Here is a 57,671-nt window from a genome sequence, read left to right as displayed (position 1 = left end):
CTGCGTATCGGCGCGATCGACAGTGCGGCAGCCGGATTGTTGCCGCAACTGCTGCCGCAGTTCCGTGACCATCACCCGGAAATCATTGTTCGGCTCATTGAGCAGAAAACAATCAGACTGTTGCCGAAGATCCTGTCCGGACATCTCGATATCGCCATCGTGCGGCCGCCGGAAACCCCTGACAGAGGGCTGGAGTTTCGGCCGCTTTTCCACGAGACGGCGGTTGTGGCATGCCCGGAGGGACATGAGTTGGCAGAGTGCGAGGAGGTGGACGTTTACCAGTTGGCCGACCAGCCGTTGATCGTGCCGGACCGCGCGTCCAGACCGCACAGCCATGATTTGAGCATGCAGCTTTTCATCGAAGCAGGGTTGTCGGCACGTGTTGTCCAGATTGCCGAGGAAAAGCAGACAATTGTCAATCTGGTGAGCCGGGGCATGGGCATCGCCATTGTGCCGCGCTGGGCGTCCCGCCTGGGAGTTGACGGTGTCAGGTTCGTGCCTCTCAAAATGTCCCAGACGCCGATACGCAACAAACTGGCGCTTGCAGCCTGCTGGATGCGCGATACCAAGGATCCGGCTCGGGAGGCCTTCATGGAACTGTTGCTGGACAACATTGATCCAATCGCCGCAACGGCTTAGCGATTAGTCAAGATATTTATATAATATTGGCTTCTTGAGTGCCGGCTTCGTCAGGCTGTAGCGTCTTGGTAATGGCACCTTAGGGTGCATTTACGGGAGGAAATGAACCATGAAATTGATCACAAAAACTGTTCTTGCGCTTGCTGTCGCGGGAAGCTTTGCCGCCGCGGCGGTGGCCCAGGACAAAACCGGCTGGCCCGAGACGTTGACTTTCGGCACCGGGAGCCAGGGCGGCACCTACTTCGCCTATGGCAGCGGCTTTGCCGGCCTGATCAGCGAAAGGCTCGGTGTCAATTCCAGCGTCGAAATCACCGGTGGCCCCGGACAGAACGTCACCCTGGTGCAGACCAATGATCTAAACATGGGCTATGTCACCATGGGTCCGGCCTACGATGCATGGGTCGGCAAGAGCGAAGTCATGCCGGGTGTTGAACACACCGCGGTGCGGGCGATGTTCCCGATGTACCAGACCCCGCTGCATGCTGCGGTTCTGGCCAGCTCCGGCATCAAGTCCTTCAAGGACATGGAAGGCAAGCGTGTCGGCGTTGGCCCGGCCAGCGGCACCTCGGCTGCCTACTGGCCGCGCTATTTCAAGACTGCGGGTATGGAGATCAACATCTCCTATGCAGGCGCCAATGATACCGCCAGTCAGCTGAAGGACGGGCTCATCGACGCATTCGTCTACGCCGCGGGTATTCCGAACGGCGCCTACACTCAGCTTGCTGTCGAAAACGACGTCGTCTTCATCAGCATGACCGAGGACGAGCGCAACATGTTCCTGAAAGCCGAGCCGGCCATGTCGGCCTTCACCATTCCGGCAAACACCTACGAGGACCAGCCCGAAGCAGTCGAGACTGTGTCTCTCTGGAACTTCGCGATTGCCCATGAAAGCATGCCCGACAGCCTCGTCTACGAGATCACCAAGCTGGCGATGGAAGAGCATGAGCGCATGCTTCAGGGCCACAAGGCTGCAGCCGAAACCCTGCCGGAGCATTTCGACAAGAACACCTTTATGCCGTTCCACCCTGGCGCTGCAAAATGGTTCGAGGAAAACGGCTACAAGATCGCCGACAACCTGAAATAAGGCCTTGAGCTAAGATTCCGGGTTTCCGGTCTTCCGAGATCAAACGCAGGGCGGGATTGCACAATTCCGCCCTTTTTGTTGATCCGGGACGCAAATAACAATGCCTGTGGGAGCACACGCCATGTCAGACGCAAAAATGAAACCAGCCAAAGAAGACCACGTTCAGGACGAGGTGTCCTTCGAGGAGGCTGTGTCTCATGTGGACGAAGAGCCAATCGTCTTCAACCAGCGCGTCTTTACGGGATCGCTGGTGTGGGTGGTTGCAATCGCCTGCGTGGTTTACTCCAGTTTCCATCTCTATGTGATGAACATCTATCCGCTGGAGACCTGGGCCTACCGGCTGTCGCATATCGGGGGCGGGCTGGCGCTGGGGTTCATGATCTATTCGGCGAGCGCCACCAAGGCTGACGCGGTCAGTCAGCGAAACATGGTTGCCAACGCCATTCTTGCCATCGCAGCGGTCGGGATCCTCACCGGTTTCACAATGCTGTTGGCCATCTGGTACAATGTTGTCGAGACCGGCGTGCCGGTGGGGCAGCCATGGGCATTGCGCTACTACGGTGTTCCCCTATTCGCGGGCAGCTGCCTGGCGGTGGCGCATGGCTGGTTCTTCATCGAACGGCCAAACAACCGGATTTCGCTGGCGGATGTGTTGCTCATCGTCGCGACATTCAGCGCGATCGCCTACCTGATCTTGTTCTCCCGGCAATTGCAGTTGCGCGGCGGCATCCCGATGGCGCTGCCGGCGGACATGTGGGCTGCCGTCACCTGCGTGCTGCTGGTGGTCGAACTGACACGGCGGCTGGCCGGCATGGCGCTGGTCATCATTGCCAGCGTGTTTGTCGGCTATGCCTTTCTCGGGCCATGGCTGCCGGGTATCCTGTACCACCGCGGCTATGACGCAAAACGGTTCTTCACCTACATCATTACTGATAACGGTATCCTGAGCGCTCCGATTGCCATCTCCTCGACCTACATTATCCTGTTCGTGATTTTCGCGGCCTTCTTGCAGGCCACCCGTGTTGGAGAGTATTTCGTCAATTTTGCCTTCGCCGCGGCCGGCCACAAGCGCGGCGGTCCGGCCAAGGTGGCGGTGTTCGCTTCCGGCCTTATGGGGATGATCAACGGAACCTCCGCCGGCAATGTGGTTGCCACCGGCAGCCTGACCATCCCGATGATGAGAAAGGTCGGCTACAAGCCGCAAACAGCGGCAGCAGTCGAGGCGGCTGCCTCGACCGGTGGCCAGATCATGCCGCCGATCATGGGCGCTGGCGCCTTCATCATGGCCGAAATCACCGGCATCCCCTATATCAACATCGTCTATGCCGGGATCATTCCGGCGATCATCTACTTCCTCTCGATCTTCTTCATGGTCGATCTGGCAGCGCAGAAATACGGTATGGTCGGATTGCCGCGGGCCGAGCTGCCCAAATTCGGCAAGTTGCTGAAACAGGTCTATCTGTTCACCCCGATCTTCGTGCTGATCGGCTCTCTGCTGATGGGCTATTCAGTCATCCGCTGCGGTACGCTGGCGATGGCATCGGCGGCGGTGGTGTCCTGGCTGACGCCGCACCGCATGGGCCCGAAACAATTGTTCAAAGCGCTGGAACTGGGCGCGCGTATGTCGCTGCAACTGGTCGCGGTCTGTGCGACGGCGGGTATCATCGTTGGCGTCATCGCAATCACCGGCATCGGATCGCGGTTCTCCGCGGTGCTTTTGGGGCTCGCCGAACACAGCCAGTTCCTGGCGCTGGTTTTTGCGATGCTTGTCTCGATCGTGCTTGGCATGGGTATGCCAACGACCGCCGCCTATGTCGTCGCCGCAAGTGTCATGGCGCCGGGCCTGATCAATCTCGGAATCGAGCCGCTGACGGCACATTTCTTCATCTTCTACTTCGCGGTGATTTCCGCCATCACACCGCCGGTGGCGCTTGCAGCTTACGCCGGGGCAGCGCTGGCCGGGTCCGATCCGCTCAAAACCAGCGTCGAGAGCTTCAAGTTCGGACTGGCGGCGTTCATCGTGCCCTACATGTTCTACCTGTCCGACGAGATGCTGCTGCAGGGCAGCTGGCTCGATTCCATCCACGTCGCAGCCACCGCGGTTGTGGGTGTCTATCTCTTGTCCGCGGCTGTTCAGGGCTGGTTTTTTGGCCGCGCCCACTCGGTGGTCCGGATCATCCTGCTTGCCGGAGGGCTGACCATGATCGATGTGGGCTGGCTGACCGATCTTGTTGGCGTGGCTGTCGGTATCGCTGTCTATGCCTATCAGAAAGGTTACATACGGCCGCGCGACATGGCGCGTGGTGCAGATTGAGCAAGAAAACTCCCTGCACCGGCTGAGGACGCATCGAGCAGACCGTCAACGATGACGCGATGAAAACGGATCGCCTATGCTGCGGCAAGGCGAAACGAGATCTGGTTTGCTTCCTTGCGTTTGAAGCCAGCCTTATCCTGGTTGAGCCCGCCGACACAGCCTACAGCGCCGCCCCTGCGATCGGAGGGGCGGCGCTGAACCATTTAGAATCATCATGCTATAGGTGAGAGCGCTCGATCGAAGCCAGTCGACAGCGTCATGCCTTAGATGCAAGCGCGCCGAATGGCTTCTTTCCACTTGGCTCGAATGGTTTCTGCAGTTGCAGGCGTCATCCGCGGCTCAAACCGATTGCTGCGTGTATCGGGCAGCCATTCTTGCCCGAGCGAGCGGAAAGCCATTGCGGCGGCGCCAAGCGCACTGATTTCCTCAACCACGGCGCTTTCAACGGGACATTGCAGCAGGTCCGATTGCAGTTGCATCAAAAACGCGTTTGACGAAGCTCCGCCATCTGTCCTGAGGCCAACAAGCTGCATGTTTATATCGGATTGCATTGCTTCGAAGACATCGGCAATCTGGAGGGCAATCGCCTCGAATGTCGCCCTGGCGACATGCGCGGGCGTTGTTCCATGGGTCATGCCGGCCACTGTGCCCGTCGCGTGATCATTCCAATGCGGCGCGCCGAGCCCGGACAGGGCCGGCACGAAGCTGACGCCGTCTGCCGTGTCTACGGTTTGCGCCAGGTCGGAAAGCGCGCCCGCATCACCTATGCCCAGCAAGCCTGCAATAAAGGCGGCTGCTTGTGCGGACACCAGAATGTTGCCCTCAAGGGCATAGGTTGTTCCGGATCTGTCTGTCCAGGCGATGGTGCCTGACAATCCGTGGCTTGATGCCACGCGCTGAGGTGTCAGCGTCATCAGCGACGAGCCGGTGCCATAGGTGGCCTTGACGGTGCCAAGACGGCGAACGCCGTGGCCGTAAAGGGCTGCGTGGCTGTCGCCCAGCATCGCCATGATCGGGATGCCTGGTGGAAGGCTGGTTACCCCGGCGGCAGTCTCGCCGAACCGGCTGTCGGAAGGCCGGGGCTCAGGCAGGCAGGATGTTGGCGTCTCGAAAATCTCCGCCAGCTCAGCACTCCACTGCAATAGCTCGGTGTCGAACAATTGGGTTCGCGAAGCGTTTGAGTGGTCGGTGGCAAACACCGTTCCACCCGTCAGATTCCATAGCAGCCAGCTATCGACAGTGCCGGCCCGCAGGCGCCCCTGGTCAAGCAAGCCGAGGGCTTCGGGCCGGCTTTTGAGAATCCAGGCCAGTTTGGATGCTGGAAACAGCGGATTGATGCCGAGCCCGGTCGCAGCTTCCACGGTCTCGTTGTGCCCTGCCGATATCAGCGCTGCACATTCGGGCGCAGTACGCCGGCATTGCCACAAGATCGCGGGCCCGACCGGCTTGCCGGTTTCCGCATCCCACGCCACGAGGGTTTCGCGTTGGTTCGATATGGCAATGGCATCGATGCTGCGGCCATTCATCTGCGCCACAACCGCGTCGATCACTGAACGCGTATCATCCCATATTGCCGTGGCGGACTGTTCCGCCCATCCTGGCTGCGGATAGTGAGTGCTCGACGGCGACGAGGCGCGCGTATGGATATGTCCGGCCTCGTCAACGATCAGGGCCTTGGTGTTTGTGGTTCCCTGATCGATCGCCAGGACAAGCATGGATCAGGCTCCCTTGCGGCGAATGGCGATGCGGGCCGCACTGGCAATGCCCTCCCGGCTCAGACCGAACTCTTCAAACAGACTGGCAATCGATCCGGTCGGCATGAAGCCGGGGAAGCCGACGCGCTGGAGCGGGACAGGATGGGTCGCCGAGGTGCATTCTGCAACGGCTCCGCCGAGCCCGCCTCGATCAAGCGCTTCCTCCACGGTCACAATCGCGCCGGTTTCCTTTGCCGCCGCCGTAACCGCGTCGGTGTCGAGCGGCGAAATCGTGTGCATGTTGAGAACACGGGCGGAAACGCCTTCCGCGGCCAAAGTCTCGGCAGCTTCGATCGCAAGATGGACCGTGGTGCCGTTGGCAATGATGGTCACATCGGTGCCTGATCTATGCACCTCCGCCTTGCCCGGCGTGAAAGTGCGGCCCGGCAGATCGAGGGTCGGGACCTTCATCCGCGATAGACGCAGATAGACAGGCCCCTCATGGACGGCGGCCCATTTGACTGCCTCTGCGGTCTCCCAGGCATCGCAGGGGGCGATCACGGTGATTGGACCGAGCGTCCGCAACCATGCGAAATCCTCGATCGAATGGTGCGTGGCGCCAAGTTCGCCATAGGCGATGCCGGAAGACTGACCGACCAGTTTGACGTTGAAACCCGCATAGGCGACATCCGCCTTGATTTGCTCCATGGCCCGCGCAGTCAAAAAACACGATGCGGCCGACACGAACGGAATGCGTCCCCCGTTGGCAAGCCCTGCCGCGACGCCAACCATGTTCTGCTCGGCAATGCCGACATTGATCGTGCGGTCGGGAAATCTTGTCTGAAAGCCGCCGAGATTGGACGAGCCGACCGAGTCATTGACCACGACAACAATGCGCTCATCGGAAGCGGCAAGCTGTTCAAGTGTCTCGGCCCAGGCCTTGCGGCAATCGAACATCGGGGCGGTGGTTGCAGCAGCGACAGCCATTAAACCAGTTCCTTCATTGCTTGCGCGAATTGTTCGGCGTTGGGCACGCCGTGATGCCATTTCGCCTGATCTTCCATGAATGAGACACCCTTTCCCTTGACCGTATTGGCAATCACGCAGAGTGGCTTTTCGCGGTCTGCCACCGGTGCGCCGAGCGTGTCGAGAAGCTGGGCATAGTCATGGCCGTCAATCTCGACGACATGCCAGCCAAAGGCGCGATACTTGTCATCGAGCGGATCGAGCCCATTGGTGTCTTCGGTGCGTGCGCCTTGCTGCAGGCGGTTGCGGTCGATGATCAGCGTCAGGTTCTTGACCTTGCGGCTGCCGGCGGTCATTGCCGCTTCCCAGTTCGAGCCTTCCTGCTGTTCTCCGTCCCCGGTGAGCACATAGGTGCGGTAATCCGCTCCGGTAATCTGGCCGGAAATGGCAATCCCCAACGCGACCGGAAAGCCGTGACCGAGCGGCCCGGTATTGGTCTCGACGCCCGGCAGATATTGACGGTTCGGGTGACCGTTGAGTTTGGAGTGATGGCCCATATAGGTGTCGAGCCAGTCCTCGGGGAAATATCCTGCTGCGCACAAAGCCGTGTAAAGCGCCCCGGTTGCATGGCCCTTGGACATCACGAAGCGGTCTCGCTCAGCCCACTCCGGCCGTGCCGTATCATAGCGCAGCACGCCGAAATACAGCGTCGCCAGTACGTCGATGGCGGAAAAATCGCCGCCCAGGTGACCAAGCTGCTTGGCATAGACCATCTTCATGGCTTGCTGCCGCATCCACAGCGCCTTGTCACGGATCAGGGCATCAGAATTGTCGGTTTTCAGTGCGTGGGTCATACGCCTGTCTCACTTGCGGTTCGGGAAGAAAAGTTCAGGCTCGGGCGTGCCATTGTGATGATAGGTGGGCCAGCCGAGATAGCGGGTGACGGCTTCATTGACGACGTCAGCATAGTGTCCGCGTACCATCGCAACATGGTGCTCGAAGCCATTCTGGCTGACAAACCGCATCAACTCGCGCAGCCGGTCAACCTTGGTGACGGCAATGCCACCGTCCATGCCGAAGGGATCGTCGGTAAATTCGCCTTCGCCCAGATACGCCTTGAGCATACCGTTGCGGTCATCGGATGAGAGCCGGAAATAGGTCATGTTGCCCGCCTGCACCTTGCCCTTGACGGCACCAAAACACTTCTCGCGGCCAATGACCTCACCGAGCACATCCAACTCGCCGATTTCCGGTGTCGTGCCCAGGAAACTCTTGGGGAAGTTGCCGCAATGGGTGTAGACACACTTGTCGACATGGTCGGCGTAGTTGTTGTTCCAGTCCAGGATGGCAGCAGGTGCGCTGGAGGCCAGCGTCAGCGCATACATCGACACCGCACCCATCACATCGACTTCACAGGCGGAGGGCGCCAGATCCTCGCCCATCATCGACATGGTCAGGCAGGTGGCACAGCCGAAATTGTCCTGAAGCGAGCGCCAGCACTGGATCGCCGACGCATCGCATTCGTTCTCATCGATCCAGCGGTTGACGGCCAGTGTCCATTTTGCCTGCTTGAGGACCTGGGCTTCGCGGATATGGGCCGGAATTCGACCATAATTGCGAATCCGCTCTAGGCCGGAGACCAGGTCAGTGTCGCTGTCCTTGATCGCCTCCGCCGCCCCGATGAGTTCGGACAGATCTGCCGTTATCACGGTGATGCCCGATTGCTGCAGCAGTTTTTCTGAAAACCGCATGGTCTGGAACGGCGCGGTCCGCGCGCCAATCGCGCCGACGCGGGCATTCCTCAAGCCATAAACGGTGCGGCAAACGCGGGAGAACCGATCCAGATCACTGAGGAATTCATCGCCATCGATGTCGCAGGTGTGGTTGGTCGTCTCCGTGAACGCAACGCCATATTGCCAGAAATTGTTGGCCACCGAGAGTTTGCCGCAAAACGCGTCCCGGCGGGAATGCACATCCACCTTGTCCAACTCGTCATTGGAGGCCTGAAGCAGGATCGGCACATTGAGTTTTGTGCGGTTGATCAGCTCCGCGATTGCAATCTCGTCGCCGAAATTGGGCAGGCAGATCACCAGGCCGTCAATGCTGTCACGGTGCTTCTTGAAGTGCTCGGCATAAAGCTTGGCGTCCGGGATCGATTGAACGGCGCCGTTGGCGGTGGCCTCGACCGGCAGGATGACGGCATTGATACCCAGCTTTTCCAGTTGCGCGAGAATTTGCGCGCGCGCGTCGATGCAGGGGGCCGGACTGAAGAAGGCGCGGCTTCCGATCACGACGCCAAGCGAAATTTTGCGGTTTACAGTCCGTGTCATCTGGTTCTCCCGATACCATCATGCCCGCGAAAGTGACCGGAGTTGATGCCGACGCCTTTCGTATACTTGCGAATGGTAGCGAATAGTGCGTTTTGAAGCAAGCGACGATCTTGTCGGCAAATTCTTTCCCTCGGTTCTTTTGTGGATAATTGAAGCCGATTTTTATCTAACAGATTGATATCATGGTCATAAAAGGAGAGGATTTGAATTTGGTCGCCTTCGAATGGTCTCGTTTTTCGGGCAAAAAGCGCATCAATCGAAATAGATATTGACAATAACCAAAAATTAATGCCGAATTCCCGTCTAGAGGTTGCGCCCGGAGGGGGCGTGATTTTCAAGGGAGATTATATCATGCATATCAAGAGACGTTTGCTTATCACCGCCATGGCACTGGGAGTTTTCGGGGCCACAACCGGTATGGCCGCATCGGCTGCCACCATCGCCATCATTACTCCGAGCCATGACAATCCGTTCTTCAAGGCCGAGGCCGACGGTGCGGCGGCCAAGGCCAAGGAACTGGGCTACGACACCATGGTGCTGGTGCACGATGATGACGCCAACAAGCAGTCCGAGCTGTTCGACACGGTCATTGCGGCCGGGGTTTCGGCCATCATCCTCGACAACGCGGGCGCTGATGCTTCCGTGGCAGCTGTCCAGAAAGCCAAGGACGCCGGCATTCCATCCTTCCTGATCGACCGCGAAATCACCGCCACCGGCGTTGCCGTTTCGCAAATCGTGTCAAACAATTATCAGGGTGCGCAGCTTGGCGCAGAAGAGTTCGTCAAGCTGATGGGTGAAGAGGGCGAATATGCCGAACTCGTTGGCAAGGAATCCGACACCAATGCCGGCATCCGCAGCCAGGGCTACCACGACGTCGTCGACCAGTATCCCGATCTGAAGATGGTCGCCCGTCAGACGGCCAACTGGTCCCAGACCGAAGCTTACACCGTGATGGAATCCATGCTTCAGGCCAATCCCGGCATCAAGGGCGTGCTTTCGGGCAACGACACCATGGCCATGGGTGCGCGCGCAGCCCTTGAGGCTGCCGGCAAGAACGATGTCATCGTTGTCGGCTTCGACGGCTCCAACGATGTGCGTGATTCAATCCTGGCCGGTGGCATCAAGGCAACCGTGTTGCAGCCCGCCTATCAGCAGGCGCAGCTGGCTGTCACACAGGCGGACCAGTACATCAAGACCGGTTCGACCGGTCTCGACGAAAAGCAGCTGATGGATTGCGTGCTGATCAACGGCGACAACGCGTCCAAGCTTGAGACATTTGCTCTGTCCAACTAAGGCGCTGCACAATCCAATCGGGGCGCGGGCATCCGCGCTCCGGTTGTGGTTTATGCGACTGCCGGCCGTCGGGGCCGGATATGAAATGGCATCGAGCCGGCCCGCCGTGCCCTGTGCTGCATTTCAAATCTTTACGCCAGAGAGCATCATGACCCGCAAAACGATCCTGGCCATTTGTGCCGTCACCATATTCAGCCTTTCCGGTTGCAAGCTGGTCAAGAACCTGCCCGAGGACGAAAAGGCAATCTCTGCCGGCGCCAGCGGCGATAACGTCCGCACCGAGCAGCGCATCGCCGAGACCTTCGAATCACAACTCCGGCCCTTTATCCGTGACAAGGCGCTGAACTACGCGGCCTTCCAGACGGCACTTGCGGCGGGAGGATTGGATGCTGCTGGAAAAGAGCACGGAAATCGCGGCTCCGGACAGGGGGCGGCCTGGAATTTTGCAGTGTCCGACACCGGCGTGATCGTCACGGCCAAGCTCGACACCCGCGCACGGGTTGCAGATCTGGATGTGGACGGTGACGGAACAGCGGACTTGACCATCCAGCTTGGCCCGGTGATCCGCGGCAACGCGCTGCGCGATATCGCTCCATTCTACAATTTCGATGATTTTCGTGACCAGATCGAGTTTGCCAAGCTCGGTCGAGCACTCAATGATCGAGTTTCCAGCGAAGTTGTGCTGCCCGATGGCGACCTGATCGGCCGCACCGTCACTTTCACAGGAGTGGTGCCGCTGAAAAAGGTCGATGATGCAATTCTCGTCACCCCGGTGAGCGTGGAAATCATGCCATGACATTGGCGCGGAAGAACGGCGAAGCCCATCCGATCGGATTGACCATCCGTGGCGCCACCAAGGTCTATCCCGGCACGGTAGCGCTCAAGGATGTCGACTTCGATATCCGCATGGGTGCGGTCAATGTGCTTGTCGGAGAAAATGGCGCTGGCAAATCCACCCTGATGAAGGTCATTGCCGGCGTCGAGACCCTGACCAGCGGCGAGATCAACATCAATGGTCGCCCGGTAACCTTCCGGACCAAGGATGATGCCGTGACCAACGGCATCGGCATTGTATTTCAGGAGCTCGATCTGTTCCCGGATATGAGTGTCAGCGAGAACGTGTTCATGGCTCGCGAGCCGCTGCGTTTCGGCATCGATATCGACCAGGCTCTGGTTGAAGAGCGCACCCGCGAACTGATGCAGCGGCTGGAGCAGGACATTGATCCCGATACCACGCTTGGCCATCTCCGGATCGGGCAGCAGCAGGTTGTCGAGATTGCAAAGGCGCTGGCGCAGGATGCAAAGATCCTGATTCTCGACGAGCCGACCTCGGCGCTTTCCGCGGCCGAAGTCGAGGTGCTGTTCCGCATCATCGATGAACTCAAAGCCCAAGGCGTCGGCATCGTTTACATATCGCACCGGCTTGAGGAACTGATCCGCGTCGGCGATTACATCACGGTTCTGCGTGATGGTGAGATTACCGGTTCGCGCTCGATGGAGGGTGTCGATATCCCCTGGATCGTGCAGGCGATGATCGGTGGAAAATCGAAAGATTTTTCGCAATTCATAGCTCATGAATTTGGCAAGGAAGTTTTCCGCGCCGAAGACATTGCACTGCCCAAGATGGGTGGCGGTTTCATGGTCGATCACGTGTCGTTGACCGTGCGCGCGGGAGAGATTCTCGGCCTTTATGGGCTGATGGGCGCCGGGCGCTCCGAGTTCCTCGAATGCATCATGGCGCAGCACCCCGAGGCCAAAGGCCGGTTCTTTGTCGATGACGCGGAATTGCGCGAGAAACACGTCTCCGGCCGCATTGCCCGTGGCATCGCCCTCGTGCCGGAGGACCGCAAGCGAGACGGCCTGGTCCAGATCATGTCGGTTCGCGAAAACATAACCCTGTCATCGCTCTCCCAATTCACCACCGTGTTTCATCTGAATTTGCGGAAGGAGGTGGCCCGGGCTGCCGAATTCATCAAGCGGATGACGGTGAAGGTTGCCAGCCCCGGCAACCCGATTTCATCGCTGTCGGGCGGCAATCAGCAGAAGGTGGTCATCGGCAAGGCGCTGATGACCGGACCCAAGGTGTTGTTGATGGATGAGCCCTCGCGCGGGATCGATGTTGGGGCGAAGGCCGAAATCTACCACAAGATGCGGGATCTGGCAGCCGAAGGCATCGGAATCATTTTTGTAACCTCCGACCTCGAGGAGGTCCTGGCGCTCTCCGACCGGATTATCGTCATGGCTGATGGCCGCATCAGCGGTGAATTCGGCAAAAACGCAAAGGCTGCCGATGTGATCGCTGCCGCCACTCCGGCCAATGCCAGAAGCAGGAACAAGGACTTGGTATCATGAGTTTGATGAGTGAGAGCGCTATGGCGACACCCCGATCCAACACCAATTGGCTCTTGCTGTTGCTCAAGGCGCGCACCTTCGTCGCACTGTTGCTGGTGCTTGCGTTTTTCTCCGTGATGGCGCCCAATTTTCTGAGCACGGCGAACGCCATCCTCGTTTCCAAGCATGTGGCGATTAACGCGTTTCTGGCGATCGGCATGACCTTTGTCATTATCACCGGCGGAATCGATCTCTCTGTCGGCTCGGTGGTCGGGCTGACCAGCATGGTCGCCGGCTGGCTGGTGCTCAATGGCATTGATGTCGGGCTTGGGTGGTCGATCCAGTTCAACACTTTCGAGATTGCCGCGCTTGTCTGTCTGGCCGGCATATTTGTCGGCTGGATCAACGGCATCTTGATAACCAGGTTTAATGTTGCGCCCTTCATAGCCACACTCGGCATGCTGTACGTCGCCCGTGGTGCAGCACTCCTGTTTTCAGGCGGGCGCACCTTTCCCAATCTCAACGGCAACCCCGAATATGGCTCGCACACATTCCCGCTGATCGGCACGGGCAATTTTCTCGGCCTGCCGGTGATGATCTGGATGCTGATCGCGGTCGCACTGGGGGCATCCTACATTGCAAGCAGAACACCGCTCGGGCGGCAGATCTATGCCACAGGCGGCAATGAGCGGGGTGCGGCCCTTTCCGGCGTCCGGGTGAACCGGGTGAAGATGTTTGTCTACATGTTTGCCGGTCTGATGGCCGCGATCGTCGGCCTGATCATTGCGTCCCAGCTTCGCGCCGCTCATCCGGCCACGGGTGAGTTTTTCGAGCTCAATGCCATCGCCGCCGCGGTTCTCGGCGGAACGTCGATGTCAGGCGGGCGTGGCCGGATTGTGGGCACGATCATCGGCGCCTTCGTGATCGGTATCTTGTCGGACGGTCTGGTCATGATGGGGGTATCGTCATTCTGGCAGATGGTGGTCAAAGGCTTGGTCATTATTGCGGCGGTGGTCATCGATCAGGCGCAAAGCCGACTACAGGCGCGGGTGGCGCTGGCCCAGGAAGTGGCTTTGAGCAAATAGGGCCTGGATTGTACGAAGTTGGGCTGAGTTGTTGCTCTCGCCCGGGTTTGAAACTAAGTGAGGTGGTCATCACGGTTGTGCGGTACTCACGGCCCGCTCTCGAGGAGTTGCAGTTTGCAGGAACAACCGGATACAGAACGCAATGGAGCCATGGCCGGACTGCTGTCCGAGCCACGCCGTCGCCGTATCCTTGAGTGGATTGAGGAGGAGGGGTCAGCCCGCGTCCGTGATCTGTCTGCTGCTTTTCAGGTCTCGGAAGCGACCATACGTCAGGATCTCGAGCGTCTGGAAAAGGAAGGGCACATAACCCGCGAACATGGCGGCGCGTTTCTCAATGCCATGCGCGGACAGGTTCCCGGCCTTGCCCTTCACCATCAGGTCAATATGGACAGGAAACGCAAGATCGGCGCCTATGGTGCCAATCTCGTTGCGGATGGTGAAACTCTCATTCTTGATGCCGGTACAACAACGACCGAAATCGCGACACGCCTTGGCGGACGCAAGAATCTCACCGTCATCACCAACGCGCTCAACATTGCGGTCATCCTCGGGACCATTCCAGGCTTTGCCGTGCATATGCCCGGCGGACAGTTTAAACCACCGACGCTGTCGTTATCCGGTGACAAATCAGTTGAGTATTTCCGCAGTATTTTTGCCGGAAAACTGTTCCTCGCCACAGCTGGCGTGGCGCTTGATGCGGGCCTGACCTATCCGAGCTTTGCCGATCTGCAACTGAAGGAAGCCATGATCAAGGCGGCAAGCCATGTCTATCTGGTGGCGGATTCAACCAAGATCAACCGCACGTCGTTCACCCGTCTGGGCGCGCTGGAACTGGTGCATTCCTTCATTACCGATGACGGAATCTCGGACGCCGACGCCAAGGAATTCGAGCGCCGCGGCGTGGAGATACTGATCGCCGAGTGAGCTCTGCACCGTTGATTGCAGTGAGCACACCGAACTGCCGGGGGGGAATACTTCCCGAGAGGGCTGGCTAAAGCCCTGTTTTCGCTGTGATGAAAAACTGCCGGGCACCCATCTGGCCACCCTTGAGCGTCACTTCCAGACCATCGACTGTCTCGTTGCGCGAATGAACGCGGCACAGCGGTGCTCCCGGCGCAATCGGAGCCAGTGCCGACAACGCTCTTACGCCAAGCGCGGTCATCGCATGCCCCGACGTGTCCCCGCCCGCGACAACCGCCCGCGGCAACCGTGTCTTGCGCCGGACATCGGCGACCAGCTTCCCCAGACCTGCACCGATCCGATCATTGACCGCCGCCATGGACCTCCCCGAGCGGATGACGGCCTCCTTGAGGCGGCTGGACGCAGCTTCCGATCCGCGTGCGGTGGCGACAATCACGTCGCGCCCGTCCGACAGCTCTGCCAGCGATGCCTGAAGCGCCTGATCCAGGGCCCGGTCCCATTCGGCTCCGTCAACGGCGCGGGTTGCATCAAGGTCGATGATCCTGAACCCCTGGGACTCTGCTGCATCGATCTGTGCGCTGTTGATCGGGGAGCAGGAGCCCGACACACAAAAAACCTGGTTCACCGCCGAGAGCCGCGGCGGCTTGAAGGTCGAAGCTATGCGCCCAAGCGTACGCAAATGCGCAACCAGTGCATATTCGACTCCCTGAGACCCGATCGCAAAAACCGGACCGCGCCCCTCGTTCCAAAGCAAGCGGCCGGCCTCGGCCAGTGTTTGTTCGTCAACAACATCAATCGCAACAATCTCCGCGCCGGCCTTGATCTGCTTGGAGAGCATCTGGTCGGCTTGGCCGGATTTGATGCCCGCAACATCGACCAGGCCGATTCTTCGGTCGGTCTGGCGCGACAGATGCAGTCGAAGATCGGCTTCATCCATCGGGGTTGCCGGATGCCGGCTCATCACAGGATGCCGATCAAGCCGGTAGACACCGTCATCGGTGCCGGCAAACAGGTTGCCAAAGGCCTGATAGCGGCGAATTGCCGGCGCGCCGACGATCAACGGGTGCCAGGCGCCCCCCAAAATCGGCGCGCCGATGTCGATGGCCTTGCCGATGGAGCCGCAGCTGGGTGATGAATCGAAGGTGGAGCAAACCTTGTAGTGCACGATTGGCGCGCCGAAATCAGCCAGGGCGGAAAACGCCTCCGGCAGATTGTCCTCCATCCAGCTCGGATCGCGCGATCTTGCCACTCCGGCGATTCCCATCGCCGCAAGCCCCGGAAAGGCAGCCAGTTCCTCAGCGTTTGGCGGTGCGAGGAACATCACGGTAGGAATACCGGCAAACGACAAAACCTCCATGACCGCAGAGGAGCCGGTGAAGTCATCGCCGTAAAAGGCCAGGATGGGATCTGCCACGGTGTTACCCTTCACGCCGGATAAGCCTCAAGGGCGGCTGCGAGTGCCGGGCTGTTTTCAGCCTGGGTTTCGATTGCAACGTCTGACATTGCCGCATTCCAGGCTTCAATCATCGCTTCAACACCTGCGGCAACCCCCATTGGATGCGCCACCACGCCGCCGCCGGCGGTGAAGATCAGGTCTGGCGATTTCAGCGCCGCCCAGGTGCCGGCTGCCTGCCTTATGGTCTGGCCCGACGAGAACACCGGCACCGCGATCATCGGTGCTTCTTCAAAAAGCGGATCCCGTAATGAGCGGGCGGAAACGACCACGCTGTCATCGGGTTCGGAGAACTTGTTGGCAAGGCCGTTGACATGCAGATGGTCGCAGCCGGCAAGCCGCCACAGCTTCGACCAGGCGGTGAACGACCATCCAAGGCTCGGCGCACGGGTGAGCGCTCCCCAGCCGTTGCGATGCGCATGCAGCGGCAATTCGGTGTGGCGCGCAAGCTCCACGATGCCGGCATAGCCGACCGAGATCAGACTGGCCATGACACAGGTTCCGCCGTGGCTCAGAACGAAATCATGGCGGCGCTTCATCTCGTCGATTTCCCCGGTGAGGTTGAAGGCCACCATGGTCTTCTTGCCGGTCTTGTCGGCGGCCCGGTTCACGGCTTTCATCACGGCCAGGACCCTGTCTTCGAACGGGCACGCCGGACCATCGGCCTGCAGTTCATCATCCTTGATGAAATCGATGCCTGCATCGGCGAGCACGCCGACCAGATCGCCGGTGGCCTCGGCTGACAAGCCGACGCTGGGCTTGATGATGGTTCCGATCATCGGGCGGCCATGAACGCCCGAGAGCTTGCGGGTGCCTTCCATCCCGAATTTCGGCCCTGCATATTTGTCGGCAAATGCCGATGGCAGCCTGACATCCAGCAGCCGCAGGCCGGAAAAGGCTTTCAGCTCAAACAGATTGCCGGCAATTGTGGCAACCAGATTCGTCAGCGATGGGCCAATGTTCTCGATCGGCCAGGACAGGGTCACGAAAGCACGCCGGTAGACCGGCTTTGCCCCGGACGGAACGCCTGCCCCCGGAAGCGACGGAGCAGGGGTTTCATCGATGAGTTGCAATGCCTCGACCCTGGCGGCTGAGCGGGCCTTCAGTTCCGGCGTTTCGCCTGGCACCGCAACAAAGGTCCCCGACGATTGTTCGCCGGCCATGATTGCGGCTGCTTCAGCCGGGTCGAAGGCTGTTTCAATGAGGTAATCGGCTTCTATGCGAACTGGGTCAGGCATCTGCACTCACTTTGCTGGTGTCTCGGCGGTGTCTGTCTCGACAAACAGCATCGCCCACGGGTCGAGATATAGGGAATTTGACGCCAGCGGCGCACAGGCATGCGCGAACCACTGCGGATCAGTCACGGCCGCTTCAAAACTGCTGGTATCAAGGATTGCCGCCCGGCCGGATTCTCCAAGACGGACAGGTTGCTGCTCCGGACTCAGATTGGCAATCACCAGACGTGTTGCCGTGCCGCTGGCGAAGGCAACGGCGCCCAGCTCGGCAGAGCCTCCGAACACGCGGAAACGCTGGCCGCCGCCGGCAACAAAATTCAGCGCATGAAACATCGGGTAGACCACGGCCTCCGGGTGATCGTCGTACCAGGGGCAGGCAACGCTTCCCCGCCGGGAGATGACGCCAAATGGCCCGGCAGGAGCCGCAAGGGCGATTGCCTCGATGCCGAAGCCTTCGGTCTTTGCCAGGGCGCCGATCGCCCAGGCTGCCCCGAACAAGGCGCGTGCGCGGGGATCCCAGGTCGCCATGGTCAACCTGAGCTGATCAGGGTTCGGCGAAACCGCATTGCCATAAGGGTTTGAGCGCATGCCGATGGCTGTCAGTCCGAGCCGGTAGCCGAGTTCTCCACCAATCCCGCGCGCGCTGGCGAAAATATCGGGAAGCGTCTCGAGTGTCTGCATTACACTCCAGTCGTCTGCGGCGTGGACGGTGGCCGAGTTTCCGTGGGTGATGAAGTGGGCTTTTGCGTCCCCGGGGCGGCAGCGGTTCAATTCGGTGAAATTGGTCAGCATGCCACAACCAATCCTGGCGTCGGGAAAGGTTTTGCGCGCGGCTTCGCGGACCTCAAGCGGAGAAAGCCCGCCAGGCCAACGGCCGCTAGGCTGGTAGCTTGCCAGGTAGGACGAGGGCAGGGCGATGACATTGCGCGGTTTCACGCCGTGGATTCGGCAGGCTGACACAACGCGATCCAGTTGTGGCCCGGCAGGCTTCTCGCCATCCAGCTCGATTTCGAGATCAAGCGATCCTCCCGTCGCAGCCAGCATCTGTGCGGCGGTTTCGATGTCCGGGCCGGCCGCGTCCGGCGTGGTCCGCAACAGCAGGGATCCAAGCTGGCCGGACCTAAGAATTGTTGTCTCAGCCTGCGTCGGCAACCAGTCGCCTTGTGCCGCAAGAAGCATGTCCGGCAGCGTCTCCGAAAGCGGTGGCCCGATCTTGATTGCTGGCGCTTCGGCGGGTTTTGTCGCAACCGCTGATCCGGAAACACGGAGCCGGATTTGCTGCCGGACGCATGTTCCGGCGCTGATTTCATAGGCGAAGGGCTCGATCAAGGGTCGGGAATAGGTCTTGTAGGACGCGTCCGACCAGTTGCGCTGGTCTTCCATCTCGAAAACATCGCCCTGAAAGGAGATGTCGAGCGCCATCCCGTGAATGTCAAACGCGAGGCCGGCAATGTTCCTGATCGGTTGTGCCGGGGATATGGCCTCCGGCATCGTGTCCCTCAGAGAGGTACCGTCTGAGGTTGCGACCGTGACCGGCCGGCCTGCGACCCCGGAGATCGGGTGCAACATCGAGAAGCCGGTGCGGTTGGTGATGAAATCCCGCTTTGCTTCGGCTTCGCCCGTGGCGACAATGGTGCCATCGGCATGGGCCTGGAAAACGACATGGCAGGCGAGCGCACCATCGGCCACCTCGAAATGGCGTTCGTAGCGGAATCCGTCCGGGGTGTGGTTCAGTGTCTGCGAAATGACCTCTGGCTGAAGTGTCGCCCAATTTTCGTCGCGCACGGGAAAATCGATCTGGCGCACCACCTCAACCGGACCCAGAGCAATCCGTCGCAGGGCGCCTTGGTCGATGACGGCTGACAGGTCGCCCGCTCTCACCGATTGTGGCGCAGTGCGGGTCTGGGTCGTTCCGGTTTCAAAAATCTGTCTGGTTGCGGCGTCCAAACTGTCGTTCCTCCATCTTCGCCTTCCATCGGTCACGGCCGGTATCATCCCATGGTGACGCCATTGGTGAACACATAGACCCCGTAAAGCGAAGTCGTGCCGCAGATGAACAAGCGGTTCCGCTTGGGGCCGCCGAAGGTCAGGTTGGCGACGATTTCGGGAATCCGGATCCTGCCGATCAGCGTGCCGTCGGGATGGTAGCAATGCACACCGTCAAACGCGCTGGTCCATATGCGGCCCTCGCGGTCGAGGCGAAACCCGTCAAAGAAACCCGCGGTGCAGGTGGCAAAGACATCGCCGCCACCCAGCGTCCCATCGCCGCGGACGTCGAAGCGGCGAATATGGGCGGGACCGCCGGGAAGGTGAGTAGCGCCGGTGTCGGCGATATAGAGCTGTTTTTCATCCGGCGCGAAGGCCAACCCGTTGGGCTGGACGAAATCGTCCGTCATCTTGCTCACCGAGCCGTCGGTGGGATCGATCCGGTAGACATGATTGCCGGTCTGTTCCGGCGCGCTGATGTCGCCTTCATAGTCGGTAAGGATGCCGTAGGTCGGATCGGAGAACCAGATGGATCCGTCCGAATGCACCACCACATCATTGGGTGAGTTGAGCCGCTTGCGGTCAAACCTGTCTGCGAGAACGGTGATCGAGCCATCATGTTCGGTGCGCGTCACCCGTCGTGTCAGGTGCTCGCAGGTGACAAGCCGGCCTTGCCTGTCGACGGTGTTGCCGTTGGAATTGTTCGACGGGGCGCGAAACACCGATGTCGAGCCGTCGGTTTCGTCCCATCGCATCATCCGGTTGTTGGGGATGTCCGACCACAGCAGATAACGACCGGCGGCAAACCAGGCAGGGCCTTCGCACCATCGCGCGCCGGTCCACAATCGTTCGACGTGGATATGCGGAGCAAACAGGGCGGAAAAGCGCGGATCAAACACGTCAAAGCCTGCGCCGTCCAGTTGATCCTTTACCATCCGTATCCTCCCTTTTGCGCCAGATGTGCCTGTCCGCCTCTCAAAAACGCAGACTCGCTCTTGCATCCAGATGAAACTGGTATAACCTGTTAATAAGATGACGTCCATCGGGGGATGGGTTCGTCATTCAACATTCTGGGAGGAAGAGACTTGAAAAATCTATTCGCTGCAACACTCATTGCTGTTGCGACGGCCACCACGGCCCTTGTGTCTGCACCGGTAATCGCTGCAGAAAAGCCGACCGTCGCCTTGAGCAATGCCTTTCTGGGCAATGCCTGGCGCCGTTCCATGATTACGGCTTTTGAAGAGGCTGCGACCAAGGCCGAGGCCGATGGCCTGATCGCCTCGTTCCAGGTCTCCAATGCACCCGGCGAGAACTCGGCTACCGAACAGATCGCGCAGCTCAAGGCGCTGCTGCTGGATGAGCCGGACATTCTGCTGGTCAATCCGGCGTCTCCGACGGCGCTCAATCCGACACTGCAGCAGGCCTGTGACATGGGAATTGTGGTTGCAGTCTTTGACAGCTCGACTGATCTCGAGTGCGTTCATATTGTCACCAACAGCTTCGGCGATTGGGCACGCTTGTCGACGCAGGCCGTCATCGACGGCATCGGCGGCAAGGGCAATGTCATCATCGCCCGCGGAGTGCAGGGTTCGCCTCCCGAAATCGAGATGTACGGTGTGCAAACCGAATTGCTGAAGGCAAATCCGGATGTCAAAGTCGTCGGCGAGTTCTTCACATTCTGTGACAGCGCCAAGGCGCAGGAAGCCTTGCTTGGCACCATCGCCAGCCTGCCCGAGGTCGACGGGGTGATTGGGTGCGGTGAAGGGCTGGGCGCGGTCCAGGCGTTTCAGACGGCAGGACGCGATGTCCCGGTCGTTGCCTTCGCGCCAAGCGGACGTGCACTGAAATTCTGGGGCGAAGGCAATGGCGCGCCGGGGTCGGTCGCGGTCATGTCCGATCCAGGCCAGGGTGTTGCCGCACTCTTCACCGCCATCAACATTCACAACGGTCAGGACGTTCCCCGGATTACGATCTTCCCGCCGGTGGTGGTGAGCGACGAAGCGCGTGATCAGTGGATTGCCGCAGTCGGCGACGACGAGATCGCATCCTGGCAGTGGACCCAGGAGCTTGTCGACGCGCAGCTGAAAGCCAACATTGACGGAACGGTGGCTGACGCAGCGCTTCCTCCGGTTCCTGTCAGGTAATCAGGTCGGGGTCCGCGCCAGCTTGGCGGCGCGGACGCCTTTTTTCCAAATTGGTGCAATAGCTGCCGTGCTGACACATCCAACGACAACAAAATACACACACACTGCCGATCGAGACCCCCTGGTTCAGGTCAGACACGCAGTCAAGACATACGGACCAACCAGGGCGCTTTCCGGTGTCACACTTGATGTGCATGCGGGCGAGATCTTTGGTGTTGTCGGCCACAATGGCGCGGGCAAGAGCACGCTCATGCGGGTTCTGAGCGGTCTTGATGCAATCGACTCCGGATCGGTGCGGATCGGTGGGCTGACCAGCCCGGCCGGCAAGGGGTTTCCCGGTGTTCGGATGGCCTATCAGGAGGGCTCTCTGGCACTCGAACTTACCGTTTATGAGAACGTTTATCTCTCCAGCAAAAGCTGGATTCCGGACCGCAAATGGCACGCGCCTGCATCCCGGCGCGCAGCCGGGCGACTGGATGAGATCTTTCCCGGTCACGGAGTCAGGCCGGCAGACTATGTCGATGATCTCACGCTTGCCGACCGCCAGATGGTGGAGATTTCACGCGCAACGATAGCTGATGATCTGCGCCTGCTGATCCTTGATGAGCCAACCGAATCCCTAAGCGGCAGTGCTGTCGATCACTTGTATGATTATGTGCGCAAATTGCGTGCGAGCGGCCATGCCATCATTCTCGTGTCCCATCGTCTCCGGGAAATCCTTTCGGTTTGCGACAGGGTTGCGGTGATGAAGGACGGCGCCGTTGTCTCAATACACTCCGCAGGCAGTGTGACTGAACAGGACCTGTTTCTGGCCATGGGTGGCGAGGTGGCCATCGAAAAGCCGGAACACGGGGCCGGCCATGCCTCCGTTGCGGGTGCGCGGCCGGTTGCGGTGAACGTGCCGATGGCCACGGTCGACGGCGCGCCGACGCAGATTGTGGCCTACAAGGGTGAAGTGATCGGACTGGCTGGAATTGCAGGCCAGGGACAGGAACGGGTTCTTGACCGCCTTTGGCGTCGCAAATCAGATGTGCAGGTCAGCCCGGCGCTCGCCTATGTGCCTGGTGACAGGCAACGCTCCGGCATTCTGCCGATATGGAATGTGGCCCGAAATCTGACCATCACTGCGCTCCCAAGCCTGGGGCGTAACGGTATGCGCTAGGCGGACAAGGAGGCTTCACTCGTCGCTGAATGGGTTGACCGGCTGAAGATCCGTGGCGGCGCCAGTGCGGCCATCACAGGCCTCTCGGGCGGAAACCAGCAAAAGGTCATCGTCGCACGCGCATTCGCGTCAGACGCCGACACGATCCTGCTCGATGATCCGTTCCGCGGTGTTGATGTGCATACCAAGGCCGAGCTCTACCAACTGATCAAATCGGAAGCCCGGAAGGGGCGGACGATCCTCTGGTACTCGAGCGAGAACTCCGAGATGCGGCATTGCGATCGTGCTTACGTATTGCGCGCCGATCGCATTGCCGGCGAACTTCGCGGCAGTCAGATCACCGACGAGCGGATCATTTCGCTGTCGTTCGCGGAAGCCAGGGAGAACTGGTCGTGAGTACTGCCACCCTTGATCAAACCCGTCTTAGCCTGCCGAAGGGTCTTGCCCGCCGCGTGCTGCCGGGTTTTCTTACCCTCATTGCCATGATGCTGATCCTGCTGGTGTGCGGCACGATCCAGCCGCGAATCTGGTCGCAGAACGGGCTCACTCTCATCATGTCCCCGATCGTGGCTCTGGCCATTGCCTCGATGGCGCAAATGGTGATGATGAGCATCGGCGACATTGATCTTGGTATCGGATTTTTCGTTGGTATGATCACAACGATCGTCGCCACGCTGCTCCGGGACACCCCGATTCTGGGCCTGTTGGCTCTGGCTGGTTCTGTGCTGGCCTACGCGCTTCTGGGTGCCCTCGTTCAGCTTCGCTCGGTGCCCTCTCTCATTGCAACGCTGGGCGCGTCATTCGTCTGGCTGGGTATGGGCCTGTTTGTCTTGCCGGTCCCGGGGGGGATGGCGCCGGACTGGCTGTTCAAATACGCGTTCTGGAAGCCACCCCTGTCGATCCCGGCTCCGCTGGTCACAATGGTGGTGGCCACGGCGGTGACGTGGTTCGTGACCCGCCGCACCGGGCTCGGTGTCCGGTTCCGCAGTCTGGGCAGCAACCCTGTCGCACTGGTCCGGTCCGGAGGTTCGCTCGTCATCACGCGGATGCTCGCCTATGCGGTTGTCGGCGTACTCGGCGTGCTGGCCGGGATCACGCTGACCGCTGAAATCGGTGGTGGCGATGTCAACGCCGTGCCCGGATACACGCTGACAACTGTGGCTGCCGTGATATTGGGCGGCGGCATGTTCACCGGGGGCCGCGCTGTGGCCTGGGGAACCCTGGCCGGCGCGATCACGCTCGGCCTTCTCACCGTGCTGCTCACCCTTCTCAGCCTGTCGCCGAACCTGCAGCCGGCGGTTCAGGGCTTCATTGTCATCGCTGTTCTGGCCGGGCGGCTTGTTGTGGAGCGGATGACCCGATGATCAAGGTGCGAAATCACGCCATCCCGCCCTGGACCTGGTCATTCCTGGCTGCCGTCGTCGTGCTCGTTCTGACCTACATCGTCTCCGGCCGCGGGGGCTCGCAAACAATCACGCTTGCGTTCACCGTTGCCCCCTATCTGGTCCTGGTTGGATTGGGGCAAATGTTGGTGATGAGCGCCGGACCGGGCAATATCGACGTGTCGGTCGCCAAGGTGTTCTCACTGGGCGGCCTGATTGCGATCGCCGTGGGTGATGTCACAGGTTCGTGGATTCTGGGCCTGGGTGCAGCGGTCGGAGCGGGCTTCGCCATGGCCTCGATCAGCGTCATCGCCATCCTCTATGTACGCATTCCACCCATTGTCGCGACACTTGCCACCAGCCTTATCGCTTCGGCGATCTCGCTCACCCTGGCCAAGGGATTCCAAGGTTCGCCCGACCCGATGCTGAAAGGGTTCCTGAACTGGGCACCACTCGGCATTCCGGCATTCGCCATCATGGTGCTGCTCTTTACCCTTCTTGTCTCCGTGTTCCTGAAACGCACCATCTGGGGATCCCAGATGCTGGCTGTCGGTCAGGCGCGGCGCGCAGCAGAATATGCAGGGGTAAACGCCAAAAAAACAATGGTGTTCGTCTATTTGACCTGCGGCGTTCTTGCGGCGCTGGCTGGCGCCTTGCGCGCCTCTTTTTCGGCGCCGAATGTGGAGCTGGGCAATGATTATCTGCTTGATTCCATCGCCGTGGTGGTGATCGGCGGCACGCTGATGACCGGCGGCCGCGCGGTCCCGGCAGGTGTGTGGGGTGGCGCCCTGTTCTTCATCCTGCTGGACGGTTTGCTGAACCTGATCGGATGGAGCTACGCCGGCCAGAACGTGCTGAAAGGCTTTCTTGTCCTCGCGGTTCTCTTCCTTGCCAGCGGCGCGCCAATTCTCGGCCAGCGCGCCTCGCCGGACCCAGCAAAGGACGAAGATGTCGCCGAGCCAGAGGTCAAACCATTGAGCTGACTTTGCACCCCGCAAACCCGGCAGTTTGCCGACAGCGTCCGCACAAAGGTCGAAAAACAGACGGGCCGCCGAAATTCAAGCCGCGCTACTCGACCCGGAGCGGCAGTGGCAAACACCAAAACAGGAGTAAAACAACATGACAAAAATTGCGCTGTTTGGAGCCGGGGGCAAGATGGGTTACCGTCTGTCGACCAACTTTCGCGGTTCCCGCTACACGATTGCCCATGTGGAAATCAGCGAAGCCGGTTGCGAACGTCTCAAGGCCGGGCTGAACATCGATACGGTGTCGCCGGATCAGGCGCTTGAAGACGCGGAGACCATCATTCTGGCCGTGCCCGATACCCATATCGGCAAGGTGATGGCCGGCATCGAAAGCAAGATCAAGCCGGGGACAATGGTTATCGCGCTTGATGCAGCGGCGCCGTTTGCCGGCCATCTGCCGGAGCGGCCCGACCTGACATACTTCATCACCCACCCCTGTCACCCGCCGATCTTCAACGACGAAACCGACCTGGACGCCAAGCGCGACTATTTCGGCGGCGTCAAGGCCAGGCAACATATCGTCAGCGCCCTGATGCAGGGCCCCGAATCCGATTATGCCAAGGGCGAGGAGATCGCGCAGGTGATCTGGGCGCCGGTGATGAGGTCGCATCGCGTGTCGGTCGAGCACATGGCCCTGCTGGAGCCGGGACTGTCGGAAACAGTCTGCGCATCCCTTCTCATGGTGATGAAGGAATCCATCGACGAGGTGGTCGAGCGCGGTGTTGACCGCCAGGCGGCAACGGATTTCCTGCTCGGCCACATGAATGTGCTTGGTGCGGTGATTTTCGGCCAGACCGAAGGAGTATTTTCCGACGCCTGCAACAAGGCCATTGAATTCGGCAAGCCTGTGCTGATGCGCGATGACTGGAAGCGCGTCTTCGAACCCGACGAAATCGCCGCCAGTATCCGCCGCATCACATAGGCTGATCGCACCGCTGAGCATCTCAAGTCAGCATCCGTACCTGACCAGAGCGTCAGCGGGCAGAATGCGGCCCGCTGCACATCAAGCGTGCGCGACCGTTCCAGATGCTTGACCATGGCATTCCCGGCAGCGTCGACATCATGACGGGCGATACAGGCGGCACAGTCAAACACACAGATCACCAGGTGCTTTGCAGCAGGCTGAACAGTGCCGCAACCACCGGATTGTCCTTGCGCCGTTCCAACGTGGTGATGCTCAGGCAGGCCGGCACCGAAACCGTGTTGCAGATCGCCAGCCCGAAGGATTGTCTCTGGTGCAGCGCAATCGATTCCCGGCACAGGCTCAAGCCGACGCCGGACCGTACCATCTCAAGCATCGATGCTTCCTGGTCGACCAGCGCCACCACATTCTGGGTGCAGCCCTGCTCGGCGAAAATGCTGGTCAGCAAGCGATTGTGCACTGAAACGTCGGGGGTTCCGATCCAGGGCAGCGCCGCCAGTTCCCGCCAGCCGGCATTCTCGACCCAATTGTCCCACCCGACCGGTGCGATCACGCGGTAGGAGAACTCCGCAAGCTTGACCGCATGAACGGGGTCGTCCTCATCACCGTGATCGACCGCGTCGGGCGCGCTGAGGTAAAACCCTGCATCGACGCGTCCGCGTTTGAGCTGGTGGAGAATGTCGCCGCTGACGCCATGGATCAGCTCTGTCGCAATGTCGGGAAATTCATCTCTGAGCTGGCTGAGCAGCCTGCCAAGCCGAATGAACTCGGGATCAACGATGGTTCCGATCTTCAGCGGGCCGGCCACCCGGCCTTCCTGTTGACGCGCGCTGCGGCGAAACTCGTTCATGGCCGCCAGCACTTGCTGCGCCTTCTGCAGGATCGCAGCGCCGTCCTGGGTGATCTGAAGGCCGGTGGCCGTGCGCCGGAACAGGACGATCCCGGTTTCCTCGCTCAGCCGCCTGATCTGGTGGCTGACCGCCGGCTGGGTCAGATTCAGCATCTCTGCCGCCCTGGAAACACTGCCGTTACGGGCGACGGTGACGAAGGCGAGAAGCGTGTTGATGTTGGAAAGCCGGTCCATATAAAAAACTCTAATATCGAAATGTGCGATTTGTCATTGGATTTCTGCGGCCGGCATTTCTAGGGTCATGGCCATTGGCGGACTGGGAGGAGCGCGATGAGGCTTGCCGATGCCGGTTGGGACTGCGGTCCAGAGTGGCAGGGGGCGGTCTTGTGTCTTTCCCTGTCGGCCGGCCTCCGGGTTGGAGTGTGAAGGGAAGGAGCAACATGTCAGACAAGGACAGAGCATTCGACTTCATCGTGATCGGGGGAGGCTCCGCCGGCTGTCTGCTGGCCAACCGCCTGAGCGTCGATCCGGCAAACCGGGTGCTTCTGCTCGAGGCCGGAAAGGCCGATACCTATCCCTGGATCCATATTCCCGTCGGCTATCTCTATTGCATCGGCAACCCGCGTGCTGACTGGATGTACACCACCGAACCCGACAAGGGGCTCAACGGTCGCAGCCTGCGGTATCCGCGCGGCAAGACGCTTGGCGGCTGCTCCTCCATCAACGGCATGATCTACATGCGCGGCCAGGCCAGAGACTATGATAATTGGGCCCGGCAAAGCGGTGAAGAGGAATGGAACTGGGAAAATGCGCTTAATGATTTCAAGGCGCATGAGGATCATTACAAGCTGGATGACGGCGCTGATCCTGTCACCGGGAGCAACAGCCGGTTTTCCGACATGCATGGCCATGGCGGCGAGTGGCGCATCGAAAAGCAGCGGTTGCGCTGGGATGTGCTCGAGAGTTTCGCCGAAGCGGCTGTCGAGACCGGGGTCGCAAGGACCGACGACTTCAACAGCGGCGACAATGCGGGCGTGGGCTATTTCGACGTCAACCAGCGCTCCGGCTGGCGCTGGAACACCTCGAAAGCGTTTCTTCGGCCAGCAAAATCACGGCCGAACCTGACGGTCTGGACCGAAGCCCAGGCCGAAAAGCTGGTTGTCGAAGCCGGGACGGACGGCGGCTTGAACAGCGCATTGAAATGCACCGGCGCCCTGGTCCATCGCGGCGGACAAACAATCCACGTCAAGGCGCGCCGTGAAGTGGTGCTTTCGGCCGGGGCGATCAACTCGCCGCAGATCCTGCAATTGTCGGGGATCGGTCCCGCGCACCTGCTGAAATCGCTTGGGATCGAGGTGCTCGTCGATGCTCCGGTCGGAGACAATCTGCAGGACCACCTTCAGATCCGCGCGGTGTTCAAGGTCAACGGCACGCGCACCCTCAACACGCTTGCCAGCAACCTATTCGGCAAGGCAGTGATCGGGCTGGAATATCTGCTCAAGCGCTCCGGTCCGATGAGCATGTCACCGAGCCAGCTCGGCGCCTTCACACGCTCGGATCCGGACCGTCCGCACGCCAATCTCGAGTACCATGTTCAGCCGTTAAGCCTTGAAGCCTTTGGTGAGGATCTGCACGATTTTCCGGCCATGACGGTGAGTGTATGCAACCTCAATCCGACCAGCCGCGGCCATGTGCAGATCCGGTCTGCCGACTTTCGCGATCAGCCGAAGATTTCACCCAATTACCTCGCCACGGACGAAGACCGGAAGATCGCCGCCGACAGCCTGAAACAGGTGCGCCAGATCATGGCGCAGCCGGCCATGCAGGCCTATCAGCCGGAAGAGTACAAGCCCGGCATCCAGTACCAGAGCGATGCGGATCTGACCAAGCTGGCAGGCGATATCGCCAGCACGATCTTCCATCCGGCCGGGACCGTGAAGATGGGCCGCGCAGAGGATGCGAGTGCGGTGCTGGATCCGCATTTGCGGCTGAAGGGGGTTGCGGGTTTGCGCGTGGTCGATGCCAGCATCATGCCGGAAATCACCAGCGGCAACACCAACTCGCCGACCCTGATGATTGCGGAAAAAGCGGCGCGCTGGATCCTGTCGGGCCAATAGCGCAGCCAATCGACACCTGTTTTCGTTTCCTGGAGGAACAATGCGCACTTCCTTTTCCAAGCTGCCCCTGACCGGGGTCAAGGTGGTCGATTTCGGCCAGTACATCGCCGGTCCGGCAGTGGCGATGCTGCTGGGTGATCTGGGCGCCACCGTGATTCACATCGATCCACCTGACGGACCGATGTGGCAAAGCCCTGCCAATGCGACGCTGATGCGCAACAAGATGATCGTCAATCTTGATCTGAAGAGCGAGGACGGGCTGGAAAAAGCACGTGCGCTGTGCGCCGAGGCGGACATCATTATCGAGAATTTCCGACCCGGAAAGCTTGCCAGACTCGGCATCGACTTTGCCGCGATGCGGCAGGAGCGGCCCGACCTGATCACGGTTTCACTGCCCGGCTTTGCCTCCAATGACGAGGAACGGCGTGAGCTGCGCGCCTTTGAAAGCGTGATCGCCGCAAGCTCCGGTGTCTTTACCGATATGGGGCTGAACCGGGTCCTGATGGGGTTGAGCCCGTCCTTCTCGCCCTTGCCGCTGTCGTCGGCCTATGCCTCGCAAATCGCCGCATCATCAACCGTTCTGGCGCTGCAATCGCGGCAGCTCACCGGACTGGGCGACCAGATCGAGGTGCCGCTGGCCGCAGCCGTGATGGAAGGGCTCTGCTACAATTCGATCAAGGTCTCCGACATGCCCTCGCGCTATCTGACTCAGCGCGAAATCGAGATCGAGCGCCGGCGGGTCGAAGGCCTGCCGATGAATGTCTCCTACGAGGATCTGCAGGAACTGCTCGATCCGTTCTTCCGCAGCTACATGTGCAAGGACGGGCGCATGTTCTACGTCGTCTGCCCCAGTCACAAGAACCATGCCCGCCGCTGCCTGCAAGTGCTGGGTCTTTATGAGGAGATGGTCGCGGAAGGTCTGACCGAGGAAGACGACACCTACAAGCCGCAGGCGGAGTGGTCATCGGGCACATCGCTCGGGGTCTACCCGATGCCCAAGGACTGGGCCGACAAGATCGCCGCGCGGATGAAAGAGGTGTTCATGACCCGCACCTCGCATGAGTGGAAACGCATGTTCGGCCGGGCCGGCATTCCCGGGGCTGCGCAGCGCTGGCTGCAGGAATGGGTCAATGACGAGTATGCCGAGATGTCTGGCTTGATGATCGATGTGGTTGATCCCGAGTTCGGGCCGATGACACAGCCCGGCCCGGTGGTCTGGATGGAGGAGAGCGGCGAAGAGGCGCTCGAGCCCGCGCCGCGCCGATGGGTCGAAGTCGACGAGGCCTTGAAGATCCTGCGCAAGATCCGCACCGATATACCCGAGCCTTCGGAAGAAGCGGCGCAAGAGGCGGCTGGGCAAGGCTGGCTCTCCGGGGTTCGCGTGCTTGATCTGTGCAATGTCATTGCGGGCCCGCATTCCGCGAGTTACCTGGCCCGGTTCGGGGCCGAGATCATCAAGCTCGATCCGGCGACACCGCTCTATGACAGCTGGAACACGGTGGTCTACGGCCTGAGCCAGGGACGCGGCAAGCGCTCGATCCTGGCGGATCTCAAGTCGGAGCATGGCCGCAAGGTGTTTGAGGATCTGGTCAAGACGGTGGACGTGATCGTCTGGAATGCGCCCGACAGCCAGATCAAGCGGATGGGACTGGATGCGGAAAGCCTGCGCAAGCTCAATCCTGATGCATTGTTCTGCAAGCTCGATTGCTTCAGCGGGGTGCGCCGCGGAACCCGGACCGATTATATCGGCTATGACGATCTGGTGCAGGCCACCACCGGCATCATGTTGCGCTTCGGTGGCGCGATGGACCGGCCGGAGGAACACGCCCATGTCGGCACGATCGACGTGATGTGCGGCTTTGGCGGGGCGCTGGCGGTTGCCACCGCACTCTATCAGAAGCACCGTTTCGGCCGGATCGGACGGGGCCGGACCTCACTCAACGCCAATTCCGGATTGCTGCAGGTGCCGTTCTGCTACGATTACGACGGGCGCAGCCTGTATGATGAACCGTCCGGTCCCGAAGCCAACGGCTATGGACCGCTCAGCCGTTTCTACAGCACAGCGTCGGGCATCTATATCCTGCTCAGCGCCTATGAAAGCGATCTGCCGCGGTTCCGCAATGCCGAAGGGCTCGAGGATCTGCCCGATATCGCCGAAGAGGATCGCGCCGGCTTTCTGGCCAATGCCTTCCAGTCGCAACCGGCGAGCGAATGGGTGGAACGGCTGCGGGCGGCGGATATCGGATGTGCGATCTGTGACAACATCGACGCGTTGCGGGCACAAAACACCCACGAAGCAGACGGCACGACGGGCATGCAGAACGGCAGTTATTCATTTTCGGTCTACCGGGATCATCCCAGCGGCCACGAGGTGATCCAGCTCGATCCCTATGCGGTGCGGAGCCAGAGAGGCCGCATCTTCGCGCTGTCTTCGACCGAGAAATTCGGCACATCGACGCGTGCCATCCTGCGTGAACTCGGTTATGCCGAAAAGGCCATCGAGACCATGCTCAAAACCGGACAAATCAGCGAAAGCTGGAGCAAGGAGTACCTGCCAAGCTGAAACTTGCACCGGGCGCCTTGTCCAAGATCGTCCCGATCGGACCGGGTGTGGCCGGCACGCGGTGGCGTGCAGCCCGTACCCCGCACCCCGCACCGGCCGTAAAAGCCGCTGGCGTTCAAGCCGGCTGAGCCGGACTTAGCCCGCCGCTGCGATGGAAGATCCTGTTCGACCGGCCTGGTGGTTGGCCGTGGTCAGAAGCAGGAAGTAAAACGCATAGAGGATGACGTGCCGGTCAATCACCAGAAGATAATGCAGCAGGCCAAAACTGAACGTGAGCACCAGGATCAGCAGCACATTCTCTCTCATGCTTGAATCGCCGTAGCGGTAGATGCGTCCGAAGCAAAACCCGAAATATCCTATCAGCAGCGCCAGGCCGGCAAGTCCGCGCTGGATCGTCTCATCGAGGATGAAATTGTGCACGAAGGTATATTCTCTCAAATCTGGACTAGTGTCTTGCGAAGTGTGCGTGATGATGGCTTCCGAGATGCCGGTTCCACCCCGCCCCAGCACTGGGTTCTCGGCGATCAGCTCCAACGCGCCCCGCCATTGCGCGAACCGTATCGACATGCCCAAATGGCCAAAAGCGTCGACTGTATCTGAGGGTTTCGGTTGAAACGCCAGGCTGATCTCCTTGATGGAAGACTGAATGCGTTCTGCATAACTGGGATAGATGATCCATATGCTGCTCAGACAGAGCGCGAGCACCACGCCTGAGATCACGATATTGCGGCGATTGCCAAGCCAGGAGCCCGGACCCCGGTGGCGCAGCATGAGCTGGAAACCATCAAGTGCGATGGCGAGCAGGAACACAGGCAGCACGGCTCGGGTCTGGGATGCAACAACCGTGATAAAGCCCAGGTAAAAGAAGAGGTACCGGTTGGCAAGCAGCCAGGGGGCGGAGCGGATGTTCAGCCGCGAAACCACTGCCAGGAATGATATCGCAAACGCGGCATTGGCCGGATTCGACCCGAAGCCCAACCGACCCGGTGCCGTGATGGTTTCGAACAACGCCCAGAGGGCGAGGACCACAAGAGCCGCGCGTGTGCCAATTACGAATTGCCGCAACGGATCGCGCACCAGAACCGCGCCGATGGCAATGGGTATGACGAGCGAATAGTACAATGGATAGGAGCTCCACCGGAGATCGCCAGGCAAGCTTCCATTGAGAAGGTTTATCAACAGCGATGACGCCGAAAACCCGAGAGTGACAACCAGATATGTCTTGTCCACATGAGACAGTGACTTCTTCGGCTTGAACACCAGAAGATAGATGCCGATACCCAGGAAAGTTCCGAAAACAACCGTGCTTGTGTCGGTTGGCAGCATCAGCATGAAGGCCGCAAGCAGAAAAAACAGCCCATCCATTCGGCGCCGCATCAGAAAGAATTTTTTCATCGAAAATTTGGGCCGGCTGAGAGACTGCATTATCAATCACGCTTGAGGAACAGCGTATTCCTGTGTCTTGGTTGCGGCACAATTACCAGACGCGTCACCAAGTCGAAATCAAGTCTCAATAGCCTAGACCTTCAGATCTCAATTCTCCTGGTGCGCGGGGGAGTTAGAAGTGCCCCCGCACAGTGCTTATGGAGTCCTGCTGGAATGAGGTCAAGACTTGCTGTTTCGGTTGCAAGAAAATCTCTAAGGCAAAGTGTAGCATTGTGACAGACATATTCACTTTTGGCGTGCAAACGATCCTTCTTGCTCGCGCGATACGGTTGTTGGCTGCCGGCGGTCTTCTCAAGCCGTTCGACGTCGTGGATAGCCGGGTTCGAGCATGGCGATTGCCTACCAACCACCAAATCGGGGCCAAACTTTTACAGGAGCCGCTGGTTCGGAAGGGATGACGTGATACGCACTGTATTGCGCGGCCACGGCGCAGGCATGGTTGGGCAAAATGCGCAGCAGCGTGCCCAGAGGCAGGTCGGGTAAAGCCGCTTTGCTGTCCGTTCGGCAAGCGATGATGCCGTGCTCCTGATTGGTTTTGATCACGATCAAATCAGTCATAACATTCCCAGCCTGGTCACAAACCACCCCATATCCCTGATCGACCTTCTGGCTGGCTGTGCCGCGATCCTGTGACAAGGCCATCCAGCCCGCATCGGTGATGATCCAGCCCTTTTCGCGCTGATGCCCGATTACGGTTGTCAAAACCGAAAGGGCTATATCGTCGACGTCGCAGACCCCGATGCCGGCCTGCACCAGGTCGAAAAAGGCATAGACTCCAGCACGCACCTCGGTGATGCCCTCGGTGTTTTCAATCGCGTGCGCGGTGGGCGTGGAGCCGATGCTGACTACAGGGCAGGGCAGGCCGGCGGAGCGCAACATCTCTGCCGCCCTGACCGCGGCCGATCGCTCTTGTTCCGCGAATTTCGTGTGAGCCGGCTTGCCATACACTTCGTAACTTTCGCCGGCATGGGTCAACACACCGCGCAATTCGGCACCTTTGTGCAGAATGTTGCCGATCTCGATCAAGACCGGATCGCCAGCGCAAACCCCGCTGCGATGACCATCGCAATCCAGCTCGATCAGCGCCGGGATCGTTTGCCCCAGCCGTTGACAGGCTTCGACCACTGCGCTTGCTTGCTCGACGCTGTCGAGAATGACCGTGAGATCGCATCCCCCAGCGCGGATCGCAGCCACACGATCCAGCTTTTGCGGCGTGATCCCCACGGCGTAGGTGATGTCACGCACGCCCATTCCTGCAAAAACTTCGGCCTCCGCCAAGGTCGATACCGTGGCCGGGCCAAAGCCGCCGGTGAGCAGTCTGCGTGCAATCTCGGTCGACTTCACCGTCTTCAGATGAGGCCGGAGCGTCACCCCCTTGGGCGACAGATGGTCTGCCAAACGACCGATATTCCGCTGCATTTTCCGTTCATCAAGAATCAAGGCGGGCGTCTGTAGCGAGGTCAGGCACGGAGCAGAGGCAATCATGGCGATTTGGATCCCAAAAGTTGTTCTGTGTCATCTGGTATCTCAGCGACAGATGATGGGGTAGCATATTATGCAGCATCCCATAGGCTGATATGAACGTTGGAAACGCCCGATCTCGGCCTCTTTGTCGCGTTGGCTTCGGCACCATCCCTGGCCGCAACTGCCAGACTGAGATTACCAGCGAGCACGAGCCTGGACACAACAAGGCTACCGATCGGTCGCGATGGCGGCCTTTGAGCGTCGTCATCGCTGAAGATATCGAGCGATCGTGAAGGGGCGCAGGTTCGCGAAGACCTGGCGACAGCGCGCGCTTTTTCCGCGCCCTGCTTCCCTGGCAGTGATCTGCTTCAGAATGCCAGTTGCACTTTCACCGAGCGTGAGCGGTCGCCCGCAGCGGCGAATGCCTGCAGGGCGTCATCAAGTGGAAAGGTCGCGGTGATGATCGGCTTCACATCGATGGCGGTGGAGGTGATCAAATCGACCGCCTCAGCAAACTCGGCATGGAAGCGATGGGTGCCGATCAGCTCGATTTCCTTGCCGACGAGAAAGTTGAGCGGAATCGGAACATCGCCGGCAACGCCGACCTGGACGATTTTCCCCATGGGGCGTATGGCGGCAATCGCTGTGCGCAGTGCAGCCTGTGCGGCGGAACACTCGAACACCACGTCAAAATAGCCCTTGTCGGCAGCATAGGCATCCATTGCCGCCGGGGCGCTTGCGACGTTGATGGTGCGCGTTGCGCCCATTTTCTCCGCGACAGCCAGCGTCGCCTCCTGCAGGTCGGTGACGACGATCTCGGACGCGCCCCTGTGTCTGGCGACCGCTGCGCAAAGTGCTCCGATCGGGCCCGCGCCGGTCACCAGGACTTTCTTCCCGGCGAGATCGCCGGCCCTGTTTGCCGCATGAACGCACACCGCAAGCGGTTCCGAGCAAGCCGCTTCACCCAGTGTCGTGCCGGCGCCTACCGCCACGCATTGCGGTTCAGCCACCAGCATGAATTCGCGGAAGCCGCCCTGTTCATGCGGAAACCGCAAAGCTGACCCAAGAAACCGCATTTCCAGGCAATGCTGGAAATGGCCTTGCGCGCAGTATTTGCAATGCCCGCACGGGTGGCTCGGATTGACGGCGACCCGGTCGCCTATGCTCAGACTGTCAACCCCGTCCCCGATCGCCCGCACGGTGCCGGCGATTTCGTGACCGAGGATGATCGGCTCGCGCACCCGGATCGGGCCGAAGCCGCCATCGTGATAATAATGCAGATCCGAACCGCAAATGCCGCCTGCACCCATCTGCACCAGCACCTCGCCGGCACCGGGTTCAGCAACGGTTTCGATCTCCACACGGATGTCGTGCTTGTCGTAGAGTCTGCAGACGCGCGTTTTCATTTTTTGTTCCTAATCGAGCAGGACAGAGGGAAGCCAGGTGGCGATCGCCGGGACATAGGAGACCAGGAGAAGAACCAGGATGTTGGTCAGCAGGAATGGCGCAATTGCCTTGATCACCGGCGTCAGTGGTAGCCGCGCGATGTTGGCGCAGACGAACAGACAGACCCCGACCGGCGGCGTGGTGAGCCCGATCATCAGATTGAGAACCGCGAAGGTTGCGAAGTGCAGCGGGTCAATGCCGACGCTCTGGGCCAGCGCCAGCAGCGGGACGAACAGGATGATCAGCGCGGCAATGGTCTCCATGAACATGCCGACAAACAATAGCAGGATGTTGATAAGCAGGATGACCACATATTTGTTGTCGGTTACCGACAGCACCGCTGTGGCAATGACCTGCGGTATGCGTTCGGAGACGAGGATCCAGCCAAAGACATTGGCGAAACCGACCAGCGCGAGGATGGCGGCGGACGAGACCGCACTGTCGATGATGATCATGGGCACATCCGCGAATTTGAGTTCGCGATAGATAAACATGCCGACGAGAAGGGCATAGACGCTGGCGACAACGGCTGTTTCGGTCGGCGTGGCGATGCCGGTCATCAGGCCGCCAATGATCAGTGCAGTCATCGCGATGGCCCAGAACGCACCCATGAAGGATTTTCCCAGTTCGCCCAGACCCTGCCAGGGCTGGCGCGGAAAATCCTTTCGAATGGCGATGATGTAGGTGGTCACCATCATGGCAAGGCCCATCAGGATGCCGGGAACCGCGCCTGCGAGAAACATCTTCCCCACCGAAATGCCCGATAGGGCGCCGACGATGATCATCGGAACTGAAGGGGGAATCATCGGGCCAACAGTGGACGAGGCAGCGGTCACGGCGGCGGAGAAATCCGCGGGGTAGCCCGCCTTCTTCATGCCGGGGATCATCATGCCGCCGATCGAGGCAGCGTCGGCGACCGCCGTGCCGGAGATGCCGCCAAACAGCATGGAGCCTGCGACATTGGTCAGACCGAGGCCGCCACGGGCCCAGCCGACGAGCGCATTGGCAAACCGGATGATGCGTTCGGTAATGCCGCCATTGTTCATCAGATTGCCGGCGAGAATGAAACCTGGAATGCAAAGCAGGACGAAGACGTCCATTCCGGCATACATTTTCTGCGGAATCACAACCAGCGGGATCCCCGCCGAAACAAGATAGGCGGCCGATGAAAGGCCGAGCGTGATCGCAACCGGGATACCGAGCGCCAGCCCGCCGACGAATACGGTGATCAGAATGGCTAGGCTCATCGCGGTAACTCTTCGAAACGGTTCTGCGGCAAGCCATCGGAGGCGCCGGTGAGAATGGATATCGCGCGGGCGGCCGAGAAGACCAGCAACGACAGGATCAGCACCAGCAAACTGGCGTGGATGAAGTCCATACGCCATCCCAGCGCCGGCGAGGTCTGCATGGCGCCGATGGATGTATATTTCCAGGCGGGTTCGACCAGAAACCCGCAAAGTATAGCGGTTGCGGCTGCGCCAACGAACCGCAGGCGCTTTGGCCACGGCCCGGGAAGCTTTTCGCTGACGATATCGACGTTGACGAGGTCGCCGCTTCGAAACGACAGTCCGGCGCCGAACGCGGCAAGATAGAGCAGGGCGAAGCGGGTGAGTTCCTCGGTCCACACCGGCGAACTGCTGAGCAATGAACGCGCGTAGACCTGAATGAGGACCGCGCCCATCAACACCAAGAACGCCGCTCCGGTGGCGACGCGGCTGATCAGAACGATTGTCGATACCAGTTGCTTCATGAGTGCCCTCCGCCAAGGCGCTTTGGTGAGACGCCGGATTGTGATCCGGCGTCCCCGTTTCCAGTCCGGTTACTTGGCGAACAGCTGTTCGACCACCGGTTTGATTTCGTCATTCACATTTGCCAACACCGCGTCCTTGGCTTTCGTCTGGAATGCCGATCCGTCGACTTCAACGAAGGTCATGCCTTTGGATTCCAGGAACTCGCGATCGTCCTTGAGCGAAGCATTGAACAGCTCACGCTCATAATCCTGCGTCGCCTTGGCTGCCTGCATGACCGCCTTCTGGTCATCCTCGGAAAGCTTGTTCCATGTCGATTCTGCAATCGTCAGATAGATCCAGGACCGGACGTGGTCGGTCATGTTAACGTATTTCTGAACTTCATTGAAACTTGCCGAGCGGATCAGCGCCAGCGGATTTTCCTGGGCTTCGATGGTTCCGTTCTGCAGCGAGGTAAAGACCTCGGAAAATGCCATCGGACCGGGGTTGGCGCCAAGAGCTTTCCAGACATCAACGAAAAGCGGCACGTTCGGCACACGCATTTTCAGACCATTGAGATCATCGGGTGACTTGATCGGACGGTTGGAGGTGAGGTCACGTGGACCGCGGGCGAAATAGGCAATCGGGCGGATCTGCACCTTTTCAATGATCTGTGCCTTGATCTGTTCGCCGATCTCGCCGCCTGCGACCTCATCCATGTGCTCGATCGACTTGTAGGCATAGGGAACGGCAAGCAGTGCTGCCATCGGCGCCCAGTTCTGCAGACTTTCACCGGTGATGGTCATGTCGACAGTGCCGAGCTGCATGCCGTTGATCAGGTCGATTTCCTTGCCGAGCGATTCGTTCGGAAACACCTGGACCTCAATGCGGCCGTCAGTCAGGGAATTCAGTTCCTCGCCGAATTTGACTGAAGCCTTGTGCCAGGGATTGTCTTCGTTGGCGAGGTGACCGAGTTTCAGGGTCATCTCCGCGGCCATGGCGGACGTGGCCATCAGGCCAGCGGCGCATACGGCAAGCAGTGTTTTTCCGATATTCGAGATCTTCATAGATTCCTCCTTGGGTTGGTATCTTCCGGAAGAAGCCATTGCGGCTTCTCCTCGAAAAATTGGGGATTGCTTTCGGCTATTTCGGGCAGGTCGTTGAGAATTTCACGGAGATGACCACGCATCGCCGCAATGGCTGCTTCGGGGTCGGCGCTGGCGATCGCTTCCACGATGGCACTGTGTTGCGACACAAGCTTGGAGGCCGGAAAACGCAGCATGGCCAGATGCCGCACGCGGTCCATCTGGGATTTCAGGCCTTCGACCATTTTCCAGACACGGATCTTGCCCGCGGCTTCCGCCAGCAATGCGTGAAACCGGTCGTCGAGTTCCATGAACTCATTGACATCGTTGAGCGCGCGTTTCTGCTTCTCGATCTCCTGCCGGAGCATCTTGATGACGGCTTCGTCTGCGTGGGTCGCCAGGTATCCGGCGATGTCGGCCTCGATCGCCTCGCGTACAAAGCGTGCGTCCATGACCGCAGCCGTGGTGATCCGGTGAACGAATGTGCCGCGTTGCGGACGAATTTCGACGAGCCCTTCTTCCGCCAGTTTGATGAAGGCCTCGCGAACGGGTTGGCGGCTGATCGAATATTGGGCTGCGATCTCGGATTCCGAAATCCTGACGCCGGGCTCGATCTCGTTGCGAATAATGCGCGCGCGCAAAAGCCGGTAAAGTTGCGGTCCAACCGCAATTCCCAGATCGAGCACTTGCCGCGCTTTTTGCTGAATGGTCACTCGAGGCCACCTCCTGTCCGGCTTTTATACCATACTTCCATACTAGTCAACGGCAACAAATGCTGCTAGAAGCCAAGCGGAATGCTGCGTATCAATTCAGCATTGGCGATTTGGATGTGATCGGGAGATGTTTACATGCGGCAGACTTGGCGTTGGTTTGGTCCCAAGGACCTTGTGTCGGTCGATGACATGGTGCAGGCCGGCGTCGAAGGCGTCGTGACCGCGCTGCATCACGTGCCGACCGGTGCAGTCTGGGAGCCGGCGGAAATCGCACAGCGGCAAACCGAAGTCGCGACGCGAAAGGATGGCTCGCCGTCCGGCCTGAAGTGGGAAGTCGTCGAAAGCCTCCCGGTCTCGGAAGATATCAAGAAGCAGAAAGGCGAATGGCGCGCCCATTATGCCGCTTACAAGAAGAGCCTCGAACACCTCGCCGAAGCGGGGATCGAAACGATCTGCTACAACTTCATGCCGGTGCTCGACTGGACCCGAACCGATCTGGCATGGCGGGTGACCTCCGGCGCCACCTGCATGCGCTTTGACTATTCGGTTTTTGCAGCCTTCGACCTGTTCATTCTTGAGCGGCGGGGGGCGGAAAAAGATTATCCCGAAGAGATCGTCGAGCAGGCACGCGCCCACCATGCGGCGATGAACGATGCTGAGCGCGAGGCGTTGACAAAAAACGTGGTGTTCGGCCTTCCTGGCGCGGCGACAAACCTGAGCCTGGCCGATGTGCGCGACCATTTGGCCGAGTATGAGTCGGTTTCGCATGAGCAACTGCGGCGGAATTTCATCGACTTTCTCAGTGAGGTCGTGCCGGTCGCCGAACGGCTGGGATTGCGCATGTGCTGCCATCCCGATGACCCGCCATTTGACCTCTTGGGCCTGCCGCGCGTCATGTCGACGGAGTCGGACTACCGGCAAATCATCGAGGCGGTGAATTCACCGGCCAACGGCATCACACTTTGCACCGGTTCACTCGGTGCGCGTCCCGACAACGATCTTGCCGGCATGATGGACCGGCTGGGCGACAAGGTTCATTTCATGCATTTGCGCAACGTCAAGCGCGATACCGGTGACATCCGTGGCTCCTTTTATGAGGCGGAGCATCTGGGTGGGGATTCCGATATGGTGGCGGTCATGGCTGCGGCCCTCCGGGAAGAAAAACGCCGCCGCGCTGCAGGCCGATCAGATTGGTCGATTCCGATGCGGCCCGACCATGGCCAGAATATCCTCGACGACCACACCCGCAATGCACAGCCAGGCTACCCAGCCATCGGCCGTCTCAAGGGGCTTGCGGAGTTGCGCGGAATAATGACCGCTCTTTCGCATCCGATGCTTGACCGTATTGCTCCGGGAATTGCACCGTGACCGCAGCACCGAAACGGCTGGCTTCGCTCGACCAGATATCTGGCGAGGCGAGGCTGCCTGGCTATGACCCGGCGCGGCATGGGTGCGCAATCGTCCATCTGGGCGCTGGCGCCTTTCACAGGGCGCACCAGGCGGTTTACACCGACGATGCCCTGACGGCGGAGGGCGGAGACTGGCGCATCACCGGGGTCAGCCTGCGTGGCACCGATACTGCCGATGCGATGCAGCCTCAAAACGGGCTTTACACCCTGATCGAGCGGGGTGCGGCGGGATCGCGCGGACGGGTGATCGCGTCCGTCGACAGGGTGATTGCGGCCGCGCGCGAGCCTGCAGCACCACTGCGGGCGATGGTTTCACCACAGACCAGGATCGTCACCCTGACTGTCACTGAAAAAGCCTACGGCATCGACCGCACGTCGATGGCAATTGATCCAGACCACCCTTCCATAGCCCCGGATCTTTCCGACCCGCGGCATCCGCGCGGCGCCATCGGCCTGCTCGTTGAAAGCCTGCGGCTGCGCCGGGATAGGGGCGTCGCGCCGTTTACGGTTTTGTGTTGTGACAATTTGCCGGAAAACGGACACCTGCTGAGAGCGGGCGTACAGGATTTCGCCCGCCGCATCGATCCGGATCTGGCCGACTGGATGGAAGCCGAAGTTTGTTTCCCGTCGAGCATGGTCGACCGGATTACGCCGGCGGCAACGCCGCAGACACAGGACGAGGCGCTCCGGCTCACCGGCTGCCTCGACCTCGCCGCGATCGAGACCGAGCCGTTTTCCCAATGGGTGATCGAGGACCGGTTTTGCAACGGCAGACCCGCATGGGAGGCGGGCGGCGCGCTGTTCGTCAAGGACGTCAAACCCTACGAGATGATGAAGTTGCGGATGCTGAACGGAGCGCATTCGATGCTGGCCTATTGCGGTTTCATCGCCGGTTGCAAGCATGTTCGCGACGCGATGGCGCATCCCCATCTGGCGGCTCTTGTCGACAGACATATTGCTGCGGCCGGCAGCACCTTGCCCGACCTTGCCGGATTGGATCTGGACAGCTATCGCCGGGATCTGATCAGCCGCTTCTGCAATCCGGCGATCGCCCATGACACCTATCAAATCGCCATGGACGGCACGCAAAAGCTGCCCCAGCGCATCTGTGCGCCTGCGGCCGAAACTCTTTCACGCGGCGGCGACACCCGTCCCTTTGCCTTCGCGGTGGCGGCGTGGATGCGCTATTGCATCGGCAAGACTGATGCCGGGACCGACTATCCGCTCCGCGATCCGAGACAATCGGAAATCCAGACGGCACTTGGCAACGCCTCGTCACCGGCAGGAATTTGCGCAGCGCTCAGCCAATTGCCTGGCCTTTTTCCCGCCAGTCTTGCAGACAATGACAGCTGGCAGGATCAGCTCACCGGCTTCCTCACGGAGATGCTGCAACATGGCATGGATCACACCCTTGCTGCCGCAGCATCCGATTTGACCCAGGTGAATTGATCAAGGCGCCAAGCGGTCAACGGCGCGCGTTCCATATGGTCTGACCCAAGCCAACCTACCGAAGCCCCACCGAGACTTCCGATCCGGCCTTTCAAAATGGTGCCTTCGGCCCTTAGCCGCCATTTTGTCCCAACGAAGTTGGAACGTTAGATTTCTCCAAACCAGACCTCAAATTCTTCACCCGGCTAAAGCCCCGCGAGGTCGAAGAGGCAAACAAAACGAACACGATGGATTGGCCGCCGATATTCTCGCTCGATACGGGGTGGTGCGTGCTTTATGCCGGACTTCACTATCTTGGAAATGCGGTTGGGAGAGCATTGTTGAGCGGACCTATGCTTTGAACACCTTTGAGGCGCGACTGTTGATTTTAAACCAGCGAACGCCAAAACTGGAACACGAATAGCATCAAAAAAGAAAATCCCGCGCCTTTCATTGCCCGGATAAACCGCTTCATCTTGGTTCTCTTGAGCATTTCCATATGACGCAATTCCGCAGCGAATTCGGCTTCTATATCTGCAGATCTGACCTGATCCAGAACCATCAAATTGACGGAGGTAACATTCTCGGGCGTGCAAAAAAAATCGGGTTCTTTGTCATATGAATGCGAATACAAAAAGGGTCGATATTTTCTGAGCGGATAGACGACATAACCGAATAGAATTATCGGTATTATGATGGCGCCCCACAGGATGAGAACTTCCGGCCAAGCGATGTCTTCCGGTCGCGGAAACCGTCTTTCAAAGGGGATGAGGATGCCCAGCGCCAAAACATATCCGACACCGACGATTTGCGCCCTGGTGTCATAAGCTCTCATCACAACACGCGCTTCGTTAAGCTTGTTTTCCAATAGTTTCAGAGTGTTATCGCTCACGGCATATCACCTCGCTCACGTCCAACCCTTCGTCCACTTTCCTGGGCGCCTATTCCGTAGAAAAAGTCATCCTATTTGTGGGATTTCGGGCAGAGCCCGCTTTCTCGTCTGCGCGAACATAAGCCGATATCCGCATGGCACGAAAAGGAGTGTGAGAGGTGATGCGAGGAGCAGTCCACCGATCATAAGCGTCGCCATGGGCTCGAAAAGCGCGCCGCCAAAAAGCGCCATCGGCAGCAATCCAAGAACCGTCGTGAGCGATGTGAGCAGTACCGGGCGCAGGCGCTTTCGTGCCGCCGCGACAATCGCCGCGTCCCGATCGAGCGTCTGGCGTTCGATATCGATCTGGTCGATCAGGACGATGGCATTGTTGATGATGATGCCCATGAGCGAGATTAGGCCGAGGATCGCAAAAAAGGACAATGGCTGGCCGGTGACGAAAAGCGCCAGGGGCGCGCCGATAATGATGAGCGGAATCGTCATGAAGGTGAGCATGACCCGCCGCGCAGAGTTGAACTGAAAAACAAGAGCCGCGATCATCACGATCAGCGCAAGGGGCATGCCTGCGGCAAGTTTGGCGTTCGTCTCGGCGGAATCTGCCGTTTCCCCGCCAATCTCGACCTGATAGTCTGGCCCCAGGTCGAGGCTCTCGAGCGTTGGCTGGATCGCTTCCTCAACCTCGCGCGCAGACAGAATCGCACTCTTGCCTGAAATGACGATCTGCCGAACCTGGTTCTGGCGGCGGAGCTGTGAGAATTCCAGCCGAGGACGGAAGGTCGCAATCTGGTCAAGCGCGATGAGGCCTGCGTCTACCGGGATCGAAAGATTGGCAATGTCCTCAAGGCTGTCGCGAAAGCCCGGCTCTGCGCGGAGAACGATGGGGATTGAGTCCGGCCCGTCCCGAAAAGTCGAATAGGTTGTCCCGCTGAAATAGGTGTTGAGAACATCGGATATCCCGCGCGAGGTGACCCCGAGTTCGCGGGCTTTGTCCTGGGCGACGTCGACTACCACCTTGATAACCTTGTTACCCCAGTCGTTCTCGTTGAGAACGATGCCAGGAACTTCAGCATAAGCGGCCTCAACACTTTTCGCGGCGGCGAGCATGGCATTCGCGTCGGGTCCTTTGATCTGAACCTCCACAATGCCGGATTCACCACCGCCCATAGACAATCTTGTCACCCGCGCACGCGCCGCCGGGCGGCTCTCGAAAAGATAACCCCGCGCGCGCTCTGCCGCTTCAACCGCGCCCTGGTAGGAGGTTGTGTTGACGAGGATGAAGGCACTCGAGGGGTCGGTATTCGCCGGTGATAGCGCCAGATAAAAGCGCGGGCCGCCGTGACCGACGAAAGTGGTTGTGTTCTTGATTTCAGGATTAATGCCCTGGTCGCGAAGCCAGGTATCAATTGAGAGTGCCTCGTCCCGGGTGGCCGTGATTGCTGTGCCCTTGGGCATATCGAGATAGATCAGGAACTCCGCGCGTTCGCTCAAAGGGAACATCTCCGACTTGAGCAGTCCAAATGCCATCCCCCCGATAACGACAAGTCCATAGCTGGCCAGGATAACCGGGATACCCAGCGGCAGGCACCTTCGCACGAAATCGCCATATACCCTGACCATGCGGCCTTCCTCGCCGGAGGTGTTCTTCTTCCTCAGCAGAGTGGCCGCCAGAAATGGCAGAAAGTAATGTGCCGCAAGCCACGATCCGGCAAGCATCATGGCAACCACTGCGCCAAGCGAGAAGGCGAACTCGCCGGTGCTACCCTCAAGGATCAGCATCGGAATAAAGGCCGATACCGTGGTGACCGATGCAACAGCGAGCGGCATAAAAAATTGTCCGCCGGCACCGATCGCGGCCTCTCGGGGCGCAGCGCCACCATCAATCCGGCTCTGGATATCGTCGACAATGACGAGGCCATTGTCGACGAGCAGACCGAGCGAAATGATAACGGCGGCAATAGAGACCTGCTCCAGATCAATGCCGAAGCGGCTCATAAGCAGGAGTGCGATCATAATGGTGAAGGGAACAATGCACGCAATGACGATCGCCGGACGGAGCCCCAGGAAAATCACCATGACGATCAATACAACGACGAAAGTCTGTCCGACATTTGATAAGGCCGAATTGACGGCAATCGTGACGTTCGCTTCCTGGAAGGTGGATATATTGTAGCGGACGCCGATGGGCTGTTGCTGTTCCAGATCGACAATGGCTTGGCGCAGCTCCCGCCCAAGCTTCTGTATGTCGCGGTCATCTGCCATTTCGACGCTGACCAGCACCGCAGGTTCCCCGTCGAAATAGACAGGCTCCTGCGGGGGGTCGACTATCCCGCGCCGCACATTCATCAGGTCACGTAAACGCACTGCCCCGTCCAGACCAGAAACACGGGTGAGCACATTTTCGATCTCTTCGATGGATTTCAGATTGCCATTGGCTTCCAGAACGATTGACTGTCCGCCCGCATCGATTTCACCGGCGGGCAGGATCACGTTCTGGTCGGCAAGGTCGGCAAGTATCTGCGGGATCTGGACGCCGACTGCGGCCAGGCGACGGCTGTCGATTTCGAGCCAGATGCGTTCGTCCTGCTCGCCGGACAGCGTAACCTTGGTGACGCCGTCGAGGTCATAGAGACCCTGCTGCAGATCCGCCGCCGCGTTCTCGATCTCGGGCAGGGTAAAGCCGTCGCCGGTCACGGCGATGGTCGCGATGGCGACATCCCCGTAATTCGTGTTCAAGAAGGGTCCGCGCGTTCCCTCGGGCAAGGTGAGTGCCTCTTCTTCCATGCGGGTGCGCAAGTCCTGAAAGGCTGTGTCGAGGTCAGTGCCCGACACGGAATCGTACATCGCCACCCAGAGCGTCACCGTGCCTGTTGTGATCAGTGTTGAGATATCTTCGACTTCGGTTATTTCGCGCGCCGCGCGTTCCAGGGGAGCCGCCAGCAAATCCTCCACCCGCTCTGGCGACATGCCCGGAAACTGGGCGCTGACGATCGCTGTGCGGATCGTGATCGAGGGGTTCTCGCGCTTTGGCAACGCCCCATAAGCAAAAAGGCCCATCAGCAGCACAGCGATCATTGCGAGCACCGTGAAGCGGGATCGATGCATCCCGAATTGTGTCAGCGCCTCCATGGGCTAACGGTCCTCGTCGAGGAGTTTTACCTTCTGGCCGTCGCGCAGAAACTGCACACCCGCTGATGCGATCCGTTCGCCGGGCGCGACACCGTCGAGCAGGATGATCCGGTTGTCCCGGATGCCGCCAACGGCGACCTGACGGCGGATCACAGTGCTTGTGGCCGGATCATACACATAGATGCCAGCCGCCGAGACCCTCTCGCCCTCCGAAACGCTGTCAGCATTGCCGTCCCGGATAATGACCGAGAGCGGAACGGAGTAACCTTCCTGGGCTGGAAGAGGAAATGAGATCGACGTCTCAACGGCCATTCCTGCCTTCATGAGCGGATCGATTTCCTGCAGCGAGACGACGACCGGGAAGCTCGACACCGCATCCGCCCGGGCGCCCAATTCGCTGACAAGGGCATCGAGCGTAATCTCCGGTCGGTCCGCTAGCCGGACGTTCGCCGGTGTGCCGACCACAAGCCGGTCGGCGATGTCGAAACTTACCGAAAAGGATACGGTGAACGCCGAGGGATCGTAGAGCGAAACAACAGGCGTGCCGGAACTGATTGTCTGGAACGGTGAGACATCGACCGAATTCACAATGCCGTCGAAGGGCGCGACGAGCGTCGCATCGCCCAGGTTTTCCTCGGCAGTGGCAAGCGATTGCTGCGCCTGCACCAGCGAGGCGGCGGCCGACTGCGCCTCGGTGCGTGCGTTAGCGACAGTGGCGACGGTGGTTGTGCCGGAACTGAGAAGCGCTTCCTGGCGAGCAAGAGCAGCCGCGGCATTCTCGGCTACGGTTTCCGCCTGCATCACCCCGGCCTCTGCCGACCGCACCTGGAGTTCGAGCGAGGACGGATCGAGGCGGGCGACTACCTCGCCGGCAGCGATCTGTTGACCAACAGCGAGATCGAAGTCCAAAAGCGACCCGCCGACCTCAAAGGACAGCGTGTTCAGATTGGACGGTTCGAGAACGCCCGGGAAACGTCTGACGCTGACCCGTTCCGTGTCGGCAATGACGAAGATTTTCAGGCCGCGGACGGGTTCTTGAGAACCATCCTCACCGACGTTACAGGCGGCAAGACTGAGGCAGCTGGTCACGATGACAATCAATTTGCTCATGAGGCAATTTCTATCAACTGAACACTGTAGGGTTAATCAGATAACTACTTTCAGAAGCAAGTAAATGCAACAGACATTGCGGGGTATTCACTCCGCAAATCAGAGCTTCCGATGCAACCTTACTACCTTTTCCTTGTTTCCGAAGCTGAGATGCAGTGAACGCCAGGTTTGTTCGCTCAGCTATCCTTGATCAGCTATGCGACGAATGTCCGCACGGACTGCTATCCTGTACCAACTCGTTGAGCAGGCCTGCAACGAGCACCTGGAGAAGCTGGAGCAAATGGCGAAGTGAGATTGTTTTGGGGCTAAAGCCGAAGTTTGCGCTGCCATCGGAGATGTCGGCTGTCGCATTTCCGCCATTCGCGGTTAATGTCAGATGCCCGAAAGCCGACGTACGCTTCGGGCTAATCCAAGGTTCACAAGGGCGGATGTTGTTGAAAACGTTTTTGTTGCGCCGCGGGAAATCCTTTGATTCACTCGGTTATGAGGAGAATGGAGGATTCTGTTGCCGAACTTTGTCCGCAATCAATCAAATTCCGGGAGCGCGCCACATAGAGGTGGTGACGTTGTTGTCGGCCAGCTGTTTTTGCGCAGGATAGGCGGCTTCCCAGCGGGCGCGGGTTTCGCGGTAGACACCGGCAATGGCGGGATCGGGTGTCAGAATTTTCTCGACACCGGACATGGCAGAGCCTGCTTCCGCCAAAGTGGAATAGGCTCCGACACCGCAGGCGGCAACGGCCGCGCATCCAAGCGCCGTGGCTTCCCGTACCTTGGGCAGCGCGACCTCGCGGCCCAGAACATCCGCCAGGATCTGCCCCCAGAGCGCGCCTTTCGATGCGCCGCCGGCAAAGACCACCGGCTTGTCGATGCTGACGCCGGAGAACTCGATGACCCGTTCGAGGTTGATGCTGGATACGATCGCGGCATTTTCCTCCAGCGCACGGAACAGGCTGGCCCGTGTGGTGTGTCCCGGCTCAATCGACATGTTGAGAAACGACGGGGCGGCGTGATACCATTGGCCGAAATCCATGGCATCCGAAAACACCGGGATAATGCCGTTGCTGCCGGCTGGCACTTCGGCGGCCAATTCCTCCAGATAGGTATAGACGTCGATACCGCGCGCCTTGGCGACAGCTTTTTCGGCGTCGCAAAAGGTGTCGCGGAACCATCGCATAGTCAGGCCGACAAAGAATGAAATGCACTCGGCCTGATTGAGACCGCCGATCACGTGAGGGTTGATGCGCACCCGCATTGTCTGATCGGTGCGTCCCGCCGGAATGTTGATGATCTGCTGCCAGAAGGTGCCGCCGAGAATGGCCGCGTCACCGTCACCGGACACGCCCAGCCCGAGAGCACCCATCTGAACATCCCCGCCGCCGCAGATGACGGGGGTACCTTGCAGCAATCCGCTCTCCTCCGCAGCCTTGTGGGTGACACGTCCGATCATTGAGCCGGGTTCGACAACATCGGGAAACATGTCGCGTGGAAGGCCCGCCTTGGCGATCAGCTCGTCCGACCATTGCCTGGTGGTCGGATCCATCAAGCCTGTCGTGCCGGCATTGGATGGCTCGACGGCAATCTCACCGCTCAGCCGGGCTGCGATCCAGTCGTTGATCATCGACAGACGGGCAGCCCGGGCAAATATTTCCGGTCGGTTGTTGCGCAGCCATTCAAGCCGTGGCCACGCCCCCAGTGCGAAAGTCTGACCGCTGACGCGATAAAATGCCCGCTCCAGCTCAGGATCGCGCTTTTTCAGTGCGGCGACCTCGGTGGTCGACCTGCCGTCGACATTCGCACAGCCCCAGATTTCAGATCCGGATGCATCGTAAAGCACGATGCCCTCGCGCATCGATGTGGTGCTGATGGCGCTGATCTCGTCGGCGCGCACATCAGCCTGTTCGAGCGCCTGCCGCACGCAGCGACACAATAGCGGCCAGTTGGCCCCGGTATCGAATGCCATCGATCCAGGCACATTGGCTTCCTCGACGTGGGTCCATTCCTGTTGTCCCAGGCCGCACTGCCGTCCGGTCTGGTCGAACACCACGGCGCGGCCGCTTCCGGTGCCGGCATCGATGGCGAGATAATACTGTGGCATCTGGGGTCTCCTGAGGCGTGCGGATAATTCAGCCTTCGAACTCGGCGATATGCAATCCACCACCACTGAAATCGGTGAAATAGACCAGTCCGGATTTGTCCACGAAGACATCCGTGGTGTTGATGACCAAGGGTCTGCCGGGACGATGGTCGACATGTTTGTGCGGCGCTTGCGGCACGACGGCGCCAACTTCCCTGGGGCTATATGGATTCGAGATGTCATGGATCCGCAAACCGCCATTCTGCCATGTCGAGAATATCAGCGATGAACTGACGAAGCTGCCGGGGCGGTTTTCATGGATATTGTGCGGTCCAAAATGGCCGCCGACATTCTTGTAATCGCGATCGCAGGGCTTGGGGAAAGTCGATATCGATATCGGGTTGGTTTTGTCCCGAATGTCGAAAACCCAGATTGGCTTGTCGCCATCCTCTTCATCGTCGAGAACGGTTTCATCCACGACGATCAGTAGATTCCGGTCGGGTAGCGGCATGCAGTTGTGGGTGCCCCCGCCAAAGGGGGGTGCCCAATTGCGCTGCGCCAACATCCTGGGTGCCGCACGGTCTGCCACATCCACCACGACCAGGCAGCCGTCGCGCCAGCCGCAATAGGCGGTGTCGCCGTCAACAATCGGGTGGTGCAGGCTGTAACGGCCTTCGCTCAACGGCCAGTCCGGCGTCTCGCCGGCGGCGATGTTCATTCCGGGCAACCAGAATTTTCCGACGATTTCGGGCCTGGTGGGGTCCGACATGTCGATGGTGACGAGGATAAAATCGGAAAATCCCTCAAGCTGCGCCGAAGCGTAGGCCCAGCGCCCGCCGACATACCAGATCCGGTGAAGGCCGAGGCCATTGACCGGCATGAAACCGATCGGGCGCGGGTTTGCCGGGTCGCCCAGATCATACACGGCCATGCCTGCGGAATAGTCGCGCTCGCCGCGGCTCATTGCCTTCGATACATCACGGGTGTCGGCCTTGTAATAGTTTCGCTCGTCGTCGCTTTCGGCAATGCTGAACTGATCCTGGCCATGGACCGCCAGCAAAAGGTTGTCGTGAACCTGAAGATGCAGCGACCAGGTATTGGCCGGTGCAGCGATGAAGTTGACCGTGCGTGGATTGGCCGGATCACGCACGTCAATGACGCTGAACCCCTTGGAGAAAATATGGGCGACATAGGCGTATCCGTCGCGGACCATGATCTGGGTTCCGTCGGATCGGCCAGCCTGGTCGGAATGTCCGATAAGCCGCATGTTCAAGGCGTGGGCTGGCGTACGCAGGTCGCTGTTTGCCATTGCTCTTCTTCCTGTGGGTGTTAAACAAATTGGTTCATGAGGATCGGCTGTTCACTTTACACGGAGATCATTTGCTGAAATCATGAACATATGAACACTCAGTGATCTGCTCGTCAAGCTCCCCCCGTACCAGCGTACGGAAACTTGGCGGGTGGAGAACGCGGATACATTCGGCTGTGTCGGGCAGGGGAGTTTTACCTTTCCGAAGCGGTTGAGGTACTGATGAGCGGGAATCGCAGGCGCCAAGGCCGCTCTCTGGCGCCCATGAGGGGCAGCAATGAAAGAACGAGACTTCGCCACCTTGTCCGATGACGACGCGCTTTTGGCCCGAGTGGCCTGGTACTATTACCATGATGGGCTCACCCAGCAGGTGATCGGTCAGATGCTTGGGCTGCCAAGGATCAAGGTGTCGCGGCTGTTGGAAAACGGTCGGCGGACCGGGATGATCGAGGTCCGGATCAACTCGGCGCTACAGGGCTGCCTCGAGATCGAAAGGAGCATTCAGAACCGCTTTCGACTGAAGGAAGTGCGTGTGATTCCGCACCTGGAAGCGGAATCGCTCAACGACCGGTTGGGTCAGGCGGCGGCACAGATCCTGATGCACAAGTTGGATGAAGGCGGGCTTCTCGCGGTCGGGTGGGGCGAAACGGTTGGTTTTGCGATTAATCGGTTGGGCCATCTGTTTCAGGACCGGAGCATCGATCTGGTCGCCATGACAGGCGGGGTTCAGGCCTATGTTGACGGCCTCCGGCTGGCTGGCAACGACCGCAAGATGTATCTCGTGTCAGCACCCCTCGTTGTCGAGGATCCGCAAGTTGCGCAAGCCATGTTGCGAGATACCGGTGTGCGAAGCACGCTGGATATGGCATTGCGGGCGGATTACGCTCTGGTTGGTATCGGCGCGGTGGATGAAAAAGCCAGTGTCATACGGCACGGCTATGTCCACCCGGCTGAGGTGCGTGCCATGCGGCGCGGCGGGGCGGTCGGCGATGTGTTGTGCCGCTTTATCGACGAGAACGGCCAGGAGCTGGATTTTCCTCTGCATGAGCGGGTTATAGGGTTGCCGCTGAAGAGCTATCGTGGGAACCCTCAAATGATCGCGGTCGCGGGCGGACAAGACAAGATACCTGCCATTCGGGCGGCACTGCGCGGCGATTTCATCGATATTTTCGTCACCGACGAAGAGAGCGCCAAGGCTTTGATGAGCTAGAATTGTTCCATGTAGCCGGGCCTTTTGCGCTAGATTTGGCGCTCTGGCCTGCGTGGTGTGCACCAGCGCTGCGTTATTCCATTCTTTCACCCGGTCCCTGTCTGCCATTCAAGATATCTCCTGTGGCGTTGATCGGCCCGGGGTTCGCCGGCCCGTTCTTTGCATTTCAAGGCGGCCCCTCCATGCCGAGTTACGGCATGGTGAAAGTTGCCCGAAAGTGCGACTGCCTGAACAAATAATGCCTTGACAGATCATTTGAACAATGTGTTCATATGTTTGGAACGAGAATATATGATCATTTGATTTCGGGAGAAAAGCTTGAGCTTGGTACAGGAAAATCGTGACGACCCAGCCAAGCGGCTGCGTGCCGAACTTGAGGTTGCAGATTGGCGAAACAGCCTGCCACCGCTCTTTGGGCCGACAAGGGTGCCACTGTCGGCGCCTGCGGTGATGTTGGTCATTATTGGCGTCGTCATGGCTTTCGCCGCGCCAACGTTCTTTTCGCTCGGCAATCTGCGCGCCATCTCGATCGATGCTTCGCTGATCATGCTGCTGGCAGTCGGAATGACCGCTGTGATCACTGCGCGGGGGATCGATCTGTCGATCGGGGCGATCCTGACACTGTCGAGTGTCGCCTTTGCCGCGGCACTGAAGGATTTCGGCCTGCCGCTATGGTTTTCGGTTCTGATCGGTTTCGCCACGGGGGGGCTTTGCGGCCTGATCAACGGTGTCTTGATCACCAAACTGAAAATGCCCGACTTCATCGTCACCCTGTCGACAGAACTGATCTTTCGCGGGCTGGCTCTGGTTTATGCCGGCGGCGGCGTGTTCTTCGCCTTCCCAGAAGCTATAACGTGGCTTGGGCGCGGACGACTGCTTGGCATACCGGTCCCGGTGGTGCTCGGACTGTCGGTCGTGATCATCGCTCATTTTGTCTTTGCCTATCATAAGGTCGGCGCCCGCCTTCATGCTGTTGGCGGCAACCCGACGGCTGCCAAGCGGCTGGGGATCAGCGTGCTTCGCTACCGCATCGGTGTCTACGTCTTCATGGGTCTGATTGCAGCACTCGGCGGCATCATGTTGACCGGACGCCTGGATGCGGTGGTCGCATCGGGGGCAGTCACGATCCTGCTCAATACTATTGCGGCCGTGATTGTCGGCGGCACCAACCTGTTTGGCGGCCGGGGCTCAATCGTCGGGACGCTGCTGGGTGCATGGCTCCTGGCGACCATCGTCAATGCCGTGGTCATCCTCGGATTTGAAGCTTTCTGGCAGCACGTCGCAGCCGGTGCCGTCATCCTGATCACCATCGGTCTCTACTCACGCCGCAATACGAGGACTGAAGAATAGACAAACGAATTACCAAGGGAGGAGACTGAAATGAAGACCATATCCATGAGACGCATGATGATGACAAGCGCTGCACTTGTTGCGATGTCGCTGCCGCTGGCCGCACAGGAGGTGCCGGCGGGTGCACAGGAACGCGGATACTTCCTGCTGCCTGAACTGCACGAGATGATGCCTGAAGAGCGCACCAAAATGGAAGCCTTCATGCAGCGGGTGCAGTCTGACACGGTCAAGAGCACGAAGACCTATGATAAGCCGCTGAAGATCGCGATGATGTTCCCAAGCCTCGAAACTTCGGACGCCTGGGCGCGCCTGAACATTTCGACCCGGGCGCGGCTGGAGGAAATGGGAATTCCCTTCGAGGTGACGGAATTCATGATCCGTCCCGACGAGCATGACCGTCAGGGTGTGCAGGTCGAGCAGGTACTGGCCGGCGACTTCGATTACGTTGTCATCGGACCCTCGGAATACCAGGTGCAGAAATCCAACATTTCACGCCTCGCAGAGGCATTGCCGACGCTGGTGATGAATGTGGTGAACCCGTTTGTCGACACGCTGGGGACGGACAGCCAACCTATCACCCATGTCGGGTTCGACCACACGATCGGTGCTGAAGCCCTGTGCAGGTGGGTTATCGGTGAAACCGGCGGCGAAGGCACATTCGCGCTGGTTCGTTATATTCCCGGCCTGATCGACAGCCAGCGTTCCGATCACTTTGCAGAATGCGTCACGGCCAACTCCAACATGAAGATGGTCGATGAGTTCGAGGCCAATGGTGACCGCGAACTGGCATTCTCCGGTGGTCAGGCGCTGCTCAGCCGCCATCCCGAAATCACTATGCTGCACGCCGGCAACACGGCGGTGGCGCTCGGCGTTGTTTCCGCCGCAGCCGAACGTGGCAAGCTGGATGATGTCATCATCAACGGCTGGGGCGGCGGTGCCGACGAGCTTAAGTCGATCAAGGACGGCGGCCTGAAGGTGACGGCGTTTCGTGTGAACGACGACTGGGGTGTGTCTGTTGCCGAGGCCATTCGCGCTCACACCGAGGGCGAAGAAGTGCCGGTGGTGGTCGCGGCGACAATCAAGCCGATCGATTACACCATGAGCGCCGAACAGATCGACGCCGAGACGGATTACGCCTTCCGCTATTCCGGAAAGCTTGACCGCTAAGCCTTGTCACAGCTGAGAACACGCAGGGGCCGGAGCCGGCCCCTGCACCCCAAGATACAAGCTGCAATCTGGAAGACATGACATGAGCGTAGTCCTTCGCGGAATTTCCAAACACTACGGTGCAGTCACCGCAATCGAGGGGATCGACCTGTCGGTGGAGGCAGGTGAAGTTGTCGGTTTGCTCGGAGACAATGGTGCCGGGAAGTCGACGCTGATGAAGGTGCTTGCCGGAGCGGTTACGCCCGACGCGGGCACCATCGAAGTCGATGGCGAAAAGCACGAGTTCCGCAATTCATCCGAAGCGAGCGATGCCGGCATTGCGATGCTGTACCAGGATCTTGCCCTGTTCGATGACATGCCGGTAGTGCACAACATCTTTCTCGGGCGGGAAATGACCAACGCGCTTGGTTTTCTGCGCTACGGCGCAATGCGCAAACGGGCGCAGGAAATTGTCAACGGATTTTCGGTGCGGCCGTTTGATGTGCGCACTCCATCCGGACACCTTTCTGGCGGACAGCGGCAGGTTTCCGCGCTGGCTCGCACCACTGCCTTCGGCAGCCGCTACATCATTCTTGATGAACCCACATCGGCGCTTAGCCCCAGTGCCCGCGACGAGGTTTTGTCCATCGTGCGCGATCTGGCCGACAGCGGCATCGGGATCATCATGGTCAGTCACGATCTGGGCCATGTGCGTAAGGTCTGCGATCGCGTGGCGATCCTGCATCTGGGCACGCTTGCCGGAGTGCGCGACATGGCGACGACAACCCAGGACGAAATCATCTCACTGATTGTTCAGGGACACGCCTGAACCAATACCGATCAATATCAAAAGGGAAATAACATGCGACGCAAGGGTGTACTCAACGTAAAGCTTGGCAAGGCGATCTCCGAGATGGGCCATGATGACATCATGATGGTGGTCGATGCCGGATATCCGATGGCTTACGAAGATCGGGTGATCGATCTGGCGCTGTGTCCGGGTGTTCCGGACCTTCTGACGGTCCTGCGCGCCATCCGGCAGGATATGTGGGTCGAGGCGTACCACATGATCGACGATGCCAAAGCCAACAACCCGAACGCCTGGAATGGCGTGGCCGACGTATTCCCGGACGCCAAGGGCGGTGTGAAGCCGAACGAATGGTTCCACGAGGACGGCTATCGCAATGCCAAGTTCATTGTGCGCACCGGCGCCTGGATGCCGTGGGGCAATGTGGCTCTGGTTTCGGGTATTCCTGTCCGTGAATGGTTCGACAACACTGGCGGCGATGTGCCGGAAAGCTGGACAGAACGTCACGAACTCAACGTCAAATACGGCCAGACCGGGGTGGAGTGACGCGGAAATGTTGGTTCAACTCGTTCATATTCAGGTGAAGCCGGGTCGCGTCGGGGATTTTCTCGACGCCTTCCGGATCAATTACGACGGTACAAGGCAGGAGCCGGGAAACCTGCGCTTCGACGTGCTTCAGGACCCCGATGACGAAACCCGGTTCTCTATTTACGAGGTGTTTGTCGACGAAGCCGCGGTCGATGCGCATCGCAATACAGAGCATTATGCAAAGACCGTGGCGCTGCTCGACGACATCATGACCGGGCCACGGTCGAAGGTTTTCTACCGCATGATGATGTCTGATCTGACCGATGTATGAGACTGAACCCGTGAGCGTGAGCCTGACCGAAAACCGCTGGAACGACGACGACGCGGCACGGTGGGAAAGGGATGCCGGCGCGGAGCCGGCAGACCGTGACCTGGCGCTACGTATCTACACGTCACGGCTGATCGGCGGGGATCCTGATCTGGTTTTGCACGGGGGCGGCAATACCTCGGTCAAGACCAGGCGCGGCACCAGTGGCGAGGTGATGCACGTCAAGGGCAGTGGCTGGGATCTGGCAACCATCGAGGCGCCGGGACTTCCGGCGTTGCATCTTGACGCGATCCGCAGTGGAGGCCGGGCCGGTGCGCTCAGCGATCCGGAAATGGTGGCGCTATTGCGGGCCAATTTGTTGGATGCCCAATCGCCAAATCCATCGCTGGAAACGCTGCTGCACGGTTTCCTGCCGGCGAAATTTGTCGACCATTCCCATGCCACGGCGGTTCTTGCTCTGGTCAATCAGCCAGACGCCGCCGAGATCTGCGGTGTCGTTTATGGTGATCGGCTGGCTGTTGTGCCCTACGTGATGCCGGGTTTTGATCTTTCCATCGCCGCTGCGGAAATCGCCGACGCCAATCCGGAGGCGGAGGGGTTGTGGCTGGTCAATCACGGCCTGTTCACCTTTGGCGAGACCGCCCGACAATCTTATGACCGGATGATCGAATTCGTCAATATGGCCGAGCGCCATCTGGCCAGTCATGGCATAGCGATTCTGCCGACTGACGAGGGGCCACAGGAACACCGATTTATCGATTTGCTCAAGGAGCGATTGCAGGCTGCCGGACCGGTTTTTGCAGACGCAATTGCCATCGACGCCCGCACCGGGCCGACGATCAGGACCTTTCACGAGCATCCGGATCTGGCTGACCTTGCCACCCGCGGCACAGTCACGCCGGATCATGTCATCCGCGTCAAACCATTCCCGCTGTTGCTCAAGAGCACAGACAGCGCAGAGGCGATCGACCGCGCATTGAAAAACTACGGCACGCGTTACGAGGCTTATTTCCGGGCCGGGGAAGCACAGGCGAAAGAACCCAAGACCATGCTTGATTGCCTGCCAAGGGTGGCCCATATCGAGAATGTCGGCATGGTCGGGTTCGGCAAAACCGCCGGCGAAGCCAAGATCGTCGCGGATCTGACGTCACAGTCGATGCGGGTGATGCTTGCCGCCGAATCTTACGGACGCTTCACACCGCTGACGCCTGGGCACTTGTTCGACATGGAGTACTGGTCCCTGGAACAGGCCAAGCTGAAGAAGTAAGTTTTCTGTATGTCTAACTTCCAGAAAACGGTTTCGATTTTGCACGGTATGGACGGGGCTCTGTTGCAAACTTGGTTTTGTCGCAAGCTGAATTTCGGGCGACGATGGGACGCTTCCGTATTTACCACCAACCTGAAGGGCACCACCGATGACCGACGACATGATGAACCTGCGCTCGCTTGTTGAGAAGAGCGCCGAATTTCCAGCTGGCGCGTTACTGATGAACGGTAATCCGCGCGAAGTGTTCTGACCTGAGACCCTAGTTCCCTCCAGTTTTCGGGAGAGTCTTGGGTTTCTAATCTGGCCTCA

46 protein-coding genes (1 of these 46 running past the window's edge) are annotated in these 57,671 nt (G+C 59.5%); 25 read left to right on the top strand and 21 right to left on the bottom strand.

Features of this window, described 5'->3' with window-relative positions; translation table 11 throughout:
• The 3 genes from PZ897_RS12045 to PZ897_RS12035 all read left to right on the top strand — a co-directional run.
• A protein-coding gene (locus PZ897_RS12045) for a LysR family transcriptional regulator (protein WP_275752543.1) crosses the window boundary here: on the top strand, positions 1 to 639 show its 3' portion. It extends 276 nt beyond the left edge of the window; only the last 639 of its 915 coding nucleotides appear in the window; its start codon lies beyond the left edge, outside the window; the stop codon is at positions 637 to 639.
• A 109-nt stretch (positions 640 to 748) separates the two neighbouring features.
• The gene (locus tag PZ897_RS12040; RefSeq protein ID WP_275752542.1) at positions 749 to 1,723 is read left to right on the top strand and encodes a TAXI family TRAP transporter solute-binding subunit; all 975 of its coding nucleotides are present in this window, start codon (positions 749 to 751) and stop codon (positions 1,721 to 1,723) included.
• A 136-nt stretch (positions 1,724 to 1,859) separates the two neighbouring features.
• A complete protein-coding gene (locus PZ897_RS12035) occupies positions 1,860 to 4,037 on the top strand; it encodes a TRAP transporter permease (protein ID WP_275752541.1) in 2,178 nt (725 codons plus the stop codon).
• 263 nt (positions 4,038 to 4,300) lie between these two features.
• Here the strand turns inward: PZ897_RS12035 and PZ897_RS12030 are convergent, their stop codons facing one another.
• The 4 genes from PZ897_RS12030 to PZ897_RS12015 are packed head-to-tail and all read right to left on the bottom strand — an operon-like array spanning position 4,301 to position 9,027.
• On the bottom strand, positions 4,301 to 5,752 hold the full coding sequence (locus tag PZ897_RS12030; RefSeq protein WP_275752540.1) for an FGGY-family carbohydrate kinase: 1,452 nt from the start codon (positions 5,750 to 5,752) through the stop codon (positions 4,301 to 4,303).
• 3 nt (positions 5,753 to 5,755) lie between these two features.
• The gene (locus PZ897_RS12025) at positions 5,756 to 6,718 is read right to left on the bottom strand and encodes a transketolase C-terminal domain-containing protein (RefSeq protein ID WP_275752539.1); all 963 of its coding nucleotides are present in this window, start codon (positions 6,716 to 6,718) and stop codon (positions 5,756 to 5,758) included.
• On the bottom strand, positions 6,718 to 7,551 hold the full coding sequence (locus tag PZ897_RS12020) for a transketolase (RefSeq protein WP_275752538.1): 834 nt from the start codon (positions 7,549 to 7,551) through the stop codon (positions 6,718 to 6,720). The genes PZ897_RS12025 and PZ897_RS12020 overlap by 1 nt, the downstream gene beginning before the upstream one ends.
• Positions 7,552 to 7,560: 9 nt before the next feature.
• Complete coding sequence (locus PZ897_RS12015) at positions 7,561 to 9,027, bottom strand: fucose isomerase (RefSeq protein WP_275752536.1); 1,467 nt, start codon at positions 9,025 to 9,027, stop codon at positions 7,561 to 7,563.
• Between the two features lie 351 nt (positions 9,028 to 9,378).
• Here PZ897_RS12015 and PZ897_RS12010 point away from each other — a divergent pair, with 351 nt between their 5' ends.
• The 5 genes from PZ897_RS12010 to PZ897_RS11990 all read left to right on the top strand — a co-directional run bounded on the left by PZ897_RS12010 (position 9,379) and on the right by PZ897_RS11990 (position 14,660).
• Positions 9,379 to 10,320, top strand: a complete 942-nt coding sequence (locus tag PZ897_RS12010) for a D-ribose ABC transporter substrate-binding protein (RefSeq protein ID WP_275752535.1) — start codon at positions 9,379 to 9,381, stop codon at positions 10,318 to 10,320.
• A gap of 148 nt (positions 10,321 to 10,468) precedes the next feature.
• Complete coding sequence (locus tag PZ897_RS12005; protein WP_275752534.1) at positions 10,469 to 11,116, top strand: DUF2291 domain-containing protein; 648 nt, start codon at positions 10,469 to 10,471, stop codon at positions 11,114 to 11,116.
• Positions 11,113 to 12,672, top strand: a complete 1,560-nt coding sequence (locus tag PZ897_RS12000; protein ID WP_275752533.1) for a sugar ABC transporter ATP-binding protein — start codon at positions 11,113 to 11,115, stop codon at positions 12,670 to 12,672. Before PZ897_RS12005 ends, PZ897_RS12000 begins: the two co-directional genes overlap by 4 nt.
• Positions 12,669 to 13,736, top strand: a complete 1,068-nt coding sequence (locus PZ897_RS11995; protein WP_275752532.1) for an ABC transporter permease — start codon at positions 12,669 to 12,671, stop codon at positions 13,734 to 13,736. Before PZ897_RS12000 ends, PZ897_RS11995 begins: the two co-directional genes overlap by 4 nt.
• Before the next feature lie 114 nt (positions 13,737 to 13,850).
• Positions 13,851 to 14,660, top strand: coding sequence for a DeoR/GlpR family DNA-binding transcription regulator (locus PZ897_RS11990; RefSeq protein WP_275752531.1), 810 nt, complete (start codon positions 13,851 to 13,853; stop codon positions 14,658 to 14,660).
• A 67-nt stretch (positions 14,661 to 14,727) separates the two neighbouring features.
• On the opposite strand, the gene PZ897_RS11985 is transcribed toward PZ897_RS11990, so the two are convergent.
• Genes PZ897_RS11985 through PZ897_RS11970 form a run of 4 tightly spaced genes read right to left on the bottom strand, consistent with a single transcriptional unit; the run spans position 14,728 to position 20,266 of the window.
• Positions 14,728 to 16,071, bottom strand: a complete 1,344-nt coding sequence (locus PZ897_RS11985; protein WP_275752530.1) for a four-carbon acid sugar kinase family protein — start codon at positions 16,069 to 16,071, stop codon at positions 14,728 to 14,730.
• Between the two features lie 11 nt (positions 16,072 to 16,082).
• Positions 16,083 to 17,348 carry a ribulose-bisphosphate carboxylase large subunit family protein gene (locus PZ897_RS11980; protein WP_275752529.1) on the bottom strand — a complete coding sequence of 422 codons (1,266 nt, stop codon included), beginning with the start codon at positions 17,346 to 17,348 and terminating at the stop codon, positions 16,083 to 16,085.
• Between the two features lie 6 nt (positions 17,349 to 17,354).
• The gene (locus tag PZ897_RS11975; RefSeq protein WP_275752528.1) at positions 17,355 to 19,292 is read right to left on the bottom strand and encodes a hypothetical protein; all 1,938 of its coding nucleotides are present in this window, start codon (positions 19,290 to 19,292) and stop codon (positions 17,355 to 17,357) included.
• 44 nt (positions 19,293 to 19,336) lie between these two features.
• The gene (locus PZ897_RS11970) at positions 19,337 to 20,266 is read right to left on the bottom strand and encodes an SMP-30/gluconolactonase/LRE family protein (RefSeq protein WP_275752527.1); all 930 of its coding nucleotides are present in this window, start codon (positions 20,264 to 20,266) and stop codon (positions 19,337 to 19,339) included.
• Between the two features lie 150 nt (positions 20,267 to 20,416).
• Here PZ897_RS11970 and PZ897_RS11965 point away from each other — a divergent pair, with 150 nt between their 5' ends.
• The 6 genes from PZ897_RS11965 to PZ897_RS11940 all read left to right on the top strand — a co-directional run bounded on the left by PZ897_RS11965 (position 20,417) and on the right by PZ897_RS11940 (position 25,966).
• Positions 20,417 to 21,475 carry an ABC transporter substrate-binding protein gene (locus PZ897_RS11965; protein ID WP_275752526.1) on the top strand — a complete coding sequence of 353 codons (1,059 nt, stop codon included), beginning with the start codon at positions 20,417 to 20,419 and terminating at the stop codon, positions 21,473 to 21,475.
• 67 nt (positions 21,476 to 21,542) lie between these two features.
• The gene (locus PZ897_RS11960; protein WP_275752525.1) at positions 21,543 to 22,637 is read left to right on the top strand and encodes an ATP-binding cassette domain-containing protein; all 1,095 of its coding nucleotides are present in this window, start codon (positions 21,543 to 21,545) and stop codon (positions 22,635 to 22,637) included.
• A gap of 177 nt (positions 22,638 to 22,814) precedes the next feature.
• The gene (locus tag PZ897_RS11955; protein ID WP_275752524.1) at positions 22,815 to 23,033 is read left to right on the top strand and encodes a hypothetical protein; all 219 of its coding nucleotides are present in this window, start codon (positions 22,815 to 22,817) and stop codon (positions 23,031 to 23,033) included.
• Positions 23,030 to 24,001 carry an ABC transporter permease gene (locus PZ897_RS11950; protein WP_275752523.1) on the top strand — a complete coding sequence of 324 codons (972 nt, stop codon included), beginning with the start codon at positions 23,030 to 23,032 and terminating at the stop codon, positions 23,999 to 24,001. The genes PZ897_RS11955 and PZ897_RS11950 overlap by 4 nt, the downstream gene beginning before the upstream one ends.
• Positions 23,998 to 25,002 (top strand): ABC transporter permease, encoded by a 1,005-nt coding sequence (locus tag PZ897_RS11945; RefSeq protein WP_275752522.1) that lies wholly within the window; start codon positions 23,998 to 24,000, stop codon positions 25,000 to 25,002. Before PZ897_RS11950 ends, PZ897_RS11945 begins: the two co-directional genes overlap by 4 nt.
• Positions 25,003 to 25,138: 136 nt before the next feature.
• Positions 25,139 to 25,966 (top strand): phosphogluconate dehydrogenase C-terminal domain-containing protein, encoded by an 828-nt coding sequence (locus PZ897_RS11940; RefSeq protein ID WP_275752521.1) that lies wholly within the window; start codon positions 25,139 to 25,141, stop codon positions 25,964 to 25,966.
• Between the two features lie 178 nt (positions 25,967 to 26,144).
• Here PZ897_RS11940 and PZ897_RS11935 read toward each other — a convergent pair whose 3' ends face one another.
• Positions 26,145 to 27,050 (bottom strand): LysR family transcriptional regulator, encoded by a 906-nt coding sequence (locus PZ897_RS11935; protein ID WP_275752520.1) that lies wholly within the window; start codon positions 27,048 to 27,050, stop codon positions 26,145 to 26,147.
• Positions 27,051 to 27,256: 206 nt separating this feature from the next.
• On the opposite strand from PZ897_RS11935, the gene PZ897_RS11930 reads away from it, so the two are divergent.
• Entirely contained in the window at positions 27,257 to 28,933 is a 1,677-nt protein-coding gene (locus tag PZ897_RS11930) for a GMC family oxidoreductase N-terminal domain-containing protein (protein ID WP_275752519.1), read from the top strand.
• 40 nt (positions 28,934 to 28,973) lie between these two features.
• On the top strand, positions 28,974 to 31,496 hold the full coding sequence (locus PZ897_RS11925) for a CoA transferase (protein ID WP_275752518.1): 2,523 nt from the start codon (positions 28,974 to 28,976) through the stop codon (positions 31,494 to 31,496).
• A gap of 135 nt (positions 31,497 to 31,631) precedes the next feature.
• Here PZ897_RS11925 and PZ897_RS11920 read toward each other — a convergent pair whose 3' ends face one another.
• The 7 genes from PZ897_RS11920 to PZ897_RS11890 form a co-directional block, all read right to left on the bottom strand.
• Positions 31,632 to 32,891, bottom strand: a complete 1,260-nt coding sequence (locus PZ897_RS11920) for an O-antigen ligase family protein (protein ID WP_275752517.1) — start codon at positions 32,889 to 32,891, stop codon at positions 31,632 to 31,634.
• 390 nt (positions 32,892 to 33,281) lie between these two features.
• Positions 33,282 to 34,427, bottom strand: coding sequence for a DSD1 family PLP-dependent enzyme (locus tag PZ897_RS11915; RefSeq protein WP_275752516.1), 1,146 nt, complete (start codon positions 34,425 to 34,427; stop codon positions 33,282 to 33,284).
• Positions 34,428 to 34,774: 347 nt separating this feature from the next.
• Positions 34,775 to 35,812, bottom strand: a complete 1,038-nt coding sequence (locus PZ897_RS11910; protein ID WP_275752515.1) for an L-idonate 5-dehydrogenase — start codon at positions 35,810 to 35,812, stop codon at positions 34,775 to 34,777.
• 9 nt (positions 35,813 to 35,821) lie between these two features.
• Positions 35,822 to 37,099 carry a TRAP transporter large permease gene (locus PZ897_RS11905; protein WP_275752514.1) on the bottom strand — a complete coding sequence of 426 codons (1,278 nt, stop codon included), beginning with the start codon at positions 37,097 to 37,099 and terminating at the stop codon, positions 35,822 to 35,824.
• On the bottom strand, positions 37,096 to 37,602 hold the full coding sequence (locus PZ897_RS11900) for a TRAP transporter small permease (RefSeq protein ID WP_275752513.1): 507 nt from the start codon (positions 37,600 to 37,602) through the stop codon (positions 37,096 to 37,098). Before PZ897_RS11900 ends, PZ897_RS11905 begins: the two co-directional genes overlap by 4 nt.
• A 69-nt stretch (positions 37,603 to 37,671) precedes the next feature.
• Positions 37,672 to 38,646, bottom strand: a complete 975-nt coding sequence (locus PZ897_RS11895; RefSeq protein WP_275752512.1) for a TRAP transporter substrate-binding protein — start codon at positions 38,644 to 38,646, stop codon at positions 37,672 to 37,674.
• A complete protein-coding gene (locus tag PZ897_RS11890) occupies positions 38,643 to 39,371 on the bottom strand; it encodes a GntR family transcriptional regulator (protein WP_275752550.1) in 729 nt (242 codons plus the stop codon). The genes PZ897_RS11895 and PZ897_RS11890 overlap by 4 nt, the downstream gene beginning before the upstream one ends.
• A 141-nt stretch (positions 39,372 to 39,512) precedes the next feature.
• Between PZ897_RS11890 and uxuA the strand changes: the two genes are divergently transcribed.
• Together uxuA and PZ897_RS11880 are read left to right on the top strand one after the other, a co-directional pair.
• The gene (uxuA, locus tag PZ897_RS11885) at positions 39,513 to 40,745 is read left to right on the top strand and encodes a mannonate dehydratase (protein WP_275752511.1); all 1,233 of its coding nucleotides are present in this window, start codon (positions 39,513 to 39,515) and stop codon (positions 40,743 to 40,745) included.
• The gene (locus PZ897_RS11880) at positions 40,742 to 42,235 is read left to right on the top strand and encodes a mannitol dehydrogenase family protein (protein WP_275752510.1); all 1,494 of its coding nucleotides are present in this window, start codon (positions 40,742 to 40,744) and stop codon (positions 42,233 to 42,235) included. Before uxuA ends, PZ897_RS11880 begins: the two co-directional genes overlap by 4 nt.
• Positions 42,236 to 42,602: 367 nt before the next feature.
• On the opposite strand, the gene PZ897_RS11875 is transcribed toward PZ897_RS11880, so the two are convergent.
• The 5 genes from PZ897_RS11875 to PZ897_RS11855 all read right to left on the bottom strand — a co-directional run bounded on the left by PZ897_RS11875 (position 42,603) and on the right by PZ897_RS11855 (position 50,725).
• On the bottom strand, positions 42,603 to 43,106 hold the full coding sequence (locus PZ897_RS11875; RefSeq protein ID WP_275752509.1) for a hypothetical protein: 504 nt from the start codon (positions 43,104 to 43,106) through the stop codon (positions 42,603 to 42,605).
• 66 nt (positions 43,107 to 43,172) lie between these two features.
• Positions 43,173 to 46,232, bottom strand: a complete 3,060-nt coding sequence (locus tag PZ897_RS11870; protein ID WP_275752508.1) for an efflux RND transporter permease subunit — start codon at positions 46,230 to 46,232, stop codon at positions 43,173 to 43,175.
• A gap of 3 nt (positions 46,233 to 46,235) precedes the next feature.
• On the bottom strand, positions 46,236 to 47,333 hold the full coding sequence (locus PZ897_RS11865; protein ID WP_275752507.1) for an efflux RND transporter periplasmic adaptor subunit: 1,098 nt from the start codon (positions 47,331 to 47,333) through the stop codon (positions 46,236 to 46,238).
• Between the two features lie 538 nt (positions 47,334 to 47,871).
• Positions 47,872 to 49,437 (bottom strand): autoinducer-2 kinase, encoded by a 1,566-nt coding sequence (lsrK, locus tag PZ897_RS11860; RefSeq protein WP_275752506.1) that lies wholly within the window; start codon positions 49,435 to 49,437, stop codon positions 47,872 to 47,874.
• Positions 49,438 to 49,465: 28 nt separating this feature from the next.
• The gene (locus tag PZ897_RS11855; RefSeq protein WP_275752505.1) at positions 49,466 to 50,725 is read right to left on the bottom strand and encodes a hypothetical protein; all 1,260 of its coding nucleotides are present in this window, start codon (positions 50,723 to 50,725) and stop codon (positions 49,466 to 49,468) included.
• Positions 50,726 to 51,167: 442 nt separating this feature from the next.
• Between PZ897_RS11855 and PZ897_RS11850 the strand changes: the two genes are divergently transcribed.
• The 7 genes from PZ897_RS11850 (at position 51,168) to PZ897_RS11820 (ending at position 57,362) form a co-directional block, all read left to right on the top strand.
• Complete coding sequence (locus tag PZ897_RS11850) at positions 51,168 to 51,935, top strand: sugar-binding domain-containing protein (RefSeq protein WP_275752504.1); 768 nt, start codon at positions 51,168 to 51,170, stop codon at positions 51,933 to 51,935.
• Positions 51,936 to 52,253: 318 nt separating this feature from the next.
• Entirely contained in the window at positions 52,254 to 53,285 is a 1,032-nt protein-coding gene (locus PZ897_RS11845; RefSeq protein WP_275752503.1) for an ABC transporter permease, read from the top strand.
• 30 nt (positions 53,286 to 53,315) lie between these two features.
• Positions 53,316 to 54,452 (top strand): substrate-binding domain-containing protein, encoded by a 1,137-nt coding sequence (locus PZ897_RS11840; RefSeq protein WP_275752502.1) that lies wholly within the window; start codon positions 53,316 to 53,318, stop codon positions 54,450 to 54,452.
• Positions 54,453 to 54,534: 82 nt separating this feature from the next.
• A complete protein-coding gene (locus PZ897_RS11835; RefSeq protein ID WP_275752501.1) occupies positions 54,535 to 55,260 on the top strand; it encodes an ATP-binding cassette domain-containing protein in 726 nt (241 codons plus the stop codon).
• Positions 55,261 to 55,293: 33 nt separating this feature from the next.
• Positions 55,294 to 55,785: an RbsD/FucU family protein gene (locus PZ897_RS11830; protein ID WP_275752500.1), complete on the top strand. Its 492-nt coding sequence runs from the start codon at positions 55,294 to 55,296 to the stop codon at positions 55,783 to 55,785.
• 7 nt (positions 55,786 to 55,792) lie between these two features.
• On the top strand, positions 55,793 to 56,098 hold the full coding sequence (locus tag PZ897_RS11825) for an antibiotic biosynthesis monooxygenase (RefSeq protein ID WP_275752499.1): 306 nt from the start codon (positions 55,793 to 55,795) through the stop codon (positions 56,096 to 56,098).
• Complete coding sequence (locus PZ897_RS11820; RefSeq protein WP_275752498.1) at positions 56,091 to 57,362, top strand: class II aldolase/adducin family protein; 1,272 nt, start codon at positions 56,091 to 56,093, stop codon at positions 57,360 to 57,362. Before PZ897_RS11825 ends, PZ897_RS11820 begins: the two co-directional genes overlap by 8 nt.
• Positions 57,363 to 57,671 lie beyond the last annotated feature (309 nt).

It is taken from the genome of Hoeflea sp. YIM 152468 (genome assembly GCF_029210485.1).
Taxonomy (GTDB): Bacteria; Pseudomonadota; Alphaproteobacteria; order Rhizobiales; family Rhizobiaceae; genus Hoeflea.
The sequence above is the reverse complement of the archived record's forward strand: the minus strand, read 5'-3'. Positions and strand labels throughout refer to the sequence as shown.

Excerpts from the sequence above, each read along its gene's own strand:
- PZ897_RS12040 (WP_275752542.1), top strand. The coding sequence starts at position 749 with ATGAAATTGATCACAAAAACTGTTCTTGCGCTTGCTGTCGCGGGAAGC.
- PZ897_RS12035 (WP_275752541.1), top strand. The coding sequence starts at position 1,860 with ATGAAACCAGCCAAAGAAGACCACGTTCAGGACGAGGTGTCCTTCGAG.
- PZ897_RS12030 (WP_275752540.1), bottom strand. The coding sequence starts at position 5,752 with ATGCTTGTCCTGGCGATCGATCAGGGAACCACAAACACCAAGGCCCTG.
- PZ897_RS12025 (WP_275752539.1), bottom strand. The coding sequence starts at position 6,718 with ATGGCTGTCGCTGCTGCAACCACCGCCCCGATGTTCGATTGCCGCAAG.
- PZ897_RS12020 (WP_275752538.1), bottom strand. The coding sequence starts at position 7,551 with ATGACCCACGCACTGAAAACCGACAATTCTGATGCCCTGATCCGTGAC.
- PZ897_RS12015 (WP_275752536.1), bottom strand. The coding sequence starts at position 9,027 with ATGACACGGACTGTAAACCGCAAAATTTCGCTTGGCGTCGTGATCGGA.
- PZ897_RS12010 (WP_275752535.1), top strand. The coding sequence starts at position 9,379 with ATGCATATCAAGAGACGTTTGCTTATCACCGCCATGGCACTGGGAGTT.
- PZ897_RS12005 (WP_275752534.1), top strand. The coding sequence starts at position 10,469 with ATGACCCGCAAAACGATCCTGGCCATTTGTGCCGTCACCATATTCAGC.
- PZ897_RS12000 (WP_275752533.1), top strand. The coding sequence starts at position 11,113 with ATGACATTGGCGCGGAAGAACGGCGAAGCCCATCCGATCGGATTGACC.
- PZ897_RS11995 (WP_275752532.1), top strand. The coding sequence starts at position 12,669 with ATGAGTTTGATGAGTGAGAGCGCTATGGCGACACCCCGATCCAACACC.
- PZ897_RS11980 (WP_275752529.1), bottom strand. The coding sequence starts at position 17,348 with ATGCCTGACCCAGTTCGCATAGAAGCCGATTACCTCATTGAAACAGCC.
- PZ897_RS11970 (WP_275752527.1), bottom strand. The coding sequence starts at position 20,266 with ATGGTAAAGGATCAACTGGACGGCGCAGGCTTTGACGTGTTTGATCCG.
- PZ897_RS11945 (WP_275752522.1), top strand. The coding sequence starts at position 23,998 with ATGATCAAGGTGCGAAATCACGCCATCCCGCCCTGGACCTGGTCATTC.
- PZ897_RS11940 (WP_275752521.1), top strand. The coding sequence starts at position 25,139 with ATGACAAAAATTGCGCTGTTTGGAGCCGGGGGCAAGATGGGTTACCGT.
- PZ897_RS11935 (WP_275752520.1), bottom strand. The coding sequence starts at position 27,050 with ATGGACCGGCTTTCCAACATCAACACGCTTCTCGCCTTCGTCACCGTC.
- PZ897_RS11930 (WP_275752519.1), top strand. The coding sequence starts at position 27,257 with ATGTCAGACAAGGACAGAGCATTCGACTTCATCGTGATCGGGGGAGGC.
- PZ897_RS11925 (WP_275752518.1), top strand. The coding sequence starts at position 28,974 with ATGCGCACTTCCTTTTCCAAGCTGCCCCTGACCGGGGTCAAGGTGGTC.
- PZ897_RS11920 (WP_275752517.1), bottom strand. The coding sequence starts at position 32,891 with ATGAAAAAATTCTTTCTGATGCGGCGCCGAATGGATGGGCTGTTTTTT.
- PZ897_RS11915 (WP_275752516.1), bottom strand. The coding sequence starts at position 34,427 with ATGATTGCCTCTGCTCCGTGCCTGACCTCGCTACAGACGCCCGCCTTG.
- PZ897_RS11910 (WP_275752515.1), bottom strand. The coding sequence starts at position 35,812 with ATGAAAACGCGCGTCTGCAGACTCTACGACAAGCACGACATCCGTGTG.
- PZ897_RS11905 (WP_275752514.1), bottom strand. The coding sequence starts at position 37,099 with ATGAGCCTAGCCATTCTGATCACCGTATTCGTCGGCGGGCTGGCGCTC.
- PZ897_RS11900 (WP_275752513.1), bottom strand. The coding sequence starts at position 37,602 with ATGAAGCAACTGGTATCGACAATCGTTCTGATCAGCCGCGTCGCCACC.
- PZ897_RS11895 (WP_275752512.1), bottom strand. The coding sequence starts at position 38,646 with ATGAAGATCTCGAATATCGGAAAAACACTGCTTGCCGTATGCGCCGCT.
- uxuA (WP_275752511.1), top strand. The coding sequence starts at position 39,513 with ATGCGGCAGACTTGGCGTTGGTTTGGTCCCAAGGACCTTGTGTCGGTC.
- PZ897_RS11870 (WP_275752508.1), bottom strand. The coding sequence starts at position 46,232 with ATGGAGGCGCTGACACAATTCGGGATGCATCGATCCCGCTTCACGGTG.
- lsrK (WP_275752506.1), bottom strand. The coding sequence starts at position 49,437 with ATGCCACAGTATTATCTCGCCATCGATGCCGGCACCGGAAGCGGCCGC.
- PZ897_RS11855 (WP_275752505.1), bottom strand. The coding sequence starts at position 50,725 with ATGGCAAACAGCGACCTGCGTACGCCAGCCCACGCCTTGAACATGCGG.
- PZ897_RS11850 (WP_275752504.1), top strand. The coding sequence starts at position 51,168 with ATGATCGAGGTCCGGATCAACTCGGCGCTACAGGGCTGCCTCGAGATC.
- PZ897_RS11840 (WP_275752502.1), top strand. The coding sequence starts at position 53,316 with ATGAAGACCATATCCATGAGACGCATGATGATGACAAGCGCTGCACTT.
- PZ897_RS11835 (WP_275752501.1), top strand. The coding sequence starts at position 54,535 with ATGAGCGTAGTCCTTCGCGGAATTTCCAAACACTACGGTGCAGTCACC.
- PZ897_RS11830 (WP_275752500.1), top strand. The coding sequence starts at position 55,294 with ATGCGACGCAAGGGTGTACTCAACGTAAAGCTTGGCAAGGCGATCTCC.
- PZ897_RS11825 (WP_275752499.1), top strand. The coding sequence starts at position 55,793 with ATGTTGGTTCAACTCGTTCATATTCAGGTGAAGCCGGGTCGCGTCGGG.
- PZ897_RS11820 (WP_275752498.1), top strand. The coding sequence starts at position 56,091 with ATGTATGAGACTGAACCCGTGAGCGTGAGCCTGACCGAAAACCGCTGG.